This window comes from Halorubrum miltondacostae (assembly GCF_041379815.1).
GTDB classification, from domain to species: domain Archaea; phylum Halobacteriota; class Halobacteria; order Halobacteriales; family Haloferacaceae; genus Halorubrum; species Halorubrum miltondacostae.
Map to the genome: position 1 here is coordinate 53,907 of NZ_JBEDNY010000007.1, position 54,610 is coordinate 108,516.

Genomic DNA, 54,610 nt, shown 5'->3' on the forward strand with positions numbered 1-54,610 from the left:
TCCGCGGCGTCCTCGACCTGGAGACCACGACCGTCGCCGCGGTGATGGTCCCGCGGACGGACGTGGTCGCGCTCCCCGACACGGCGACCCCCGCGGAGGCGCTCTCGCGGGCCGCGAGCGAGGGCGTCACCCGGATGCCGGTCCACGGCGAGAACCGCGACGACGTGGTCGGGATCGTCGACGTCCGCGACGCGATCCGCGCGGACGAGACCGGTGGCGACCCCGCGAGCGCGCTCGGCGAGCCGTCGTTCGTCCCCGAGACGAAGCCGCTCGACGAGCTGTTCGCGGAGATGCGCGCGAGCGAGGCGCGGATGGCGATCGTCGTCGACGAGTACGGCGCCATCGTCGGCATCGCGACGCTGGAGGACCTCTTTGAGGAGGTGGTCGGCGAGCTGGTGGGCCGGTGGGAGACGGCCGCGGTTGACGTCGTCGCGCCCGACGCCGCCGTGGTCCGCGGCTGGACGACGGTCGCCCATCTCAACGAGACGCTCGGGCTCTCGCTGCCCGCGGACGCGGGCGTCGAGACCGTCGCGGGGTTCGTCACCCGGCAGCTCGGCCGGCTCCCGGCGGAGGGCGACCGCGTCGCGGTCGGCGACGTCACGCTCGCGGTCACCGGCGCGACCGCGACGCGGGTCACCCGCGTGCGGGTCGAACACGCCGACGAGGACGGGTTCGCGGTCGACGCGCCACCCGAGTGAGGCGGCGGCCTCACGAGAGTGGGAACCGCTCGACGACCTCGTACTCCGGGCCGGACCGGGTGAGCGTCGACTCGACCAGCCGGACTTCCTCGACCTGAAACGCCCCGATCTCGGGCCGCTCGGCGTCGAGCGCGTCTCGGACCGCCTCGGCGCCGGTCGCGTTCTCCACTCGCGCCAGCGTCACGTGCGGGGTGAAGTCGTGGTCGCCCGATTCGATCCCGAGCGCGGTCGTCTCCGCTTCGAGCGCCTCGTGGAGCGCCGCGAGGGCGTCGCCGCCGCGGCCGACGCCCGCCCAGACGACCGAAACGTACTCGCGGTTCGGGAAGACGCCGAGCCCGCGGACCTCGATCTCGAACGGCGCGACGTCAGCGCGGTCGACCGCGCGCTCGCCGGCGGCGATCACCTCGTCGACGGCGGGAGCGTCGTCGGTGGCGTCGCCGCCCCGCTCCCCGACCTCGCCGAGGAACTTCAGCGTCACGTGCGCCTGTTTCGGGTCGACGGGGTTGACGCCGGACGCGTCCGCGAAGGGTTCCTGCGCGTCCGCGACGGCGGCCGCGAGCGACTCCGGCAGGTCGACGGCGAAGAACGCTCGCATCTCGGTCGATCCGTCGACCGAGTGGCCCATACCGCTTGGGGTGGTCCACCCGGATCCAAGTATAAATACCACCGCATCAGTCCGGCACAATCGACAGTAGTGGTCCCGTCCTACGCACAGGTGATGGTCACCACCAACTCCGCGCGACCGGATTCGACCTCCAAGCGCCGGACCCCGGCGCGTCAGGCGTCGAGCGTCGCCCGCTCGCCCGACGGTCGCCGGATCGCGTACGCGACGTACGGAGATCCCGGCGGCGACCCGGTGGTCTTCTTCCACGGGATGCCCGGGTCCCGCCGGCTGGGGGCGGTCCTCGAACCGGCGGCGCGAGCGAACGACGTCCGCGTCATCGCGCCCGACAGGCCCGGCTACGGACGCTCGTCGCCCCGGCCGGACCGGACCGTCGGCGACGCCGCGGCGTCCGTGCGGCCCGTCTTGGACGACCTCGGCGTCGAACGGGCGTCCCTCGTCGCGTTCTCCGGCGGCGCGCCCTACGCCATCTCGACGGCCGCGTCGCTGGGCGACCGGGTCACCGGCGTCGACGTCGTCGCCGGCGCGACGCCGCCGTCGTTCGGCGACGACACGCCCGCGGTCCAGCGACTCCTGTCCGGTCTCGCGGCCGCGACGCCGTCGGTTCTCGGGGCGCTGTTCCGCGGGCAGGCGTGGGTCGCGTCGCGCGCGGACCCGTCGTTCGTGGTGACTCAGTACGCCGCGGACGCCGACGCCGTCCCCGACGAGGCCGCGACCGTCGTGAAGGCGGACTTCCTCGCGGCGTTCGAGCGCCACCGGAGCGGTGCGGTCACCGAGTTCCGTGACGCCGCGAACGACTGGGGAATCGACCTGGATGCGGTCGACGCCCCGGTTCGCCTGTGGCACGGGACCGATGACGCCAACGTCCCGATCGCCGGGGCGGAACGGCTGGCCGAGGCGCTTCCGACCGCCGAGCTCCGCGTCCTCGATGGCGCGGACCACCTCGGAACGCTCCTCCGGGCTGCCCCCGAAGCGCTGTCGCGTTCCCACTGATCGACCCGGCTCTCCCCCGAACTCACCCCTGAGGCGCTGTCACCTCTCCGCTGACCCCTCCGGCCCTCTCCTCCGAGCCCGTCCCGGGTCCCTCGCTGGCGGTCCCGAACCACGCGGATTGATGTACGGCACGCTCGAACGTCGAGCGGCCGCCCGATGAAACGGATCAGGTTCTCGGCCGCCTACCCGGAGCGGCTCCGCCACCCGCTACACGACGTGATCGTCGGCGACTCGCCGATCCGTCGCGCGGAGCTGCTGATGTGGAGCCCGACGGCGGACGCGACGACGCTGCTCTGGTTCGACAGTGACCGCGACGAGACGGCGTCTGCCCTCGACGCGCTCGATTCGCTGGTCGCGAGCAGCCTCGTGAGCGACGCCGACGGGACCTACGCCTTCCTCCGACAGGACGCCTACGAGTTCCCGGCGGCGCTCCTCGACACCGTCGCGGCGTCGCGGGTGATCTTCCTCCCGCCGGTCGTCTTCCGCGGGTCGGGCGACGTCCGGTTCGAGGCGGTGGGCGCGACGGCAGCGCTCAGCGAGTTCCACGACGACCTCGGAGCCCTCGCCGACCTCACCATCGAGCGAGTCCACGAATTCGAGCGGCGACTGGCCCCCTCGCGGCTGACCGAGCGACAGCGAGCGGCGCTGGAGACGGCTGTCTCGGCGGGGTACTACGAGGTCCCGCGCGAGGGGACCGTCGCGGACGTGGCGGCCGCGCTCGACTGCGCGACGAGCACGGCCGGCGAACTGCTCCGGAAGGCCGAGGCGGCGGTCGTCGAGCGCGCCGTCAAGTCTGCGTGACGACGGTCGTCGTCCGGGACGCCGACCCGGACTTGAGTCACAGCCGCTCCCGGAGCGTGTCGGCGGTCGCGTCGCCCACGCCGTCGACGTCGACGAGGTCGTCGCGGGAGGCGTCGCGGACGTTCTCGACGGAGCCGAACCGCCGGAGGAGGCGGCGGCGCGTCTCGGGCCCGACCCCCGGCACGTCGTCGAGGACCGTCTTCACCTCGTCGCGGACGGTCTGGTGGTAGGAGACGGCGAAGCGGTGCGCCTCGTCGCGCACGCGCTGGAGCAGGTGGAGTTCGGGGGCGTCGTCGTCCCAGCGCCGGGTCCCGGTCGGGGTGACGACCAGCTCCTCAGCCTTCGCGAGGGCGACGACGGGCACCTCCCACCCGGTCTCCGCGAGGGCGTCGCGGGCGGCGCCGAGCTGGCCTTCCCCGCCGTCGATGAGCAGGAGGTCGGGGTCGGGACGGTCGTCCTCGCCGGCGAGCGCGCGCTCGGCGCGCCACCGGATCAGCTCGCGCATGTTCGCGTAGTCGTCGTTGCGCTCGGTGAGCTTCTTCCGGCGGTAGTCGGCGGTCTCCGCGCTCCCGTCGACGAAGCACACGTCGGAGCCGACCACGGCGGTCCCCTGCGCGTGGCTCACGTCGAACCCCTCGATCCGAGCGGGGCGGGCGATCCCGAGCCGGTCGCCGAGCGCGCCCGCGGGGTCGTCGCGGCCGCCGCGCTTCCGGGCATTCTTCAGCGCGAGCTCGACGAGCTTCGCCTCGCGACCCGCGCCGGGAACCCGGACCGCGACCCCCTCGCGCTCCAGCCAGTCGACCACGTCCCGGTCGGCGGGTTGTTCGGCGAGGAGGACCGCGTCCGGGAACTCTCGCTCGGCGTAGTACTGCGCGAGGAAGGCGCTGAGCACGGCCGCGGGGGTGTTGGCGTCCGGGTCCGCGCCGTCGGTCCCGCGCTCGTCCTCGACTGCCGCCGCGTCCAGCTGGTGGCGGCTCCGGTCGACCAGCTGCCCGCGCTCGCTGTGGAGCCGGGCCACCCGCGCCGTGTCGCCCTCGACCGCGGCCGCCAGCACGTCGACGGTGCGGTCGTCGCTCCGGTCGCTGACGGCCTCGCCCCCCTCGCCGTGGAACGCCTCGACCGCCTCGAGGCGGTCCCGGAGGTTCGCCGCGCGCTCGAACTCGTTCGCCTCGGCGGCGGCCTCCATCCGCCGTCGCAGGGGATCGGCGAGGACGCCCGTCTCGCCCTCGAAGAAGCGCCGCGCGGCGGCCACGTCCTCGGCGTACGCGTCGGCGTCGATCTCGCCGGTACACGGCGCCGAACAGATCCCCATCTCGTAGTCGAGGCAGGGGCGGTCGCGGCCGTCGTACTTGTGGTCCGAACAGCCGCGCAGCCGGTACTCGTCGCGGACCGCCTTCACCACGGTCTCGACGCGGCCCACGTCGGTGAACGGGCCGTACGCGACCGCGCCCGCCTCGGGGTCGCGGGTCACCTCGATCCGCGGCACCTCGTGGTCGGAGAAGGCGACGAGCGGGTACGACTTGTCGTCCTTCAGCCGGACGTTGTACCGCGGGCGGAGCCGCTTGATCAGGTTCGCCTCGAGGAGCAGCGCCTGGGTCTCCGTGTCGGTGACCGCGAACTCGATCCGGTCGGCGCGCTCGACCATTCCCCGGATCCGGCCCGAGCGCGGGTCAGCGTACGACCGCACCCGATCGCGGAGGTCGAGCGCCTTCCCGACGTACAGCGTCGTCTCGCCCGCCCGGAACTGGTAGACCCCCGGCTCCGTCGGGAGGTCTCGGGCCCGCTCGCGGACCGCGTCGGCGTCCATCGGTCTCGGATCGCCGTAGCCGCCCGACGCCATTGAACGCTGCGGGCGCGAGTCGAAACATGTCTCGGCCCGAACTGTCGGTTCCCGAACCGGATAGTCATCAAACTTGAGGCACGGGGAGAACGGTTTATGCCGCTCCTTGGGAGAGAAGGACACAGAAATGACGGGAGTTCGAGGGCTGTTACGGCGCGTGCTCGGAAGAGAGGGTGACTCCCGGTCGGTTCCCGACGGGGGAGTCGTCGTCGAGGACGGTGTCGACGCCGCCGGACCGACCGACGGCGACGAGGGCCGCGAAGCGCACGCGGTGACCGAGGCGGCGGGGGGCGACCGCGCGGGGACCATCGCCGCCGCCGGCTTCGAACAGGTGTTCGACGCGACGAGCATCCCGACGTTCATCCTCGACACCGACGGCAGCGTCGCCGAGTGGAACGAGTCGATCGCGTCGCTCACCGGCGTCGACCGCGACGAGGCGATCGGGCACGGGCACGTCTCCGAGCTGTTCTACCCCGACGGCCGCCGGGCCGACACGCTCGCGGACAAGGTTCTCGACGCGCCGGCGACCGCCGACGAGGCGTACGGCGTCGAGCCGTGCGACTCCGCGCGCGACCGCTACCGCGACTCCAGCACGATGGTCGACCGCCACGGCGACGAGCGCCACATCGAGTTCACGGCGACGGCGCTGTACGGCGACGACGGCGGGCTCGTCGGCGTCGTCGAGATCGTCGTCGACCGGACCGAGACGGTCAACGAGCGGGACGCGACGAGCGAGCTGGTCACCGAGGTCAGGCAGACCGCCGAGGCGATCGGCGAGGGGAACCTCGACGCCCGGGCCGCCCGGCGCGACGCCTTCGAACACCTCGACACGGAGCTGGTGCGCGTGGTCGACGTCGTCAACCGGATGGCCGACAACCTCGACCAGCTCTCCTCCGGCGTCCACGAGAAGGCGCGCGACCTCGACGAGACGGTCGCGGAGGCGAGCGCCGCGGCCGCCGACATCGCCGAGAACGTCGACGAGCAGAACGACCTCTTAGACGAGAGCGTCTCGGAGATGCAGTCGTTCTCCGCCGGGATGGAGGAAGTCGCGGCAACGGCCGACCAGGTCGACACCGCCGCGGTCGCGGCCGCCGACGCCGCCGACGAAGGGCTCGACGCCAGCGAGGACGCGCGCGAGGCGACCGAGGACGTCATCGAGATCGGCGACGAGCTGGTCCAGAGCGTCGGCGCGCTCTCCGAGCGCATGGACGACATCGAGGAGGTCATCGAGGTCATCTCCGACGTGGCCGAGCAGACCAACCTCCTCGCCCTGAACGCCAACATCGAGGCCGCCCGCGCCGGCGAGGGCGGCGACGGCTTCGCGGTCGTCGCCGAGGAGGTGAAGAAGCTCGCCGACGAGACCCGCGGCTACACCGAGGAGATCACGGAGAGCCTCGACAAGCTCCAGGCGCAGTCCGCGGAGACCACGACCGCCGTCGAGCGCTCGCACGACCGGATCGAGGACGCCGGGACCGAGATCGAGACGGTGCTCGACTCCCTCGAAGAGATCGCTGACGCCGTCGACGAGGCGGCCGCGGGCGTCGCGGAGGTCGCGCGCACCACCGACGACCAGGCCGCGACCGTCGAGGAGCTCACCTCGTCGCTGGAGGCGGTCCGCGAGCGCTCCGACCGCACCGAGGATGCGACCGAGCGCATCGTCGACGCCACCGACGATCAGGAGGCGGCCGTCGACGAGCTGATCGCCCGCGTCGAACAGCTCGACGCGCGGTAACGCCGCTCTATTCCGCTTTCCGGCCTCGCTCCACACCTCCTTCCGGTCCGGATCCCGTCAGTTTCCGCTCGCTCGTTCTCCCGGTCCCGGCGAACGTTTAACCTCGCTCGACCCCCAGAATTCGTATGTCCGTCACGCCGCCCGGACCGCTCGGTGACCCGATCTTCGGGAACGGTCGCCAGTTCGCCGACGACCCCTTCGACTTCCTGCGCGCCTGCGCCGACAGCTACGGCGACGTGGTGCGGCTCGACCTCGGCCCCCGCGAGACGTACCTGCTCACGAACCCCGCCGACATCGAGCGCGTGCTCGTCGCCGACGCCGAACGGTACCGGAAGCCCCAGTTCGGCGACGACGCGATGGACACGCTGCTCGGCGACGGCCTCCTCATGAGCGACGGCGACACGTGGCAACGCCAGCGCAAGCTCGCGAACCCCTCGTTCCACAACCGCCGGATCGGCGCGCTCGACGGGACGATGGTCGAGCACACCGAGTCGCAGCTCGCCGACTGGCGCGACGGCGAGGTCGTCGACATCCAGCTGGAGGTCGCCCGCCTCACCGTGAAGATCATCGTCTCGGCGATGTTCGGGGCCGACATCACCGACGAGGAGGTAAAGACCGTTCAGGAGAACCTGGAGCCGCTCGGCGCGCGCTTCGAGCCCGACCCGCGGCGGTTCCTGATCCCGAACTGGGTGCCGACCCGCGAGAACCGCGAGTTCGACGCCGCGATCGACACCCTCGAATCCGTCATCGACGGGATCGTCGACCGCCGCCGGGGGACCGAGCGCGACCCGAGCGTCGACCCCGCCGGCTCGGAGGGCGTCGCGGTGCCCGGCCCCGCGGGAGACGGCGACGGCGACCTGCCGATGGACCTGCTTTCCGTCCTCCTGCGCGCCCGCGACCGCGGCGAGCAGACCGACGAGAACCTCCGCGACGAGCTGGTGACGATGCTGCTCGCCGGCCACGACACGACCGCGCTCGCGCTGACGTACACGTTCTACCTGCTCTCGAACCACCCCGAGGCCCGCCGCGAGGTCGAGCGCGAGGCCGAGGCGGCGACCGCCGACGGCCCGCCGACCGCGGCCGACGTCCGCGACATGGCGTACACCGAGCGCGTGCTCAACGAGTCGATGCGCCTCTACCCGCCCGTCTACACCCTGTTCCGCGAGCCGAAGCTCGACGTGAAACTGGGCGGGTACCGGATCCCCGAGGGGTCCGCGCTGATGGTGTCGCAGTGGGTCGTCCACCGATCCGAGCGGTGGTACGACGATCCCGACACGTTCGACCCGGACCGCTGGGCCCCCCAGCGCCGGAGCGAGCGCCCCCGGTTCGCCTTCTTCCCCTTCGGCGGCGGTCCGCGCCACTGTATCGGCAAGGCGTTCTCACTGCTGGAGGCGAAGATCATCCTCGCCGAGATCTGCTCGCAGTACGAGCTCGGCTACGAGGGGCCGGACCTCTCGCTGCGCGGCTCGCTCACCATGCACCCGAACCACCCGGTGCCGATGCGGCTCCGCGAGCGCTGAGGGATGGCCGACGCCGAGACGTACTGCGCCCGGTGCGGCGAGCCGCTCTCGCGGGGCGTCATCGCGAGCGAACAGCGGGCCTGTTGTCTCAACGCGACGCCCATCGCCGGCGTCTGTCCGACGCACGGGCCGGTCGGCCCGCACCACGCCGTCGCGGAACCGGGCCTCGCCGACGAGCCGTAGTCGGCGCCGCTCCGGTCGAGCGCCGGGCGCCCTCGCCGACCGTTCGGCCCGAACCCACTTTACCGCCGGCGCCGAGAACACTAATCGATGCCGTCGCCCGACGCGATAGCCGACGCGTACGACGCGATAGCCGAGGAGTACGAGTCCGTCGCGGAGACGCAGCCGCACAACGCGCACCACGAGTTCCCCGCGACGACCGCGCTGATCCCCGACGTCGACGGCCTGCGGGTCTTGGACGCCGGCTGCGGCGCGGGTCGGTACGCCGAGTGGCTCGGCGAGCGGGGGGCCGAGGTCGTCGGCTGCGACGTCAGCGAGGCGATGGTCGAGCAGGCGCGCGCTCGCCTCGGCGACGACGCGTCGGTCCACCGCGCGGACGTGGCCGAACCCCTGACGTTCGCCGACGCCGACGCCTTCGACGGCGTCGTCTGCTCGGGCGTGCTCGACTACGTCGAGGACTGGCGCGACCCCTTCGGGGAGTTCGCCCGCGTGCTCCGCCCGGGCGGCTTCCTCGTCGCCTCCGTCGGTCACCCCGCTTCGGAAGTCAACCGGGCGGCGGCGTCGAACTACTTCGACGTTGAGCCCCGAGAGGCGGAGTTCGACGTCGGCCCCTCGCTGTACAGGCGACCGCTCGACGAGATGGTGGGGCCCCTGCTCGACGCCGGATTCCGGCTCGACGCCCTCCGAGAGCCCCGGCCGACCGAGGCGTTCCGCGAGGCCGCCCTGGAAGAGTACGACCGGACCGCCGGCGAGCCGGTGTTCCTCTGCCTGCGCGGCGTCCGTCGCCCGGAAGCGTGACCACTCCGTCGCCGGGCGCGGGTCTCGGCGGCGTCCGCCGGCCGCTCACAGATCGACCGTCGCCGCCACTTCGCGGTACTCCGGGTCCCACACGTCGAGCGCGTGGACCCGCCAGCGGACCGGATCGAACTCGGCGTCGACGAGGTCGGCGACCGCGCCCTGCTCGGGATTGCCGCCGCGGGCCAGCGTCACGTGCGGCACGTAGTCGTCGTCCTCGATGCCCTCGACCGCGCCGAACGCCGTACAGAGCCGTCGGTGGAGCCGGTCGAGCCCGTCGCTCTCGACCGCGAGGTACACGACCGGGCGCGACCCCGACCGCGGCGCGTCGAAGACGCCGACGCCGGTCACGGTTACCTCGAAGGGGTCGGCGGGCGCGAGCGGTCGTCGGAGGCGGTCGCGCAGGCGATCGAGCGCCCGCTGTCGGGGCGGGGCCTCTCGAGACGCTCCGCGCTCGCCGTTTCTCCCGGTATCGCCGTCCCTTCCGCGCTCGGCGTCCCCCGCGCGCTCCGCGCTTCTGACGTCGTCGACGCCGAACCGCTTACAGACGAGCGTGTGGCGGTCGCGGACCCGGTCGAACCCCGATAGTTTCGGGTGGAGATCGCTCGCGAGACGGTCGATCGCCGGTGGAAGCGGCACGTTGAGGCTGAACACGTCGTGGTCCGCGTCAGATCCGGTCGGTGAGCCGTAAGGCGATCACGACGACGAGCGCGACGCCGATCAGCGTCGGGATGGCGTCGAGGAGCCACGAGGCGATGTCGAGGACCGTCTCGACGATCTCCAGGAGAAGCCACGCAACGACGAGCAGCAACACGACTTTCAGCAGATCGTCGGTGTCGACCTCGGCGCGGTTCATGCCCCGACGAGCGCGGGGAGCGGGAAAAAGACGGTGGTGACGGCGGCCGCGGCCTTACGCGATCTTCTCGTACTGCTCGGAGAGCTTCTCGGCGGCCTCGTCGAGCAGCTCGGCCTCGTACTCGTCGAGGTCCCACTCGACGACCTCCTCGATGCCGTTCGAGCCGAGCTTCGCCGGCACGCCGAGCGCGGTGTCGTCGTAGCCGTACTCGCCGTCGAGCACGACGGAGCAGGGGAGCACCTCGCCGGTGTCGTTGAGGATCGCCTCGACGGTGTGGGCGACGCCCGTCGCCGGCCCCCACTGCGTCGCGCCCTTCCGGCTGATCACGTCCATCGCGGACTCCTGGAGGTCCGCGAGGATCTGCTCTTTCTCGTCGGCGTCGAAGGACGGGTCGCGGCCGTCGACGCGCACCTTCGAGAAGACGGGCGCCTGCGCGTCGCCGTGCTCGCCGAGGATCGTCGCCTCGACGTTCTGGACGGGCGCATCGAAGCGCTCGGAGAGGACGTAGCGGAAGCGCGCGGAGTCGAGCCGACCGCCGAAGCCGACCACCTTGTGGCGGTCGCGGTCGCCCGCCTCGTAGAGGTGGCGGTTGAGCAGGTCGACCGGGTTCGAGGTGGTGACGGTGACGAAGTCGTCGTTGTGCTCGGCGATCGAGGCGCCGATGTCCTCCATGATCGGCGCGTTATCGCCGGCGAGGTCGATCCGCGTCTGTCCCTCCCTGCGCGGGATGCCGGCCGTGATGACGACGACGTCCGAGCCGGCGGTGTCCTCGTACTCGCCCTGCCGGACGGTGGTGTTCGAGTCGTACGCGACGCCGTGGTTCGCGTCCGCGGCCTGTCCGATCGTCGTCTCGCGCTGGTCCGGAATGTCGACGAAGACGAGCTCGTCGACCACGTCGCGCAGCGCGAGGTTGTAGCCGGCCGCGGCTCCGACGGTCCCCGCCGCACCAATAACGCTGACCTTTGTCATACGTCTGGATCCGCGACCGGGCGGTGAGTAAACGTTTCGGAACCGCAGCAACGTCCGTGACTCTCGTCGCGAAACCCCTAACTCCCGCGGCGTCGAACCGTCGCCTCGTGCCGACGTTCCGTTACCCGTGTCCCGGCTGTCGGACGACGAACAGCCTTCACGACGCCGACTGCGACTTCGAGGGCGTGAGTTGGCCGACCGTCGAGAAGGCGTACACCGACCTCCTGTCGGTGCTGTCCGCGGAGCCCGACGGCCTCCCGGAGGCGGCGCTGCGGGACGCGGTCCCGGCGCAGTGGGGCGGGCTCCACAAGGCCGCGCTCGGCGCGCTCCGGCGGGACCAGCGCGTCGTCGAGGACGGGGACCGGCTCCGCCTGCTCACCGCCGCGGAGTTCAAGGAGCGCGTCTCCGAGCCCACCCGCGATCCGATGCGCACCGTCTACGAGCACGGCTCCGTCCCGGGCTGTCACGACAACGCGGTGTTCGCGATGGTGGCGTGGTACGAGATGGTCGGCCTCTCGTGGCCCGAGACGCGCGAGAACGTGATCGAGTGGCTCCACGAGTCGGGCGCGTGGGACCGCGGCGGCTTCGAGGAGTCGACGCCCGGAGAGCTCGTCGACGCCAAGCGCCACGTGTACGACGAGGGGTACGGCTGGAAGGAGAAGGGACAGGCCGCAAAGCGCGTCATCGAGCGACACCTGTAGCGCCGGGCCGCTCGGAGCGCGGGCCCGCCGGGCCGTCGCCCCACGACAGCTTTACCCCCGCCGTCGCCGTCGTACCTCCACGAATGACCCTCGACCTCGTCCCCGCGTGGCCCGCCGTCGGTTCGCTCGCGGGCGGGGCGGGAGCGCTCGTGCTCGCGTGGGCGATCCGCGAGCACCGCGGTCGCCCCGGCGTCGACTGGTTCCTCGGTGTGTTCGCCGCGCAGGCGACGTGGTGTCTCTCCTACGGCGTCGGCCTCCTCGTCTCAGATCCGACGCTCCGGGCCGCGCTGGAGGCGACGACGTGGCTCGGCGTGATCTGGACCGGGATCGCGTTCCTCGGCTTCGCGCTGGAGTACACGGGCCGGAGCGACGTCGTCCGGAGCCGCCTGTTCGCGGCGGTCGTCGGGTTCGGGGTCGTCTCGTCCGCGCTCGTCGCCACGAACCCGCTCCACGGCGCGTTCTGGACCGACTTCGGGCGCGACCCCGCCTTCGGCGTCGAGACAGTCTCGTACGCGTTCGGGCCGTGGGCGTACCTGACGGTCGCCGCGGAGACCGTCCTCGTCGCCAGCGCGGTGTTCCTCCTCGTCGACACGCTGCTCAGCTACGGGCCGCTGTACCGCCGCGAGAGCGCCGCAGTCGCGCTGAGCTCGCTGCCGCCCGGGTTCGCCCTCGTCGCGTGGGCGCTGGCGCTCGGACCGGTGCCCCAGCTCCAGCTCGCGCCGGTGATGTTCGTCCCGCACCTGCTCCTCGACGCGTACGCGTTCGACCGCGCCGAGATGTTCGACCGGAACCCGACCACCAGCCGCGCCGCGGAGCGCACCGCGCTCGACGACCTCCGCGACCCCATCCTCGCGCTCGCACTCGACCGCGCCGTCGTCCGGCTCAACCCCGCGGCCGAGGCGGTGCTGGGCGTCGACGCCGAGACCGCCCGCGACCGCCCGCTCGCCGACTTCCTCGACCTGCCCGTCCCGATCGGCGACGACGCGGGCGGCGAACCGGCCGACGAGGAAGCGACACGCGACGACGGGACGGCCGGCTCCCGCGAGACGGTCGAGATCGGCGTCGCCGACGCCGCCCGCCCGCGCACGTACGCAGTCTCGGTCTCCCGGCTGACCGACCCCAACGGGACCCACGTCGGGTACACGCTCGTCCTCTCCGACGTCACCGAGCGCGAGCGGCGGCGGCAGCAGCTCGAGGTGCTCAACCGCATCCTGCGGCACAACCTCCGCAACGACGCGGGCGTCGTCCACGGGTACGGCGAGATCCTCCGCGACCGGCTCGACGACTCGGAGCTCGTCCAGATGGCCGACGCGGTCGAGCGCCGCGCCGGCGCGCTGGCCGCGCTCGGCGAGAAGGCCGGGACCGTCGAGCGGCTCCTCACCGACCGCGAGCCGGCGGCGACCGACGTCCGCGAACTCCTCGATTCGGTCGTCGCGGACGCCCGCGACCGCGACGGGGACGCGACGATCGAACTCGCGATCGGTGGCGAGGGAGCGACCAGCGACGCCGGGACGACGGCCACCGAGCCGCCGACCGCCGACGGCGGGGCGACGACTCCCGCCGACAAGGGGACGACCGACGCGGCCGGGGACGCCGACGAGTGGGTCACCCGGGTCCGGGCGGACGCGCTCCGCGCGGTCGTCGAGAACACCGTGGAGAACGCGATCGACCACCACGACGGCGAAGGGACCGAGCGCGACGACGGCGGCGCGTGGGTGCGGGTGGCGCTCCGGCGGGAGGGGGATCGGGACGGCGGTGACGGAAGCGACGAGAGCGACTCCGGCCGCGACGCGCGGTTCGTCCTCACCGTCGCGGACGACGGCCCCGGGATCCCGGAACACGAAGTCGAGGCCGTCGACTCGGGGCGCGAGACCGCCCTCGAACACGGCTCGGGGCTGGGGCTGTGGGTCGTCGCGTGGGGTGCCGCCGCGGTCGGCGCCGACGTGACGTACGCCGAGCGGAACCCGCGCGGGACGCGCGTGACGGTGTCGATCCCGGTCGTCGCGGCGGAGTAAGCGGGCGAAAAAGAGCTCGAACCGATCTCGAAAACCGCTGCTTCAGGCCCTCAGTCGCTCTGGATCCGGGGGGCGAGCATGAAGGTCACGTTCCCGAGCCCCTCGGCGAAGCCGTAGTGGAGCTTGACCGGGAACTCCTCGCCGAGTTCGACGGTAACCTCGGCGTCGGAGGGGATCGCCTTGTTCATGTCCTTCAGGTAGTCGAGGCTGAACAGCGAGTCGGCGGGGCCGGCGGTGAGCGCGATGAGGTCCTCGCGGTCGAGCTTGAGGTTGACGTCGTCGGTGTCGCCCTCAGCCTCAATGAAGAACGCCTCGTCGGTCTCATCGACGCGCAGGCGGATGTGATCGGAGACCATGTCGGCGGCCTTGATCCCGCGGTCGAGCTGCGCGCCCTCGACGACGATCTCGGAGGCGAGATCGAGGTCTGGGATGTCCGGCTCCTGCCGGATCGAGTCGGGGTCGATGAGCGCGAGGGTGTAGGAGAGCCCGTCGATCTCGATGTGGAGCTTGCGGGTCTCCTCGTCGAGTTCGAGGTGGATCAGGTCGCCGGAGTTGGCCATGCCGGCGATGTCCTCTAGCCGGGCGAGGTTGACGCCGATGACGCCGCCGTCGGCCTCGTAGGACTCGAACGCGGCGGCCTCCAGCGTGAGGTCGACCATGCCGACGTTGGCGGGGTCGACGGCGCGGATGGAGAGCTCCTCCTCGTTCAGGCGGATCTTACACTCGTCGACCAACACGCTCACCGAATCGAGCGCGTCCTGAAACGTCGACGCGCCCACGATGGCCTTGAACATATACGTTCGGCTAGGGCGGTATCCCCTAAAAAGACACCCGATCGGGTCGGCACGGAAACGCTCAAAGCGACCGGATGAGGCGGGCGACGACGACCGCGAGCGTCACCACGGCTCGCAGCAGTCGGAGCCGTTCGAGCCGGTATTCGAGGGTCTCCGTCTCGTCGGCGTCGCGGTCGCTCGCCTCCGGGTCCGCGCCGTCGTCCGTCGGCTCGGGCTCCCGGTCACGGTTCTCTCCGCTGTCGGGGTCGTGGCCGCCGTCGCCGTCGGGACCGTGACCTCCGTCGTCACGGTCGCAGGCCCGCCCGTCGTCGGGATCGGGCGGCGGTTCGGCGGCCCGGCTCGGCGCGTTCATCGGATCCGGCGCCTCGCCGTCGACAGTTTCCGCGGGCGGCGTTGGTTCGGTGTCGGTGCGCTCCGGCGCTGGCAGTGGCTCGTCGATCATCTGTGGCCTCGGCCGCGTCAGGCGGTACACGACAATACGGAGTTAATTCATAAATAGACGAGCCGAACGCAAGGCGGAACTGAAAGTCGCGCTGCCGAGGCCCTGGCCCGCGGACCGTCGAGCTCGACGACCGCTCTCAGACCAGCGGCTCGACGAGATCGCGACCCGCCGCGAGCAGGTCGTCGACGGCGTCCTCGGAGTCGGCCTCGGCGTACACCCGCAGCTTCGGCTCGGTGCCGGAGGGGCGGACGAGCAGCCACGAGCCGTTCTCCAAGAGGAGCTTGAACCCGTCGAGCGTGACGACTTTCGCCACCTCGTGGCCGTCGACCGACTCCGGGATGTGGTCCTCCAGCTCGTCGAGGACCCCCGCTTTCCGGTCGTCGGGGCAGTCGAGCGACACCTTCCCGGCCGCGATGCGGCCGTGCTCGTCGAGCAGGCGGTCGACGCGCGCGTCGAACGGCTCGGCGGCGTTGGTCGCGGCCGCGAGCAGCGCCATCAACACGCCGTCCTTCTCCCGGACGTGGCCGCGAAGCGTGAACCCGCCGGACTCCTCGCCGCCGAACAGCGCGTCGTGCTCGCCCATCGCCTCGGCGACCCACTTGAACCCGACCGGGGTCTCGTACACCGCCTCGCCGTGCGCCTCCGCGATGCGGTCGACGAGGAACGTCGTGGAGACGGTGCGGACCGCCGGGCCCGAGTCGGCCTCGAGGAGCCGGTCGTAGCAGGCGGCGTAGAAGAGGTTGGCGTCGAGGACGCCGCGCTCGGGCGTGACGACCGCGATCCGGTCGGCGTCGCCGTCGTTGGCGATCCCGAGGTCGACGTCGCTGTCGGGGTCAGTGACGCGGTCGGCCAGTTCGCCGAGGTGTTCGGCCGACGGCTCCGGGGAGTCGCCGCCGAAGGTCACGTCGCGCTCGCAGCGCAGCCGGACGACCTCCGCGCCGGCCGACTCGAGGAGCGCGTCCGTGACGCCGCGCCCGCTCCCGTGCATCGCGTCGTACGCCACGGTGAGCCCGGAGAGGTCCGGTCCGCCGTCCCCGGCCCCGACGATCTCGCCGACGACTCGGCGGGCGGCGTCGGCGTGGTCGCTCACGAGGTCGACCCGGGAGACGTCGCCGCGCTCGCCCTCGGGGAGTAGGTCCGGCTCCGCGAGCCGGTCGACGACGTCCTCGGTGACGTCGGGCAGCGCGGGCGCGCCGTCGTGGGGGATGAACTTCACGCCGTTGTACTCGGGCGGGTTGTGCGAAGCGGTGATCATACACGCGCCCGCGAGGTCGCGGTCGACGATGGCGTGGGCGATCACCGGCGTCGGCGCGTCGCGCTCGGGGAGGAGCACGTCGAAGCCGTTGCCTGCGAACACCGCTGCGAGGCTCTCGGCGAATCCCTCCGAGGTCTCGCGAGCGTCGTACCCCACCGCGACCGGGTCGTCGCGGCCCGCCGCCTTCAGGTGGTCGGCGACCGCCTGCCCCACGATCCGCACGCGCTCGTCGGTGAACATGTCCAAGGTCGCCCGCCACCCGTCCGTGCCGAAAGCTATCTGATCCATGAGCGTCACGTCGGCGGCGGGGACAATAATGCCCCGTGTCGGCCGTGACGCTTGCGAGAGCGTGCGCGACCGAGAGACCGGCGGCGGTCGCCGCGGACCGCCCGCGTTTTAGTGGGCGGCAGTCGAACCCGACGTATGACCCGAATCGTCGCCGTCTCCGGCAGTCGGAGCGCGGACAGCACCACGCGGGCCGCGCTCCGCGTCGCGCTCGACGCCGCGGCCGACGCCGGCGCGGAAACCGACCTGATTGACTTGGCCACCGTCGACCTGCCCCTCTACCACCCGGACGAGGGCGAACAGGGCGACAGTGAGGCGCTGAAGCGCCGCGTCCGCGAGGCCGACGGCGTCCTCGCCGGCACGCCCGTCTACCGCGGCTCCTACTCGTCGACGTTCAAGAACTTCCACGACTTCTGCGGCTCCGACGAGTACGCGGACACCGCCGTCGGGCTGCTCGCGACCGCCGGCGGCGGCTCCTACGGCGGGACGCTCGAACACCTGCGCTCGACGTTCCGGAACGTCCACGCGTGGACGGTCCCTCACGAGGTCGGGATCCGGGGCGCCTCGTCGGTCGTGGAGACTGGCGGCACCGCGGGCACGACCGGACCGGACGGCGGACCGCGGATCACCGACGAGAACCTCCGCGACCGCACCGAGCGGCTAGGCCGCGTCGTCGTCGAGCACGCGGAGCGCCTCGGGGAGTGACGCCGCGGTGGCTGTCGCCAGCCCCCGCCGTTGGCGCCCCACGACCCGCCGGGCTTTTGCCCGGCTCCCGTCTACGACGGCCATGACCGAACCGGGTGACGACGACCGTGTCCGCTAACCGGAAGGGAGACCGCCGCGAGCGCGAGCTGGTGAACGCCTTGGACGAGGCGGGGTTCGCCGTGATGCGCGCGCCGGCCAGCGGCTCCGCGACCGAGCGCGAGCTCCCCGACGTGCTCGCCGGCGACGGCGAGACGTTCTACGCCATCGAGGCGAAGTCGAGCGCGGGCGACCCCATCTACCTCACCGGCGAGGAGGTGGAGGCACTGCTATTCTTCGCGCGGAACTTCGGCGCGAAGGCGCGCATCGCGGTGCGGTTCGACCGCGAGGATTGGTACTTCTTCCACCCCGGCGACCTCTACACCACCGACGCCGGGTCGTACCGCGTGAAGAAAGAGACGGCGCTCGCCGACGGCACGGACTTTCCCGAGTTCGTCGGCGAGACGGAGAAGGTGACGCTCGCGGAGGTCGGCGACGACGACGACGATGACGGCGACGCGACAGACCCCGAAACCGAGGAGCGGCGGACGATCTTGGAGGCCGTCCGTGACGGTCATATGCCGGTCGCGGATGCGCTCGACGTGCTGTGACGGTCGGCGCGACCGCGTTTTCGGGTCGCCTCGACGGCCAGCGGACCCCCTCGCTTATCCCTCGCGGCGTCGAACCCCGGGACGAATGAGCGAGGACTTCGGCCTGCTCGAACCGGCGGACCAGCCCGGCGACGAGTGGGAGAAACTCGACGTCTCCGACACCGAGGCCGACCGGATCGCCCGGCGGCAGGACCGAGAGTTCGACGAGTTCCGCAAGCGGATCAAAGACACAGAGCAGTTCAAGCTCCAGGAATCGGTGTTCGACGACGCCACCCTGGCGGCGGTGTACAAGCTGGTCCAGGACGGCTACGTCGACGCCTTCGGCGGCCCGGTGTCGACCGGGAAGGAGGCGAGCGTCTTCGAGGCGCTCGGCGGGCAGGCGGGCGAGCGACCGGAGCCGGGCTCGGAGGCGGCCGGCGGCGGGCCCGAAGGGGTCACGCCCGAGCGCGAGGTCGCGGTGAAGGTGTACCGGATCAACTCCTCGAACTTCCGGCAGATGCGCGACTACTTGGAGGGCGACCCGCGGTTCGACGGCATCGCGAGCGACAAGAAGGCCGTCGTGCTGGCGTGGACCCGCAAGGAGTTCGCCAACCTCGAACGCGCGCGGAAGGCCGGCGTGCGCGTGCCCGAGCCGATCGCGGTCCAGCGCAACGTCCTCGTGATGGAGCTCGTCGGCCACGCCGAGGAGCGCGCCCGGCGGCTGAGCGAGGTCGACATCGAGAACCCCGAGACCGCCTACGAGGTCGTCCGCGAGTACATGCGGCGGCTGTACGGGGCCGGCCTGATCCACGGCGACCTCTCGGAATACAACATGATCATCCACGACGGCGAACTGGTGGTCATCGACATGGGGCAAGCGGTGACGATCCACCACCCGAACGCCGGCGAGTTCCTCGACCGCGACTGCGAGAACGTGGCGACTTTCTTTACGCGGCAGGGGATCGACGTCGACCCCGACGACCTCCGCGCGTACGTGACGGAGCCCGACGCCGACCCGAGCGGAGAGCCAGCGTCGGGCGGGAAGACGGAGTCGAACGCGGAGCCAGACGGGAAGTCGACCGGAGCCTCCGACGAAGCGTAATTCGGGACGCTTCCGTCGCGGCGTCGAGGGTCAGACCTCGCGGGCGTAGATAACAGTCGGATACGTTTTCCCGCTGACCGCAAACTCGCCCGTGTCCACCCGCTCGAATCCTCGCGCCTCGTAGAACCGGGCGCCGACGTCGTTGTCGGTGAAGGCTTCGAGCCGGACCGTTTCCACGCGCTCCGGTAGCGCGTCGAGACCGCGGTCGAGCAGCGCCGTCCCGATCCCCTCACCCAACCAGTCGGGGTGAACGTAGATCGCTTTCACCCCCGCCTCGTCGGCTCCGACGAACGACTTCGTGTTCTCGTTCCCCCAGCGCACGTCGACGAACCCTCTGACTGTTCCGTCGACGGCGGCGACGAAGACGGCCGTCCCGCTGCCACTGAGCCTGTCCGCCCACTGTTCGACGTCTTCCGGCGCGGGATCGACCGTCATCTCGGCGAGCACCGACTCGGGGAGGATATCGTCGTACGCCGCGCGCCACGACAGCCCCTGTACGCGGATCAGTCCCTCGAAGTCCGCGTCCGACGACGGCGGTCTGATCTCCATGCGCGTCGCTCGCGGAGTCGACACAAAAACATCATCCCGGTGTGACACGCTTTCGGGCGGACAACCGCCCGGAGACCACCGTCACACGGCAACACGGCGCCTACCGCGGAACACGCTTAAAAGGCTCCGCCGGGTACGCCGTGGTATGCAACACGTGACGGTTCCGCAGGACCGGATCGGCGTCGTCATCGGCGCCGGCGGCGAGACGATGCGGGAGATCGAAGAGCGGGCGAACGTGCGGCTGGACATCGACTCGGAGTCGGGGAGCGTCGCCATCGAGGAGCGCGACGACCCCGTGGCGGCGATGGTGGCCCCGGACGTGATCAAAGCGATCGGGCGCGGCTTCAAGCCCGAGACCGCGCTGTCGATCCTCGACCACGACCTCCGGACGCTTGACCTGGTCGACCTGTCGGAACACACCCGCAACGACAACGACCTCCAGCGCAAAAAGGGACGGATCATCGGCGAGAACGGGCGTACGCGCGAGCTCATCGAGGAGCTGTCGGGCGCGAACGTCGTCGTCTACGGGTCGACCGTGGGCGCCGTGGGACAGCCCGAGGAGCTGGAAGTGGTGCGGCGCGCTGTCGGCATGCTGCTCGACGGGGCCCCGCACGGCGCGGTGTACTCGTACTTGGAGCGCATGTCGAACGAGCTCGACGACGACGTGAGCTTCAACGCGCCGCAGTAGGAGAGCGGACACTTCCACCGTCGCGGTCGGCGCCCCGGTTCGGTCGTCGATCGCCTCCGCCCCCGATGAAATCTCCCCGCACGATAGGGTAAGAGCGTCTCACCGAACACGGAAGCCGTCTCTAGCAGACAGCGCTCGGTGCTGCGCACGTCGACGATACCGAACCGGTATGACGTCTTATCCCGTCTTCTGGAGACCCCGAGTCTGATGCCGGTTCCCGGCTTCGGCAACGCCTCAATGTGGCCAGGGCGCCCCGGGTTCCCGACCCGCGGTCGTCCGACGGAGCTCGTCCAGCGTGCTCCCGGGATTCGCCCCCGGAACCCGGATCGTCGCGTCCAGATCGTACCGTAGGTAGGGCATGAATCCCGGCCCCTCTTCCGCGGTGGTCTCTGCTCCGCGATTGAACACGTCAGCCATGAGTGCGAAGGCCACCTGCTCGCCGAGCTTCACGCCCCAGTAGTGGTCGCTGTAGCAGTGGACGCCGGCGAACATCCGTGCCAGCCCGACGTTGAAGACCAGCTTATCGATCTCCTGATGGATGCCGTTGTGATCGTCGGGCACCTCGATGCCCGTCACGCCGGTGCCGAGGTGGGCGTCACCTGAGCCGGTCCCGAGCTCGTCCCGATCGTGGACGACGACGCGGTAGTCCAAGCCGGTCTCGCGCCAATCGACGTTCTTGAACCACGTCTTCAACACAGTGCCGCAGGCGCCGGCGATCACCGAGTGGCCGCTGGGACAGGCCGGGTGGACGGGGGACCCCTCTTCATAGGCTGTCGAGAGGTAGTCCGTCTCGCGGGAGCGGGCCTCCAGCAGGGCGGCGTCGGTGAGCAGCTCGTCGATCCCGAAGTCCGCGTCGCCTCGCAGCTGTGCGTGTAGTCGGCCACCGTACGTCTCCGGGCGACACCTGAAGTGGCGTTCGTACTTCTGGTGAAACCCCGCCAGAAGCGCCGCACGAGCGGCCCGTGCGACCATGTCGACGAGCCTGACCGGTCCGCCGTCCGTGTAATTGAACACCCGCTCGTCGTCGGGTAGGGGGTCGTCGGTCATCACGTACTCCAAGTCTGGGTCGAACGGCACATCCTCGTTGTCGAGGAGTTGTAGCGCCGCGATGAGGTACTCCTGATACGGCGGTTCCGCGTTGACGATCGTCGCCAAATGCCGAGGCGTCGCCACGTATCCCCGCGATCCGTCCGGCTGTTTCGGCCCTCTCTCGGGAGCGAACTCGTCGTCCCCTTCGAGGGTGTCTAGCCAGTCCTGCGAAGAGAAGTTGTAATCTCGGCCGGCCTCGTAGCGGAGGTACCGTTGGTCGACCGGCAACGACCAGAGCCTAACCTCGTGTACCAGGAACTGCGAGACGTACGGTCCCCAAAAGTCGACCGCGCCGTCGCCGGCTTCGACGAACAGCCGCTGGGTGTCGTACCAGCGTTCGCCCGGGCCCTCGGCGGCCTGCGCGAGGTCTTCCTGTAGCGACTCAATGGTGCGGACGAGCGCGTCCGGCGTGTCCGGGTCGTCGAGCACCGTTTCGACGCTCTCCCGACCGTCCCCCATCGGCCCGGTCGGCTCGTTGGGCTAGGCAGTGAACGGAACGTCTCGCAGCTGCTCCATGGCGTACGCGTCGAGCATCTCCGCGGCACACGTCTTTCCCCTCGGGTCGGGCGCCGGCGGTAGCCGTCCCAGGTGCGAATCCATTCCGGCCAGCGGCACCGAGTTCGCGCCCGGCACCCCAATGAACAACCGCTCGCCGTCGCGCTCAAATGCGTCTCCACCCGTGTACTTCCCTTTTGCCACCGCCTCGAAGTAGTCCTCTTGCTTCTTCGTGGCTGGGACAATGCCTTCGGAGTACCGCTCGTCGTCGCCGTCGGTCGCCAGCGGCATCCCCTTCGTAAACCAGAACGGCGTGATCTCGATATCGTAGAGGGGCCTCCCTTCTGGATACCGCTCGTTGACCGGCTGATTGATATCGGCCAAGTCCTCGACGAACGTCGTTACGGAATCTCGCCGCTCATCGCTGGGGTCTCTTTTATTGTCCCCTGATACCATATAGCATGACTGGGACTGGCAATTATTATATCTTATCTAACCAGTACTCATCGCGTTTGAACTCAGCGGCGGACCCGCAACAGACGCGCTCTGTATCAGACATGCTGTCTCGACCGTCTCAGGAGACATCGACGTCGTTGAACATCCGGTTCCGCCGATCCGGTGGTCACCGCCAGACCTGCGGTCAGGAGACGAGCGCGCGCTCGCTTCCTGCGGCCCTTGTGTCACCCGCCCCGCCTCGCGGCGCCCTCCCTCTCTCACTCTCCGGGTACTCGATGGCGTGCGCCACGGCGGCTCGTCTCCGAGACCGCTCCGTTCTCACGCTCAATTTGGTGTACTATATAAATGGTCGTGTGAACGCACCGCATACCGGCCGATACTCCCCCACCGTGTTGCGATTTCGCACGGCCTGAGCAAAGGGTTTATATAGAATCACAAACAATCAATGGTTGTAATGTCACAGCGCCAGCGGATGGGCAATCAGCCCATGATCGTACTTTCCGAGGAATCGCAGCGAACATCCGGAAAGGACGCGCAGAACATGAACATCACGGCCGGCAAGGCGGTCGCGGAGTCCGTCCGCACCACGCTCGGCCCGAAAGGGATGGACAAGATGCTCGTCGACTCGGGCGGGTCCGTCGTCGTCACGAACGACGGCGTCACCATCCTGAAGGAGATGGACATCGACCACCCGGCGGCCAACATGATCGTCGAGGTCTCCGAGACGCAGGAGGAGGAGGTCGGCGACGGCACCACCTCCGCGGTCGTGGTCGCCGGTGAGCTCCTCGATCAGGCCGAGGAGCTCCTCGATCAGGACATCCACGCGACGACCCTCGCACAGGGGTACCGTCAGGCCGCCGAGAAGGCCAAAGAGATCCTCGACGAGGAGGCCATCGATGTCTCCGCGGACGACTACGACACGCTCGTCGAGATCGCCGAGACGGCGATGACGGGCAAGGGCGCGGAGAACTCCAAGGATCTCCTCGCCGAGCTCGTCGTCGACGCCGTCCTCGCGGTCCAGGACGACGACGGCATCGACACGGAGAACGTCTCCGTCGAGAAGGTCGTCGGCAGCTCCATCGACGAGTCCGAGCTCGTCGAGGGCGTCATCGTCGACAAGGAGCGCGTCGACGAGAACATGCCCTTCGCGGTCGAGGACGCCGACGTCGCGCTGTTCGACGGCGCCATCGAAGTGAAGGAGACGGAGATCGACGCCGAGGTCAACGTCACCGACCCCGACCAGCTCCAGCAGTTCCTCGACCAGGAGGAGGAGCAGCTCCGCGAGATGGTCGACCACCTCGTCGACATCGGCGCCGACGTCGTCTTCGTCGGCGACGGCATCGACGACATGGCCCAGCACTACCTCGCGCAGGAGGGCATCCTCGCCGTCCGCCGCGCGAAGTCCGGTGACCTGAATCGGCTCGCCCGCGCGACCGGCGGCCGCGTCGTCTCCAACCTCGACGACATCGAGTCGGACGACCTCGGCTTCGCCGGCTCCGTCGCCCAGAAGGACATCGGCGGCGACGAGCGCATCTTCGTCGAGGACGTCGACGAGGCGAAGTCCGTCACGCTCATCCTCCGCGGCGGCACCGAGCACGTCGTCGACGAGGTCGAGCGCGCCATCGACGACTCGCTCGGCGTCGTCCGCACGACGCTGCTCGACGGGCAGGTCCTGCCCGGCGGCGGCGCGCCCGAGGCCGAGCTCGCGCTACAGCTCCGCGACTTCGCCGACTCCGTCGGCGGCCGCGAGCAGCTCGCCGTCGAGGCGTTCGCCGACGCGCTGGAAGTCGTCCCGCGCACCCTCGCCGAGAACGCGGGTCTCGACCCCATCGACTCGCTGGTCGACCTCCGCTCCCGCCACGACGGCGGCGAGTTCGGCGCCGGTCTCGACGCCTACACGGGCGACGTGATCGATATGGAGGCCGAGGGCGTCGTGGAGCCGCTCCGCGTCAAGACCCAGGCCATCGAGTCCGCCACCGAGGCGGCCGTCATGATCCTCCGCATCGACGACGTCATCGCGGCCGGCGACCTCAAGGGCGGCGGCACCGACGACGGCGGTGACGAGGGCGGCCCCGGCGGCGCGCCCGGCGGCATGGGCGGCGGCATGGGCGGCATGGGCGGCATGGGCGGCGCGATGTGAAGTTCGGTTAACGCCTTCACACCCCCACGCTTCCCGACCCCGGAACCGTCTCACGACTGACCGTCGCGTGCCCCTTCGGGCCACGACGACTCGCGATTTTTATCGACGCCGACGCGCCAGCGGCGCGACCGCCTCGCTTCGCTCCGTCGCGATCCGCGCTAACGACCCGCACATTCGGTCCGCGCGACACGACGGTAACATCCGCGTAACCACCGGACTGCGGTGTCAGCGAGCGGTTAAGTGGCTTCCGCCCGTCCGATCTACGACGAGGTTCTTACGTTCACCATGCCACAGCAGAAAGCCGACTACGCAGACGACACTGAGATCGACGACGAACTGGACCGGCTCCCCGACGACGAGACCGTCGAGGAGACGGTCGCGAATCTCGAGGAGCGCGGCTTCGACGTGATCGTCGTCGACGACGCCGACAAGGCGCTGGAGACCGTCAAATCCCAGATCCCCGACGGGGTCTCGGTGATGAACGGGCACTCGACGACGCTCGAAGAGATCGGGTTCGACGAGTTCCTGAGTGAGGGCGACCACGAGTGGGAGAGCCTACCGGACCAGATCTGGGGCATCGACGACGACGCGGAGCGACAGACCGCGCGCCGCGAGTCGCAGACGGCGGACTACTTCCTTGGCGGCATCAACGCGGTCGCGCAGACCGGCGAGCTGGTCGCCGCCGACCTCTCCGGCAGCCGGATCGGCGCGTACCCGTTCGCCGCGGGCAACGTCGTCATCGTCACGGGGGCCAACAAGGTCGTTCCGACGCTTTCGGACGCCTTCGACCGGCTGGAGTCGGTCGCGTACCCGCTGGAGAACGAGCGCGCGCAGGAGGCGTACGGCGCCGAGTCCGCGATCGCGAAGCAGCTCGTCTACCGGCGCGAGACCGAGGAGGGCCGGACGACGGTCGTCCTCGTGCGCGAGCAGCTCGGCTACTAATCTCCCGCAGCTGCGCGACGCACGCTGACACGGCACACGATTTTCCCCCTTTCGACGACCGCCAGCCCCCGCCGTGCGACGCCGAGACCGCGAGACCGTACCCGTCCCCGATTCTCCGAGGACCGCCGCGTCGATTCCGCGGTAGCGTCACGCACGGTGGCTCCGAACCCTTCCCTCGTCGACGGCCTTGCGGCTCGCGGAGTTGCTCGCCGCGAGGATACGGGCCGGGAGGGATTCGAACCCCCGACCGTCCGGTTAAAAGCCGGACGCTCTCCCTAACTGAGCTACCGGCCCAGACGAATCGCTGTAAGGGTAGCCGACGGATAAACGTTTAGAACCGCGAGAGGCGCCGCCGCCACCCGAAACGGTTTCCCGGCCCTCGCCGTCGCGGCGAACATGGAGTTCGACATGCGGGCGTTTGCCGCCGACCTCTGCCGGCATCGCTCGACCGCCGGCGAGGAGGCGGCCGCGGCCGCGTTCGTCGCGGAGCGACTCGCCGATCTAGGTTTCGAGACGTACGCCTGGGACGCCGACCCGACGGTCCTCGCCGACCACCCGTCCTTCCCGGACGACCTCGACGCGGCGGCCGTCGAGGGGCGGCGCAGCGTCGCCGGCGTCCTCGAACTGGGCGGCGCGAACGACGGCGAGGATGCGAGCGGCGGCGGCGACGCGGGCCCCGAATCCGCCCCCGGCTCTGCCGCCGGCGATCCGGCACCGACGCTCGTGTTGAACGGGCACCTCGACGTCGTCCCCGCCGAGCCGACCGAGTGGTCGAGCGACCCCTTTGAGCCCGTCTGGCGCGACGACGCGGACCGGCCCGCGGACGGGGGCGGTGAGGGCGGCGAGACGCTCACCGCCCGGGGCGCGGCCGACATGAAATCGGGGCTGGCGGCCTGCGTCGCCGCCGCCGTGGACCTGCGTGAGGGGGTCGCCGACGGCTCCGTCGACCTGCCGCCGTCCGGGCTCCGGATCGTCGTCGAGGCCGTCGCCGGCGAGGAGGACGGCGGCTACGGCGCGGCGACCGCCGCGTTCGCGAACCCGTATCCCTTCGAGCGCGACGCGGCCATCGTCGCGGAGCCGACCGAGCTGCGCCCGGTCGTCGCCTGCGAGGGCTCGCTCATGGCGCGCTTGGAGATCGACGGGCGGAGCGCCCACGCGGCCACGCGCTGGCGCGGCGAGGACGTGCTCCCGCGGTTCGAGGCGGTGCGCGAGGCGTTCGCCGACCTGGAGTCGGAACGCGGCGAGTCGGTCTCGCACCCGCTGTACGAGTCGTTCGCGGTGCCGTGGCCGGTCGTCTGCGGGCGGGTCGAGGCGGGCTCGTGGGCGTCGACCGTCCCGGCGACGCTCCAGGCGGAGTTCCGGATCGGCGTCGCGCCGGGCGAGACCGTCGCTGAGGTGGAGGCGGCGTTCCGTGAGCGGCTGGGCGAGGTCGCCGCCGCCGACCCCTGGCTGCGCGACCATCCGCCGCGGTTCGAGCGGTTCTCCGTCCAGTTCGAACCGGCCGAGGTCGCCGCCGACGAGCCGGTCGTCGAGGCGGTCCGCGCCGGCCGCGCCGCGACCGGCCTTCCGGACGCCGAGCCGCGGGGCGCGACGTACGGCGCCGACTCGCGGCACTTCGTCGCGGCCGGGATCCCGGCGGTGCTGTTCGGACCGGGCACCATCGACGAGGCGCACTACCCGGACGAGACGATCGCGTGGGAACAGGTCGAGCGCGCGCGGGCCGCCATCGCCGCCGCCGCGGAGCGGTTCGCGCGCGACTACGCGGCGTAGCCGTCCGGAGAGCATCTCCGCACCGCGGCGAACGCGGGTCCGTCGTCGGACGCGGTCACCGGTCGTCCGCGAGGTACTCGTCGACCGCGTCGGCGACGATGGCGCTCGGCTCGACGGTCTCCATCGAGGCGCGGCGGCGCAGTTCGACGTACGTCTCGGGCGGGAGGCTCACCTGGAGGCGGCCGAGTTCGACGCCCGCGTCGCGGACGGCGGCCTCGATGCCGGCCCCGTCGTTGACCGCGGACGCGATCGCGCGCACCTCGCGGACCGTGAGGTCGCCGTCTATCGTCGCCCACGCGAGCAGGTAGCGGTCCCGCCCGCCGAGCCGCGCGACGTGCTTCGCGGCGCTCGGCGCGATCCGCCCGTTCGCGACTTGGCGGCGGATCGCCTGCGGGAGGTCGTGGACCCGCGCCCACTTGCGGATGAACGCGACGGAGACGCGGTCGCCGGCCCGCTCGGCCGCCTCCTTGTACGAGCCGACGCCGCGGACGAGCGCCGCGCAGGCGGCGGCCCCGCGCAGCATCAGGACGTTGTCGTCGTCCCCGACGCCGCCGCCGGCGAAGCGGCCCACCGTCTCCGCGGCCTCGGCGACGCTGTCGGGGTCGTTCGGGTCGAACCCCACCGCGTCCGCGGCCCGGTCGCCCGTCACCGCCGGGTCCGACCGGACCACCGGCTCGCCGACGGGCGACCGCCGGTCCGCGCGTGACTCCTCGGTCATACACACACCTTCGGGGCCGCGGATATAAACGCCGGGCACCGGGGCGGAATTCGCCCGAGCGACTGACGGGCGGCCGGAGCGCTCGGCGACCCCGTCTCGGCGGGCCCCTCACTTCGCGGTCGGGGCCGTCCCGTCGCCGTCGTCTCCCTCGCCCGGCCGCCTCGCGTACAGGACGTACGAGTACGCCGCGGTGATCGCGGCGGTCGCGACCGCCGGGCCGACGAGGAAGTAGATCGCGTACTCGCCGGCGAAGAGGCCGGCGACAGCGAGCAGCGCGGAGAGCTTGAACAGCCGGCCGCCGAGCGCGTGGGTGCGGTCCCAGACGGTCTCGTCGCTGAGGGTCCACGGCGTCCGGATCCCGACGAACCAGTTGGGCTCGACGTGCGGAAGCAGCGTTCCGAGGTAGTAGAACAGCGCGGCCGCGCCGGCCACCGCGATCGTCGTCACGTCGACCGCGTAGCCGAGGTTGACGGCGAGGACGGCGAGGTGGAGCGCGGCGAGGAACGCGGTGACCACGACGACGAACCGGTCGTAGTGGACCCGGAACCCGGCGACGTTCTCGCCGAGGGGGTCGATCCGCGGGAGCAGCGCGAACAGGCCGACGAGGCCGGCCGCGAGCCCCGGCACGAGCCACATCCCGGCCGTGCGTGAGAGCGTCCCGGTCGGCTCGCCGGCGGTGTTCCACCGCGTCACCATCTGTTCCGGGAGGTCCGGTGCGACCGCGAGGCTGGCGGCCCCGGCGGCGGCGATGATGAGCGTCGCGACGCCGAACCGGAGCCGCGTGGAGAGTCGGGGACCAGTCATCGGGCCGACGTTCGTGGCTCGACGCAATAAAATTACGTCCGCGATCCCTGCGCTCGGCGGCTGAGGCGCCCGGTCGACGCCGAATCCTTCGTGCGAACCGTCCCCGATGCGCCCGGCGCGACGCAACCCTTACCGGTCGTGACCGCCAACTCGGGCCATATGACTGACGAACGCGACGACGACGGCCACGAGTTCTCCTCGGGGCAGGGCGTCGACGCCGACTACGACGCGTTCACGCTCGACCCGCCCGAGCTGGGCGAGGACCCGAGCCGCGTCGACCCCGTCGACTCCCGCGTGCTGACCGACGAGCTGGACCGCCGGAACATCGGCAGCGAGGACGTCGACGTCGAGCAGCTGATCGATGTCGGCCTCTCGTACATGGGGATCAACCGCTTTGAGGAGGCGACGGAGACGTTCGAGCGCGCCGCCAACTTCGCCGAGGAGGACTCGCTGGAGGCCCAGGAGGCGTGGGTGAACAAGGGTGCCGCCCACGCTCAACTGGAGGAGTTCGACCAGGCGATCGGCGCGTATCAGGAGGCGCTCCGCATCGACGAGGAGTCCGAGCACGCCGCGACCGCCGAGACGAACCTCGCGTACTCGCTCTGGGAGTCCGGGCGGGGGGAGCAGGCGCTCGAACACGCCGAGCGCGCCGTCGAGACCGACCCGCGGTTCGCCGAAGCGTGGTACAACCGCGGGTTCCTGCTGGTCGAGCGCGGGCTCGCCGAGGACGCGGTCAAGTGCTTCGACAACGCGATTCGCCTCGGCTACCGCGACGCGGGCGTCTTGGAGGAGAAGGCGCGGGCCCTCGAAGAGGCCGGCGACCACGAGCAGGCCGATGAGGTCGCCGACCGCGCCGAGGAGCTCCGGCGCGAGGCCGAAGAGCAGATGGTCGAAGAACAGACGGGGCAGGCGCCCGGCCCCGGCGGCCAGCGCCGCCAGGGCGGCGACCCCGGTGCGGGCGGTCGCGGCGGGCGGGGCGGCGAGGCGGACGGTCCGGAGCGCGAGCTTCAGGGCGAGGGGCCCGAGGGCTTCTGAATGCTCCTCCGCGAGCGCGAGACCGCCGAGGGACGGCTCGTCTCCGTCTGCGACGCGGACTGCCTCGGCGAGACGTACAACAACGGCCGCGCGACGATCACGGTGAGCGAGGAGTTCTACGGCGGCGACGACGCCGTCGAGGCGACCGCCGAAGAGGTGGTCGCGGGGCTCCAGCGCGCGCAGGTCGCGAACATCGTCGGCACCGAGGCGGTCGGCGTCGCGGTCGAGGCGGGACTCGTCGACGAGGAGGCGGTCCTGGAGTTCGACGAGACGCGCCACGCGCAGCTCCTCTGGCTGTAGCGGTTCGACGCCCCCCGCGTCTCGCCGGGATCCGAACCGGCTAAGTGCGCGGGCGACGAGGCGAATCCGATGAGACGACTCACGCGGAGCGAACTGGCGTCGCGGGTGGGGCCGCGACCGCCGTCCGACGCCTTCTGGCGGCGCGCGATCGACCGTGGAGAGGCCGCGCTCGGGGTCGGCGCGGACGCCCTCGCTGACAGCGAACGCGACGGGGACGGCGAACCGACCGAGCCGCTCGACACCGGCGACATCGTCGACGTGGACGACCGCGCCTTCGTGGTCGTGGACGCCGAGCGCACCGACGGCGGCGGCCGAGTCTACCGGATCGAACTCGTCGCCGACCGCGACGGGGACTGAGACCTCTAGAAAGGCTGACCCGGAGCTGCGCGGCCCCAGTCAGAGTCCGGCGACGTCCTCGATGGCGTCGGTGAGTTCCTTCACGCTCTCGACCGTGTGCTCGCCCATGTGACCGATCCGGAACGTCTCCTCGGCGATGTCGCCGTACCCGTTCGAGAAGGCCATGTCGTACTCCTCGCTCACCTCCTCAATGGTCGCGGCCACGTCGATCCCCCGCGTGTTCTCGATGCAGGCGACCGTCTGCGACTCGTAGCCTTCCTCGGGGAACATCGCGAAGTGCTCGCCCGCCCAGTCGTGGACGTACTCCATCATCTCCCGGTGGCGCTCGTCGCGGGCCCGGTGGCCCTCCGCCAGCATGCGTTTCATCTGCTTCCGGTACGCCAGCATGATCGGGATCGCGGGCGTCGAGTGGGTCTGGCCCTTCCGGTCGTAGTAGTCGATGGTGCGACGGAAGCCGCCGTACCACGAGGAGTCGCCCTTCTCGACCTCGCGGTCGTAGGCGTCGTCGCTGACGACGCAGATCGCGAGCCCGGGCGGCATCGCGAACGCCTTCTGGCTGGACGCGAAGATGACGTCGATGCCGTGCTCGTCGATGTCGACGTAGTCGCCGCCGAGCGACGAGACGGCGTCGACCGCGAAGTACGTGTCCGGGTACTCCGCGACCACGTCGCCGATCGCTTCAACCGGGTTCCGCACGCCGGTCGACGACTCGTTCAGGACGCCCGCGACCATGTCGTACTTCGCGTCGGCGGCCTCGATCGCCTCGCGGATGTCCGCTGGCTTGACCGCTTCGCCCCAATCGTACTCCAGCCGGTCGACGTCCTTGCCGAGCCGCTCGGCGACGTTGGCGTAGCGCTCGCTGAACGCGCCGCAGGTCGGGACGAGGACGTGCTCGTCGACGAGGTTGAGCGTCGTCGCCTCCCAGAACTCCGTGCCGGACCCGGTGAGGATCACGACCTCGTGGTCGGTGCCGAGGAACTCCTTCGTGTCCTCGACGATGGTGGTGTAGAGGTCGGTCATCCGGTCCATCCGGTGGCCGAACATCGGCTCGGCCATCGCCTCGATCACGTCGTCGCGGACCTCCGTCGGGCCGGGGATGTACAGCGTCTTCTCGTCGTAGTCGTCGCGGTATTCGCGTTTCTTCGTCACGGGATCCACCTGTTGGATCGTACCGGGACGCGTGAGGGTATGGTCCTTGTGTTCCGTTCAAAAGGCGCGACGCGCGGTCGCCCTCGTCGCCCCGGGAACGCCGCTGCCGCTGGGATCAAACGGCTTTATACGAGCGGGGGAGAGAACAGGCGTATGATACACGCACGAGGAGTTACAACAGCCAGAGGTGGGCCGCCGTGAGCGGCGACGAGGAGCTCGCGAAGGACCTCGGGCTCGTCTCGGCGATGACGATCGGCATCGGCACGATGATCGGCGCGGGGATCTTCGTGCTCCCCGGACTCGCGGCCCGCGAGGCGGGCCCCATCGTCGTCGTCTCCTTCGTCGTCGGCGGGATCATCGCGATGGTGAACGCCTTCTCGGTCTCTGAGCTGGGCACCGCCATGCCCCGCGCCGGCGGGGGGTACTACTACGTCAACCGCGCGCTCGGACCGCTGTTCGGGTCGATAGCCGGGATGGGCGACTGGATGGGACTGGCGTTCGCCTCCGCGTTCTACAGCATCGGGTTCGGACAGTACCTGGCGACGCTCGCCCCGATACCGGGCGTCCTGTTCCTCACCGACATCCAGATCGGCGCGCTGATCGCTGGCAGCCTCTTCGTCCTCGTCAACTACGTCGGCGCGAAGGAGACCGGCGGCGTCCAGACGGTCATCGTCACCGGACTCCTCGTCATCCTCGGCCTGTTCGCGATCCAGGGCTGGCTCTCCTTCGACTACGCGACGCTCGCCGGCACCGGCGGCCTCGCGCCCATGGGGTACAACGCGATCCTGCCCGGCACGGCGCTCGTGTTCGTCTCTTTCCTCGGGTACGCGAAGATCGCCACCGTCGCCGAGGAGCTGAAGAACCCCGGCAAGAACCTCCCGCGGGCGGTCATTGGGAGCGTCGCCATCGTCACCGTGATCTACGCCATCCTCGTCAGCATCATGCTCGGCGTCGTCTCCTGGCCGGAGCTGAGCACTGACGCGCCGCTGACGCAGGCCACCGAAGTGGCGTTCTCGGGCGCGTACACCCCCGCGGTCACCGCGATCGCGGTGACGATCGTCACCGGCGGCGCGCTCCTCGCGACCGCGTCGAGCGCGAACGCGTCGATCCTCGCGTCGGCGCGGATCAACTTCGCGATGGGGCGCGACAAGATCGTCACGAACTGGCTCAACCAGATCCACCCGCAGTTCGCGACGCCGTACCGGTCGATCCTCGTCACGGGGATCATGATCATCGTCTTCATCGCGGCGCTCGGGCAGGACGTCGAGATCCTCTCGAAGGCCGCGAGCGTGCTTCACCTGGTCGTGTACGCGCTGATGAACGTGGCGCTCATCGTCTTCCGCGAGGCGGACATCGCCGAGTACGACCCCGACTTCGAGGTCCCGTTCTACCCGCTCACGCCGATCGCGGGGATCGTCTTCTCGCTCGGCCTGCTCCCGTTCGTCGGCGCCGTCGAGGTCGGACTCGCCGGGGCCTTCATTGTCGCCGCGGTGCTGTGGTACTTCCTCTACGCCCGCCGGAAGGTCGAGCGCACCGGGCTCCTCGGTCGGTGGATCCTCGACCGCTCCGAGGACCTGCCCGAACAGGCCGTCTCGGCGGCGACGTCCGTCCAGCCGAGCGGCGGCGACTACCGCGTAATGGTGCCGCTCGCGAACCCCGCGACCGAGGAGCACCTGATCACGCTCGCGTCCGCCATCGCCAAGCAGCGCGACGGGACGGTCGTCGCGGTCAACATCGCGAACGTCCCCGACCAGACGTCGCTGGAGGCGGCGCGCGACCGCGGCGCGCACGAGGCGGCGCACGGGCTCCTCGATCAGGCCCGCGAGGACGCCGAGACGTTCGGCGTCGACGTGGAGACTCACGTCGTCTTATCGCACCGCGTGTTCGAGGAGGTGTTCGACGCCGCGCGCACCTACGGCGCGGACATGACCGTGATGGGCTGGGGCGAGGACTCCCACGGCGCGCCGGGACGCGCCGAGTCCGCCGTCGACGAGCTGGCGTACTCGCTCCCCTCGGACTTCCTCGTGTTCCGCGACCGCGGCTTCGACGCCTCGCGCATCCTCGTTCCGACCGCCGGCGGTCCGGCCTCGGACCTCTCCGGCGCGGTCGCGAAGATGCTCCAGACGGAGTTCGACGGCGAGGTCACGCTGCTCCACGTCGCGGAGCAGGGCGAGGAGGCGGAGGGCCGCGCGTTCCTCTCCGAGTGGGCCGACGCCCACGACCTCGCCGACGCGACGCTGCGGATCGAGACGGGCGACGTCGAGACGAGCATCGAGCGCGCCGCCCGCGACGCGACGATGCTCATCATCGGCGCGACCCAGAAGGGGCTGCTCTCACGGCTGGTCAGTGGCTCGCTCGTCCTGGACGTGCTCAACGAGGTGGAGTGCTCCGTGCTGCTCGCGGAGAACCGCAGCGAGCGCGGCGTCTTCGACCGCCTGTTCGGCGGCGGCGCGCGGCAGGCGGACTATCCGGACCTCGACGGCGTGTCCGCGGACACCGGCGTCACGTCGGATCCCTCGACACCGGAGGTCGACGACTCGAAGGGCGACGACTGACCGGGGCGGTCCGCGACCGACCCACCTTCCGGAACCGCCCGCGGCGCGGTCGTCGCCCGACTGCGCGGTCGTCCTCCGCGGGCGCTCCTGGCCCTCTTAGGCCGACCGATCGAGCCGGCGGACGATCGACCCAATCAACACCGCCACCGGGATTATCTCGAGTCGCCCGACCCACATGTTGACTATCAGCATCGCCTTCGCCGTCCCGGGCATGGTCGCTCCGGTGACCCCCGAGTCGAGGCCGACGTTGCTCTGTGCGCTCATCACGTCGAAGATCACGTACTCCAGCGGGTACGCCGGGGGAAGGACCCGAAGGAGGACCGCGACGCCGATCACGAGGAACGTGATCCACAGCAGGAACACGACCGTCGCCTCCGTGTACTCGCGTTGCGCCTGCGCCTCGCTGAGCCGTCGGTCGCCGATCTTCAGGTACCGGATCGCCGCCTGCGGCCGAAAGACGTCCTGGATCTGCCAGATCGTCCCCTTGACCAGCGTGACGACGCGTATGAGCTTGATCCCGCTCACCGTCGATCCGGCCGCCGCACCGGTGAGCATTCCGAGACACGCGAACAGCGTCGGGCCCGCGGTCCAGACCCGCTCGGTACCGCCGCCGATCGACGCGCTGCCGAACCCGGTGTTCGACGTCGCGGAGACGAACTGGAACAGGCCGACCCGAAACGTCTCTTCGAGCGTCGCGTACTGCCCGTTCGCGTAGAGGATCGCGGTCAAGACGAGCGATCCCACGGTGAACCAGATGAACACCCACCGCGTCTGGAGGTCGGCGTAGAAGTTCCGCAGCTCCCCCTTGAAGATCAGGTAGTGGATCGGGAACGCGATACTCCCCGCGACCATGATCGGGACCGTGGCGTACTCGATCAGCGGACTCCCGTAGTGGCCGATCGAGTCCGCGTGGACGGAGAACCCCCCCGTCGCGATCCCAGTCATCCCGTGGTTGATCGCGTCCCACAGAGGCATCCCGGCGAGGAGGAATAGGACGATCGAGCCGAGCGTGAGACCCAGGAAGATCTTCCAGATCTCGCGGACGGTCGTCACGATGCTCGGATGGATCTTCTCGGACCGCGCCTCGCTCTCGTAGAGCGTGTACGAGCCGCTGCTCCCGCCGGACCGGCGAAGAATCGCGACCGTCAAGACGATCACCCCGACGCCGCCGACCCACTCGATGAACGACCGCCACCAGTGGATCGCCCGCGGCAGCTCCTCCTCGACGGTCGCCATCGTGAGTCCGGTGCCGGTGAAGCCGCTCATGCTCTCGAACACCGCGTTGAGGGGGTGACGGAAGGTCGCGGTGGTCGGGTCGACCGGCGGCGTGTTCGCCCACGCGGGGAACGGGTCGACGTGGATCGTCCACGCGATGAGGACGAACGGAAGCCCGCCCAAGATCCCGACGAGCGCCCACGCCGTGGCCGCGGTGACCATCGCCTCGCGCTTCTCCGGCGGGTCGGCACCGCGGTATCGGCGGACCAGCGCGGTGCCGATCCCCGCCATGACGACCGCGGAGGCCACGAACGCCGGTACCGTGTAGAACTCGCCGTTGACCGCGGCCACGACGAGCGAGATCAGCATCATCAGCGAGACCGCCTGGACGATGCGTCCGACGTCGCGACCGACGGTGTCGTTTTTCACCCTCATGACTCCCTCGCGCCGGAGGGACTCCCCCGCGGCGACGGTCGACCGGTCACAGGCTCACCCCGTTCGACCCGTTCTCTTGGTCTTCGTAGTGACCGAAGATGTCCGTCACGTCCGGCGTCGCACCGGTTCCGGAGTAGACGGTCAGCAGGTCGCCCGTCTCGATCCGGGTCTGTCCGCGGGGCGTGATCGGCGCGTCCGCGTCCTCCCGCTCGATCGCGACGATGAGCGTCTCGTCGCCGACGAGCCCCTCCTCGTCGGCCTCGACGAGGGTCTTCCCGGCGATCGGTGCCTCCTCGGCGACCGTGATCTCGAACACCTCGGCGACGTCGCCGACCCGCATGTAGTCGACGATCGACGGCCGATCGACCGAGCGGAACAGCGACTCGGCGATGAGCCGCTGCGGGTTCTGCATGGTGTTCACACCGATCTGGCGGAACAGGTTCATGTGTTCGGGGCTGTGGACGACGGAGACGACGTCGGGGATCCCGAGCTCCTGCGCGAGCAGCGAGACCATCACGTTGGTCGCGTCCTGGTCCGTCGTCGTGATGATCGCGTCCGCGCGGTCGCTGCCGGCGTCGACGAGAGTCTCCTTGACCGTCGCGTCGGCGTTGAGTACCATACAGTCGTACTCGCTCGCGATCTGGTCCGCCTTCTCCGGATCGCTTTCGATGACGACGACCTCGTATCCAGCGCCCGTTGCGATTCCGATGAGCGGCGTTCCGATGTCGCCGGCTCCGACGATGATGATGTACATGGTTGTTGGTGTGTTCCCGCTGGCCGTCGTCCTATGCGCTCTCCTCGGCCTCGCCGTGGAGGCGTCCGAGGTAGTGCCACCGATACTGCCCGTCACCCTCCTCCCGCGCGGGATCCCAGGCGACTCTGTAGGCGAAGGGGCCGCGCGCACGTCCCGTCTCGTCCGGTCGTTCCACGACCGCGAGCGTGTACGCGCCGTGGTCCTCCGTGCGGACGAGCTCCTCCCCCGGCCGCGACTCGATCGCGTCCGTCAGCGGCGGGTGCTCTCGAAGGAGCCGCTGCGCGTAGTGAATAACCGCCCTGAGTTGCGTGTCGTCGTACCCTTCGAGCGCGGCGGTCACGTCGTCAGAGACGCTCTCCGGCGGATCTGTGTGGGATTGTGTCATGGTTCGTGCGTGTTGCGGCCGTGTCGATCCCGGGCAGGTGGGTCCGGCGTTCGAGCGGTGCCCACGACAGCGGTGGTTTTCGCTCCGGAATCTATGACGCTACGAATTTTCGCTGAGACATAAATATTGGCTTTCGGTTTTTCTAAGACATTCTGTCTCCCGTCTCGGTTCTCCCGAACGAACCTCTCTCGACTCGCGACGCGGGTACGAGAAATCATTTGTACGCGCTGGTCGTCGTTCGACCATGGGACATCGCATCGACGAGATCGACAAGCGCATCCTCTACCACTTCGCCGTGGACGCGCGCAACACGGCCACGTCCGACGTCGCCGAAGAGATGGGGGTGACGCCGGCGACGATCCGAAACCGGATCGACCAGCTCGAAGAGCGGGGCATCCTCCGCGGCTACCCCGCCGACGTCGATTACAAAGCCATCGGCGGCTACATCACCTACCTGTTCAGGTGTACGGCGCCGATCCCGGAGCGAACGCCGCTCGCGCAGTCGGCGTTGGACGTCTCCGGGGTCGTCGGCGTCCAAGAGCTGATGTCGGGGTCGGCGAACCTCCTCGTCACCGCGGTCGGCGGCGACACCGACGACATCAACCACATCGCGGGCGAGCTCTCCGACCTCGGACTGCGGATCGAAGACGAGAGCGTGATGCAAGGCGAGTACCACAGGCCGTACGACCCGTTCGGTCCCGAGACCGTCCCGAAGGGGCCGTCGCTCACCGACTTCATGAGCCTCGCGGGCGACGCCGAGGTCGCCGAGTTCACCGTCTCGGAGGGGGCCGAGATCGCGGGCAAGACCATCGAGGAGGCGGTCGCGGAGGAGCTGATCTCGGGCGAGTCACACGTCGTCGGCGTCGAGCGAGACGGCGAGGTGCTCACGCCGAAGGGCGACACGACGTTCCAAGCCGGCGACGTCGTCTCGCTGCTCTCGCCCGGTCCCTTCGAGACGGGGGCGCTGGAGGCGTTCGGCTCGCAGCGGGAGTGACCGCGGGGCCACCCCGCAGTCAGTGGCTCGGGTCGGTACTATCCCCAGTGCCAGAAGTGGTTGCCGTCGTCCTCGGCCGGGTCCGTGCGCTCCCGGAGGTCGGCGACGTCCTCCGCGGTCGGCTCGTGATCGTCGGGGAGTCGCTCCATACAGTCGAAACAGAGGAAGAACTCCGAGCCGTCGGTGAGTTCGAGCGTGAGTCCCTGCGTCGACTCGAACGCGAAGTTCCACAGGTCGCCGATCCCGCCGGCGATCCGCACGGACCGCTCGCAGACGTCGCACGCCTCGGAGGCCATACGTGACGCTCACGAGTCCCGCGGGGTAAGGCGTGTCGCCTCGATGCGTGTATTTCGTCGTTGGTTGGCTGACTGATCACGCCGCGGTGAACTCCCCCGAAGCCCCAGCCGCGTGGGCGGCGTACGCTCGCTGCGTTCCTCAGTCGGTCGCTACCGCTCCCTCCTTGCGGTACTTACGTCGCCTACGCCGCCCACGCGGCTGCCCCTTCGAGTCCCGCCCCGCACAGCAACTGTAGCCTCATACCTCCCCAGCCTCGCCGCTCACGCCCTACGGGCGTTCGCGGCGTCCCTCGCGCGCGCTGCGTCGCGGCCGCCGGGGGCGGCCGCTCGCAGGCACGCGCCACCGGGTGGAATTAGTGCCGCTCCGCGTCGATGACGTGCGCGTCGCTCGGGTCGAACCCGACCGCGACCGTACCGTCGAGGGGGTCAACCGTCCGGACGAGCAGTTCGCGGTCGCCCCAGTCGAGCGTGACGCGCGTCGTCTCGCCGAGGAACTCCGCGCTGGCGACCGTCGCGCGCAGCGCGTTCTCCCCGACGGGAGCGTCCTCGACGCTCGTGCCGCCGTCCGCGCTCGCGACGCGCAGGTGTTCCGGGCGGACGCAGAACGCGATCCGACCACCGGCTTCCCGCTCGCCAGCCTCTCGCTCGCCGTCCGTCGCGACGCGGAGGGTCTCGTCGCCGCCGTCGACGTCCACCGCGAGTTCGGCCTCGCCGAGCGACTCCGCGACGCGGCCCGCGAACACGTTGTTGTCGCCGACGAACGCCGCGACGAACCGCGTCGCGGGCTCGCGGTACACCGTCCGCGGCGGCGCGACCTGCTCGGGCGTCCCGTCGTTCATCACCGCAACGCGGTCGGAGACGGCCAGCGCCTCCTCCTGGTCGTGGGTGACGTATATCGTGGTGATCCCCAGTTCGGACTGGATCCGCTTCACCTGCGCGCGGAGTCGCTCGCGGAGCCGCGCGTCGAGCGCGCTCATCGGCTCGTCCAAGAGGAGCACGTCGGGACCGGGGGCGAGCGCCCGCGCCATCGCGATCCGCTGCTGTTGCCCGCCCGAGAGGCTCTCCGGGTCGCGGTCGGCGGCGTCCGGGAGGTCGACCAGGTCGAGCAGCTCCGCGACGCGCTCGTCCCGCGTCGTCCCCTCGGGCGGCTCCGCGAAGTTGAGCCCGTAGGCGACGTTCTCGCCGACGGTCATGTGCGGGAACAGCGCGTAGCTCTGAAACACGACGCCCACGTCGCGGTCCTCGGGGGGCACGCCCGCGACCGACTCGCCGCCGAACCGGACCGCCCCGCTCGTCGGCTCCTCGAACCCGGCGATCAGCCGGAGCGTGGTGGTCTTCCCGCACCCCGAGGGACCGACGAGCGTGAAGAACTCCCCCTCGCGCACCCGGAGGCTCACGTCGTCGACGGCGGTCGTCTCGCCGTAGCGCTTGCTCACGCCGTCGAGCTCGACCGCGACCGGAGCGTCGCTCGCGACCCCCGCTCCGTGCTCAGAGCCCACGCGTCTCACCTCCGAGCCGCTCGATGACGACGAAGCTCAGCCCGGTGACGACCAGCAGGACGACGCCCATGGCGGTCGCCGGTCCGAGCCGCCGCCCGATGAACCGTTCGATCGCGACGGGCATCGTGTACGCGTCCGCGCCCGTCGCCAGCACCACCGTCGAGGTGAACTCGCCGATCGAGATGGCGAACGCGAACGCCGCGCCCGCGACGACCGCGGGCCAGACCAAGGGGAGCTCCACGTCCCGGATCACCCGCGCCCGCGAAGCGCCAAGCGCCCGCGCCGACTCGACGAGCGAGCGGTCCAGCCCGGAGAGCCCGGGCGAGACGGTGCGCACGACGAACGGGTACCCCGACACCGCGTGCGCCACGACGATGGCGACCGCGCCGCTCGCGGCGATCCGCCACCCGGCGATCTCGACCCCAAAGACGAGCCCCCGCAGGAGGCCGAGCCCGACGATGATCCCGGACACTGCGAGCGGGGCCATCGCGGCCGCGTCGACCAGCGTCCGCCCGCGGTACCGGCGCGTGGTCAACACCGCGACCACGACGCCCATCGGGAGCGCGAGCAGCGTCGCGGCCGCCGCGAACGCCAGCGAGTTCCGGATCGCGGGCCACGGCCGCACCTGGAACGCCGCCCCCGTCTGCTGGCGCTCGATCAGGAACCGGTAGTGGTCGAGCGTGAGCGCCCCGTCGCCGCCGGTCACCGACGCGAGGATCATCGACGCGATCGGCGCGAGGAAGATCACGCCGGCGACGAGGACATAGGCCGCCAGCCCCGCCCGCGGCAGCAGCTCCCGGAGCGTCGGCGCGGGCGGGACCAGCGAGCGCCGCGGCAGGGGTCGCGCGCCGCGGGTACTCGTCCTGTTCCGGGCCTCGTACCGGAGGTACGCGAGGAGGACGCCGAGCGAGACGACGAGTTCGACGATCGCCAGCGCGGCCGCCTCGGCGTAGCTCAGGTCGCGCACGAGCCGGTAGACGAACACCTCGACGGTCGCCAGCTGGAACCCGCCGAGCGCGAGGACGATGGGGAACGTGCCGAAGGTGAACACGAAGGTGAGCGCCGCGCCCGTCAGCACGGCCGGGTACACCTGCGGCGCGACCACGTCGACGAACGCGCGGACCGGCCCGGCGCCGAGGCTCCGCGCGGTCTCGACCGCGCTCGCGTCCACCGACTCCCACGCCGCGGTCGTCACGCGCGCCACGAGCGGCGCGTTGTAGAACGCGTGGGCGATCACCACGGCCTCGAGGGTGAAGAGGAGGTCGACCGGCGGGAGGCCGAGCGCCGTCAGCGCGGCGTTCAGCGTGCCGTTGTCGCCGAACGTGGCGACGAACCCGACCGCGACCATGATCGACGGCAGGACGAACGGAACGATGGTGAGCGAGCGCAGCGTCCGGCGGCCGGGGAACTCGAAGCGCGCGAGCAGGTAGGCGGCCGGGAGGCCCAGGGCGACGCTCGCGATCGTCGAGAGCACCGCCTGGTACGCGGTGAAGCCGACGATCCCCAGTCGGCGGTCCGGCGAAAGCAGCGCCCGCGCGACTGTGACCGGCGACTCACCGGAGAGCAGCCGCGCCAGTTCACCGAAGTAGAACGGGTCGGTGAGCACCTCGGCGAAGACGCCGAGGGTGACGACGCCGTCGACGACGACCGCCTCGATCAGGACGGTCGCGGTCGGGTAGTAGAAGGCGACGACGAGCGCGGCGCTGGTGAGGACCGCGAGCGCGGTCAGCGCGTTCGACTCGACGCGCTCCCGCAGGTGAGCCGCGCGGCTCCCGTGGTCACCGGCCGTTGCCCGCTCGCTGTCGCCTCCCGTCACGCGCTCGACGCCTCGTCTGCCACGCGCTTAGTTCCCGGCGAACTGCCGCTCCCAGGCCTCGACCCACGCGTCGACCGAGCCCTGGAGCTCGTCGTAGGTGAACGTCACCGGGTCGGCCGGCTCCTGGGCCAGCTCGGCGTAATCGCTCGGCAGGTCCGCGCCGTCGACCGCGGGGAACGCGACGTTGCGCTGGGCGATCTCGCCCTGGACGTCCGGCTCCAGCATGAACGACATGAACTGTCGGGCGAGCTCCGGCTCGTCGGCGTCGGCGAACGCGGCCATTCCCTCTGGGTTCGCATACGCCTGGTCGTTCAGGAAGCGGATCTGGTGTTCGTCGAGGTTCGCGCCCTCCATGTTCGCGAACACTTGGTCGGTGGAGTAGGAGACGACCACCGGGGCCTCGCCCTCGCTCCAGGCCGCGTACGCGTCGTCCCACGACCCCAGCACGCGCACCTCGTTCTCCTGAAGATCCGCCCAGTAGTCGAGGTAGTCGTAGTCGGGGTCACCGTCCTCGCCCTCGACCGTCTCCCCGTCGCCGTCGCTCGCGACGCCGCCGTCGCCGAATCGGTTGATCGTGTGGAGGAGGAACGCGCGCCCGGTGGAGGAGGCCCCGGGGTTCTGCGCGATGAGCGTGCCCGCGTGCTCGTCGTCGAGGAGCCCGTCGAACGTCTCGGGCGCCTCCGTAGTCGTGCTGTCGTACACGAGGCTCACGTAGCCGGTGTCGAACGGGACCGCCCGGTCGAACGGGTCGAACCGGAGCCCCTGCTTGACGGTGTCGCGGCCGTCGACCTCGCCCGCTTCGGCGAAGAGGTCGCCGTCGATCTGTTCGTCGACGCGCACGAGGTCCTCCGTGGTGAGCCCGACGTAGACGTCGGCGTCGATGCCGGCCCCGGAGGCCGCGCGCTCGACGTAGTAGTTCACCTCGTTGTCGGGCGTCGCCCACTCCAGCTCGGCGTCGTACCGACTCTCGAACTCCTCTTTGAGCCACTCGCCGGGGCTCACGGAGGGCGCGTCGATGAAGCTCGAGTACGTCGCCACCGTCAGCGTCGGGGTCTCGTCGCTGCCGTCGTCGCCGTCGTCCGTCTCGTTTCCGCCGCCGGATCCGTCCCCGCCGTCTCCGGACCCGTCGCCGCCGTTGCTCCCGTCGTCGACCTGCTCCGCGCTACAGCCAGCGAGCGCGACGGCCCCCGCCGCCCCGGCCGCAGTCAGGAACCGCCGTCGGGTGTGTGGTCGGGCGCGTCGCCGCCGCGTCTCGCTCTCGTCGGTGGTCATCACTCGGTTGTTGTACTCGGTGGTTACATAAGGGATCCGTCCTCGTCCGCCGCGCCGTCCCCGAGCGGGCGCGCCGGCCGCCTTCCTCGCCTCGCCCGCCGACATCCATTTACTCCGCGCGGACCTCCTCGATCCATGGACGAGAACACCGGGGCGCGGCCAACGCGGACCACCCGACGCCGCCTGCTCGCCGGCGGCGCGGCGGTCGGCGTCGCCGGGCTCGCCGGCTGTCTCGGCGGCCGCGACGGCCCCGTGCCGGCCCCCGAGGTGACGAGCGACCGGATCGACGACTGGCGCCGGACCGACGAGTCCGAACGCGCCGTGTTCGCGGAGTCGTACGGGCCCGTCACCGTTCAGGCGCTCGAACACACGCGGGTCTTCGAGTACGCGCCCGTCGCCGACGCGCTCGTCGACACGGTCGACGCCGACGGGTCGCCCGTCGTCTTCTTCGCGACGCGGATCGACCTCCGCCCCGCCGTCGACCGGCTTCCGGCCGAGATCGGCCGGGACAGGATACTGAGCCGGGTGGAGACGGCGGCGACCGACGCCTTCCACGGGCAGCTCCGGAGCGCCGGGATCGAGAACGTCGAGATCGCCGACGAGGGGATCTCCACTGTCCGCTCCGGCCACACGGCCACCGTGTGGCGGCTGACCGCGGAGTACGCGGTCGACGGCGCGGTCTCGCTCCCGACCGGCTCCACCACCGGCGTGGAGGGGCTCCTCGAGGTCGGGGCCCGGCTAGGCGTGTGGCACGACGGGACTGACGTGATCGTCGCCGGCGGCGCGTACCCGACCGAACCGCTCCTCGCGGTCTTCGAGGAATCGCTGCCCAACTCGGTCGACGCCGAGCGCGCGGTGACGGAGCTCACGGACGCGGAGACCGCCGAGACGCTCGCTGCCGACCCCGCCGCCTACGACGAGGACGTCTCGCAGCTGCTCATCTCGGTGGTGTGAGCGGGCAGCAAGTCAACACTCCTCGGCTCTCTGCGATCGCCACTCTCCGCGTACTCCCTCCGGAATGCCCTGTCTCCGGAGCGTGCGTATCGGGAGAAGGCAGTACCGCGTTCACACCGTCCCGCACGCGACTCCTGCGAGATCCCACCACTTTTGTTTCTCACCTGAAACGTACGACCCATGCCCTCCGACACGTCGACGGCCGCGGCCCCGATAGCGACCGGCGTACTGCTCGCCGGAACGGCCGCGCGAGACGCGATACAGCACGGACTCGAACCCTGGACGACGCTGGCGCTCGCCGGCGGCCTCTCCGCGGTCGCGGTCGGCCTCGGCGTGCTGACCGGCTTCCGCGGGTTCGACTCCGGCCGTGACGACGACGGACGCCGCCGGACGACGGTCGCGCTCGCCGGGCTCGCGCTGACGTGCGTCGCCGTCGGCGCGCGAATCGCATTGACGTAGCCGGAGTCGACCCCGCACGTTTCGTCCCGAACCGACCGGTTTAATCGCCGCCGCCGGCTCTCGTGGCGCATGAGCCACTTCCCGGAGTTCGAAGTGATCCCCGCTGTCGATGTCCAAGACGGCGAGGTCGTCCAGCTGGTCGGCGGCGAGCGCGGGACGGGCAAACGCTACGGCGACCCGGTCGCGGCCGCCGAGCGCTGGGTCGATGCCGGCGCCGGGACGCTCCACCTCGTCGACCTCGACGGGGCGTTCGAGGGCGAGCGGGTCAACGCCGACGCGATCGAGTCAGTCGTGGAAGCGGTCGGCGGCGACGGCGCCGACGGGGTGGGCCTCCAGCTCGGCGGCGGCATCCGCACCGCCGCGGGTGCGCGCGAGCTCCTCGACTTGGGGCTCGACCGCGTCATCCTCGGGACCGCAGCGGTCGAGACGCCCGAGATCGTCGCCGAGATCGATGATACCCACCCCGGAAGCGTCGTCGTCAGCCTCGACGCGAAGGACGGCGAGGTCGTGGTGTCCGGGTGGACCGAGGGGACCGGACTGGACCCCGCCGAGGCCGCCGCGCGCTACGAGGAACTGGGGGCTGGCGCGATCCTGTTCACGAACGTCGACGTGGAGGGGCAGCTGGAGGGGATCGACCGCGGGGCGGTCGCGAGCGTGGTCGACGCGGTCGACATCCCGGTGATCGCCTCCGGCGGCGTCGCGAGCGTCGACGACGTGGTCGCGCTGAAGACGGCGGGCGCGGCTGCGGTCGTGGTCGGCACCGCACTGTACGAGGGCGAGTTCACCCTCCGAGAGGCGCAGGCGGCCGCGGACGGGAGCTGAGTCGATCCCGTTGTGCGGCAGCCCGCGGCGCGCCGGTCACTCCTCGGGTCGCTCGCGCTGGACGACTAACACCGGGCCGAGGAAGCGCTCGGCGAGCTGCTCCGACGGCATCCCGAAGACGAACGTGGTGACCGACGGGTCGGTCTCGCCCATCACGACCGCGTCGTGCGACTCGGCCCGGCTCGCGATGTCGTCGATCGGGATGTCACCGGTCTCTACCACCGTCTCGATCCGGTCTAGTTCGACCCCGCGCTCGGCGAGGTCGCTTTTCACCCCCTTCAGAAATGCCTCGCCGTCGCCGCGGGACTCCCCCTCGTCGAGCGCGTGGTACAGCGTCACCGCGACGCCCGCCTCGGCGAACAGGCCGGCGACGAGCCGGGCGTTCCGGCTGGCGCCGACGGTCCCGCGGAGCGCCACGAGAACCGACTCTACACGGTCCGTGCTGTTCGGGACCAACACCGCGAGGCAGTCGTACTCGTAGCTGAGCCGGTCGACCGTCGTCTCCCTGTCGTGAGTGAACACGAGCCGCGTCTCGACGTCGGCCCCGGCCGCGGTGAGCCGGGCCGCGAACTCGTCGAGCTTCGACATGGCTTTGTCGCCGAACTGCTCGCGCGCCTGCTCGGTCGCGGTCTGGTCGGGGATCACGTGGTAGCCGAGCAGCACGACGCGGGCGTTCGCGAGCAGTTCGGGCGTCCCGGGGGGAAGCGACTCCCCCTCTAACACCGCCAGCGGGACCAACACCGACGGTCGGTCGGGGTCTGGCTGCGCGTTCCCGCCGGCCTCGGGCGGTGCCTCGCCGTCGGCTTCGGGACCTGCGGCGTCCTCGCCGGTCCCGGGCTGTGCCTCGTCGTCGTTCGCGGGTGTGTCGGGCATTTCAGAAGTCACCTCTCAGTTCCACGTCGGTCGCGTAGTACCGGTACCAGCCGTAGGCGGCGACCATGATCGCGACGCCGACGCCGATCGACGCCGGCTGCATGAACGCGATGAGCGCGAAGCTCGCGACCCCGCCGACGGCGGCGACGGGGATCCCGGCCGGACAGCGGAACGCGGGGGTGTACCAGTCGGGCCGCTCGCGGCGGAGCCGGACCAGCGCGACGCAGAGCAGCCCGTACATCACGAGGTGGAGGAACGACGCCACCTCCGCGAGCAGCTCCACCTGCCCCGTCGCCGCGAGCGCGACGATCGGGCCGCCGGCGAGCCCCAAGGCGACGTGCGGGGTCCCGTACGCGAGGTTGATCCGGCTGGCCGCCTCGGGGATGAGATCGTCGCTGCTCACCGCGTACACCGCCCGCGACGCGCTAAGGATCGACGCGTTCGCGCTGGAGAACGTCGCCAGTAGCCCGGCGATCACGATGGCGAGCGCGCCGGGGAAGCCGACGAACTCGCGGGCGACCTCGACCATCGCGGTCTCGCCGAACTCGCCGAGCCGCGCGCTCCCGAACGCGCTCGTCGCCACGAAGATGGTGACGACGTAGAAGACGCCGACCACGACCACGGAGCCGACCATCGCCAGCGGGAGGTTCCGCGAGGGCTCTTTGATGTCGCCGGCGACCGTCGCGACCTGCGCGAAGCCGAGGTACGACGTGAACACGAGCGCGGCGGTCTGGAGGACCGGCAGCGCCCCGCCGGGCGGGAAGAAGCGCTCGGGGGTGCTCTCGGTCCCGAACACGCCCAGCGCGTCGAGGCTCCCGTAGCTCAGGAACAGCGTGAGAATGACGAGCAACACGATCACGATCGCGTTCTGGAGCGCCGCCGTGTTCTCCGTCCCGAAGATGCTGAGCGCGGTGAGCCCGACCCCGAACGCGACGCCGAGCGGGACCGCGGGGTCGATCGGGAGCGCGATCCCCGCCTCGAGGAACACCTGCCCGGCGTAGCTCCCGAGCCCGACGAGGTAGAACGCGGAGGCGAACACGAGCCCGAGCCAGAGGCCGAGCCCGACCACCGCACCCGGGCCCGTGCCCAACCCCCGCGAGATGAAGAAGTAGCCCCCGCCGCTGCGCGGCATCGCCGTGGCGAGCTCGGCGGCCGGCAGCGCGACCAGCAGGGCGACCACCGCGCCGATCGCGAACGACGCGGCGGCCGCCGGTCCGGCGTTCTCGGCCGCGAGCCCCGGGAACACGAAGATCCCCGCGCCGATCATCGTGCCGATGCCGATCGCGAGGCCGCCGGCGAGCCCGATCGTCCGTTCGAGCTCCCCCTCTCCGGTGTCCGCGTCGACGGCGTCGGGGTTTTCGACGTCGGGAGGTGAAGGCGCGGTGTCGCGCGTCTCGGCGGGCTCGGAGCCGTCCATACGTGTAGAAACGCCTCACCGACGCGACAAATATCCACCGCCGGCCCCGGTCCGACTGACCCGATCCGCCTGCCCCAACGCGGACCGGGACCGCCGCCAGTCGGTCGCCGTGGCCCCCGCGTCACCCGCAACCGACTTACGAATCCCCCGCGACGGGCCGGTATGAGCGACCACGACCGGACCGCGGCCGTCACCCGCGAGACGAGCGAGACGACCATCGAACTCACGCTCGCGGTCGACGGCGACGGCGACAGCGAGGTCGACACAGGGGTCGGTTTCTACGACCACATGCTCGAGTCGTTCGCGAAGCACGGCCTCTTCGACCTCACGGTCCGCTGCGACGGCGACCTCGACATCGACGACCACCACACCGTCGAAGACGTGGCGATCTGCCTCGGCGAGGCGTTCGACGAGGCGCTCGGCGACAAGCGCGGCATCCGGCGCTACGCCGACCGCCGAGTTCCCCTCGACGAGGCGGTCGCGAGCGTCGTCGTCGACGTGGCCGGGCGGCCGTACTACGAGTTCGACGGCGCGTTCTCCCAGGAGTCGGTCGGAGAGTTCACGAGCGTCATGGCCGACCACTTCGTGCTCTCTTTGGCGCACAACGCCGGCCTGACGCTCCACGCCGCGGTCGAGCGCGGGGACAACGCCCACCACGAAGTGGAGGCGCTGTTCAAGGCGCTGGCGCGCGCGCTCGACGACGCCACCCGCCTCGACGAGCGCCGCAGCGACACGCCCAGCACGAAGGGCGAACTCTGAGCGCGCGTCGGTCGCGCCTCTCGCCCGCCGGCCGCGCTCGCGCGCTCCCGCCGACCACTTATTACCACGCGAGTCGTTAACACAGTCGTATGGAACTCCGCTGTGAGGGGTGCGCCGGCTGCTGCGTCGACTGGCGGCCGCTCGACCTGGCGGCGGCCGACGGCGACCGTGCCGGACCGCGCCCCCCGCTCGACGACGTGTACGGCCTCGCGCCGCTCACCCGCGACGAGGTCGCCCGCTTCGTCGACGACGGGCTTGCCGACGCCCTCGTCCCGCGGCTGTTCGAGCCGGCCGAGCGCGACGACAGCGTCCGAGTTGACGGGGTCAACCTCGCCGCCGCCGACGGTCGCCCCGTCTTCGTCGTCGGCCTCCGGAAGCCCCCGAAGCCCGTCGCGCCGATCGGGACCGACGAGCCGCGCTGGCTCGACGCCTGCGCCTTCCTCGACCCGACCACCCTCCAGTGTCGGATCCACGACACCGACCGGTATCCCCGGACCTGCGCGACGTACCCTGGCCACAACCTCGAACTCGGCGCCGAGACCGAGTGCGAGCGCGTCGAGGCCGCCGGCGGCGGCGACCGCCTCCTCGACGACGACCCGCCCGCGGACCTCCCGGCGCCGGCGTTCGGGCCGCAGGCGCTCGGGGCGTCCGTGTTCGCGTACCCCGACCCCGAGGCCCTCGACGGCGTCGTCGCGCGGCTCCGCGACGGCCGGGCCGACGCCGATGACCGCGCTCGGTTCCTCGGTGCCGCCGTCGGCTCCCGCCCCGGGTCGCTGTCCGTGAACCGCGACCGGATGGCCGAGGCTCGGGCGCGCGCTCGCGACGCCGACTCGTGGGTCGGGGCGGCGATCCGCGAGTGGACCGACCGGGCCGGTGACGACGGCGACCGCGTCGACCGCGCTGGCGACGAGCGCGACCGACTCGTCCGCGAGATCGAAGACGACGCCGGCGCGTCCGGCACGCCCGGGTGGGACTGACGGGAGCGAGACGGCGGCGGTCCCTCCTCCGCGGAGCGGCGCTCGAACCGACCCGCTTCGCGCTTGCGTGCGCGAGCGTGCGCACACGCGCGTGAAGCTTACCCGTGTGTGGACCGTATCTACTCTCATGGCTGAACGCACACCGGTCGACGACGAGCCGGTCGAGTACGCACGCGAGGACGTGTCCGTCCTCGTCGTCGGTGCCGGCGCGGCGGGCGCGCGCACCGCGATCGAACTCGCCGAGCGCGGCGTCGACGACGTGCTCGTCCTCGGGAAGCGCGGGCACGGCGACGCCCACACCACGTGGGCCCGCGGCGGGATCAACGGCGCGCTCGGGACCCACGACCCCGAGGACTCGCCCGCGATCCACGCGGCGGACACGCTCAACGAGGGCCACATGGTCAACGACCCCGCGAAGGTCGAGACCGTGACCGAACAGATGCCCGAGCGGCTCCGCGAGCTCGACGACTGGGGGATGGAGTACTCGCGTACCGACGACGGCGAGATCGACCAGCGCTTCTTCGGCGCGCAGTCGTTCCGCCGCACCGCCTTCGCCGGTGACCACACCGGCGAGTCGCTGCTAAACACGCTCGTCGACCGCGCGCAGGAGCTGTCGGTCCCCTATCGCGAGAACGTGATGATAACGAAGCTGGTCTCCGACGGGGAGCAGGTCCGCGGCGCGGTCGGCTTCGACATGGACGACGGGGAGTTCGTCCTCTTCAACGCGGGGACGGTCGTCCTCGCCGCCGGCGGCCACGCCGCCGTCTACGACCGCCACACCTCCCGCGACGACGAGAACAACGGCGACGGCGCGGCGCTGGCGTACGACGCCGGGGCGTCGCTGATGGACATGGAGTTCATGCAGTTCCACCCGACCGGGATGGCGGTCGACGAGGACGACCCCGAGTGGGAGCCGTGGAGCGGCCGCCTCGTGACCGAGGCGGTCCGCGGCGAGGGCGGCCGCCTGTTCAACGCGGAGGGCGAGCGCTTCATGGAGCGCTACTCGCCCGACCAGATGGAGTTGGACGCCCGCGACGTGGTCGCCCGAGCGATCGCCCGCGAGGTCGCCGAGGGGCGCGGCACGGAGAACGGCGGCGTCTTCCTCGACATCTCCCACCGCGACGCCGAGTTCATCGAGGAGCGGCTCCCCCGGATGTACGAGCGGTTCGACGACCTCGGCGTGGACATGGCGGAGGAGCCCGTCGAGGTCGCGCCAACCTCCCACTACGGGATGGGCGGCGTCGCCGTCGACGATCACGGTGAGACCGACGTGGACGGCCTCTTCGCCATCGGGGAGACGATGGCGGGCGTCCACGGCGCGAACCGGCTCGGCGGCAACTCGCTGGCCGAGACGGTCGCGTACGGCGTCGTCGCCGGCGAGCGGATCGCCGACCGCGTCGACGGCCCGGGCGCGGTGCCCGACGCCCTCCGCGAGGGGCTCGTCGAGCCGCACCTCCGCGACCTGCGCGCGATGGCGGACAACGACGGCGCCCACGACGTGGACGCGGTGCTCGCCGACCTGCGCGAGCTGATGTGGGAGCACGCGGGCATCCTCCGCGACGAGGCGTCGCTCCGCGAGGGGCTCGACCGCCTCGCCGACGTGCGCGACCGCGCGGCGGACATGCGCGTCGGCCCCGTCACCAGCGAGTCGTTCGAGCTCGCGGTCGACGTCGGCTTCATGCTCGTCGCCGCCGAGGCGGTGCTCCGCGGCGCGCTCGAACGCGAGGAGTCGCGCGGCGCCCACTACCGCACCGACTACCCCGACGTTGACCCCGACTGGCGGCGCAACGTCTACTTCGACGCGGCCGACGTCGGCGGCATGACGCTCCGCACCGAATCGGTCGACGAGCCGAGCGAGGCCGTCCAGGCCGCCCTCGACGAGGGCCACGAGCTGGACTACCACCAGCTGGAGTAGCGGCGTCGACGCTCGCGGGGGCGCGGGCTATCCGCTCACTTGCCCAGCTCGCTCATCCGCCCCGCTCCCGGTACCAGACGCGCTCGCCGACCGGCGACTCGCCGTCGTCGATCGGGAGCCGGCTCACGAACAGGTCCCGCACGGCGAGCGTGAGCGTCAGCTTGACCGGCTCCCCGCGCCCCGCGTCCTCCGATTTCTCGTCCCCATTCGCTTCCCCTTCCGGCGCGACCGGCCGAACCGTCACGACGCAGTGCCCGTCGCGCTCGCCGATCGACTCGACGACGCCGACCGTCCACCGGTCGACGTGGTGCGACGGCTCCCGGGCGTGGACGCGGTCGTGGTTCACCGGCCCGCCTCGGCTGCGCTCGCACTTCCTCTCCCATCGACGCGCCGCACGGCGAGCGCGCCCTCGCAGGTACACGTCTCCTCGCACTTCGGACACTCCGCCGCGGGGCGCTCGATCGGCTCGCGGTGGACCGTCTCGTAGCCGTGCGCGTCGAACAGCCGCTCCGGCGAATCGTCGCCGCCGTGGTACCACGAGTCCGCGAGGAACAGGTCGACGCCCCGCTCCGCGCCGACCTCGTGGAGCCGCTTGAGCAGCCGGCTCCCGATCCCGCGACCCGTCGCGCCGTCCCGGACGTACCCCATCTCCAAGTGGCCGTACAGCTCCGCGGCGGGGAGCAGGTTGGGGTCGTCGAAGAAGTACATCTCCTCGGCCACGTCGGTCGGGTCGTCGAACTCGCGGAGCGCCATGACGCCGAGGATCACGTCGTCGCTCTCGCCGTCACGGTCGCTCTCGACTTCGGCTCCCTCGGCGTCGCCGCCCGCGTCCGCCTCGACCGCGACCAGCACGCGGTACGTCGGGTCGCCGATCCCGAGGTCGACGCCGTAGGAGCTCCCCTCGCTGAAGTGCGAGGTGATGAGTTCCTCCAGCGGCTCGGCGTCCGCCGGCCGGGGGTCACGGATCGCGATTTCGTCCATCTGTCGGAGAGACGCAGTCGCCGATAAAGAACGGTGCGGTGTCGGCACCGCGCGTACCGCTCGCCTCACGCGCCGGCGCCCGGCCGCCAGACGCCCTGCCGCCGGTCGAGCCACGCCACGACGACCACGTGGGGCAGCGTCATCGCGGCGATGGCGACCAGCGACACCGCCAGCAGGTCGCCCGGCGCCGCCACGCCCGCCGGCACCGAGACCCCGACCGCGGCGACCACGAGGAAGCCGCCGAGCGTCAGCGGCGCGGCGTCCCGCCCGAAGCGGGCGAGCGCGCCGACGGCGTCGCCGGCCGACGCCGCGCCGGCGGCCTCGGGGTCGACCAAGACGAGCCGCCCGACGTGCCGGAGCGCGTGCCACAGCGCGAAGTACACCCCGATCGCGAACACCGGCGCGGCGAGCAGGAACCACGCCCACAGGACCGCGAGCTCGCCGACGTCGCGGTGCCAGCCGCCGGCGTCGCGCCCGTCTCGGACCCGGCGGTAGCCGAGGGCGACGGACGCCAGCGTCGCGGCCGCCATCCCGACGCCGACGCCGATCCGCACCGCGGGCGTGAACAGCGGCTCAACCGCGGTCGCGGCCGCGCCGGCGTCGACGAGAAACAGCCCGACGATCCACTCGGCCACCAGCCGGTACTCCTCCGGGTGCGCGAGCAGGGGGACGCCCATCGGCAGGCCGCCCCGGACCGCGAGCGCCAGCCACCGCTCCGCCGACGACGGGAGGTGGTCGACGCCGGCGATGGCGAGCGTCGCCACGTCGCCCTGCCCCCAGTGGAGCCACGTGAGCGCGATGAAACCGACGAACGCGGCGACGGGCGCCACGAAGAACGCGGCGACGACCGCGCCGCCGAGGGCCGCGTAAACCAGGGAGACGACGACGATCGACCGCCGGAGCGACACGTCCGGCGCGCCTCGGAGCGGGACCAAGTGGTCGACCGCGCCGTGCGCCATCCCGACGACGAGGGTGCCGAGCGCGAAGGTCGCGACGCCGACTTCGACCGGAAACAGAGGGGTAACGGCCCCGATCGGCAACAGCGCGGCCAGCGCCACCGCCGGGCGGCGCGCGAACCAGCGGTCGACCCGCTCGGCGGCGGCAGTCGATCCGACCCTCGCCTCCGCGGTTCCGGGCTCGCCCCGCGCGTCCGTCGTCCCCTCGGAGTCGCGCTCGCGGGCAGATCCGCGGCGGGACTCGGTCGCGCCCGTCGACGACGCCTCAGTCATCGACCACGTCGGGATCCGGGTCGGTCGGCGGCTCCGGACCGGGCACGTCCCGCTCGGACTCGCCCTGCGGGGCCGGCTCCGCGACCGCGCCTCGCCGGTCGTTCCAATCCAGCACCCACTCGAAGAGGACGAGCCCGTTGACCGTCATCACGCCGGCGGCGGCGAAAAACAGCATCTCCTCGATCGGCAGCCCGAGGACGGCGATCCCGGTCGTGAACTCGGTCGAGAGCTGCCACGTTCCCATGGCGATCGCGATCCGGTCCGCGACCCAGAAGTACGCGGCCGGGATCAGCGTCGCCGCGAGCCACATCCGCGGCGTGCGGACGAGGTACCCGCCGCCGACGGACCACTGGAGCGCGAAGACGGGACCCACCCACGCGATCAGCCCGCCGAGGTAGAGGTACGAGGGGTCGACGGTCGTGAGCCAGAGCCCCACGACGACCATCGCGACCCCCGCGAGGACCCCGGCGATCCGGGGTCTCCGGTCGAAGTCGCCCTCGCGGAACGTCGGGTCGAACCCGATCAGGTGGAGCGCGAACGCGGTGACGACGGTCTGGATGGTGAAGAAGAGGTACTCGCCGAGGGGGATCGACAGCGCGCGGACGAGCACCGCGCCGTCGGCGTACCACCACGCACCACGGCGGATCATGTAGCTGATCCACGGCGTCGTGTAAATGTACGCGATGGCGACGAGGATCGCGATCCCGACCGTCGCGCGTCGCCGCCGGACGGCGTCGTACCGCGGCGCGAGGTACCACAGGAGGGCCAACACGGGGAGACTGAAGACGAGGTGGAACTGGAGGTACGTCAGCGTCGGTAGCATCGGATCACCCCGGCGAGGACGCTCATGGCAATACCTTCGGTGCGTCGTTCATTAACCCTTGAGCCAAACATGGTCAGGTATCGAACGCTGTGGGCGGGGGCCACCCCGCCGCCGCAGTCGGGCGTCTCGGCGCGTCCTCACGCCGCGTCCGCAAGCACGCCGTGTGACTCCAACACCTTCCCGAGCCGGTACATCGAGGCGACGACCGCATCGCAGACCGGTCGCACCGCGGACTTGGGGACGAAGCCGACGGCGAGCCCCGCGACCTCCAGCATCGGGAGGTCGTTCGCGCCGTCGCCGACCGCCACGGTCTCGGCCATCGGGACCTCCACCTCCGCCGCGAGGTCGGCGAGCGCGTCGTCCTTCGTCCCCTCGATGAGCGGCCCCTCGGCCTCGCCGGTGAGCGCGCCGTCGGCGTCGGTCGGGAGTCGGTTCGCGACGATCGTATCGACGGAGACGCCCTCGCGGGCCAGCGCCGACTCGACGCCGCGCTCGAACCCGCCCGTGAGCACGGCAACGTGGTGTCCCTCATCGCGGAGTCGGTCGATGAGGCGCGCGGCCCCGGGGCGGATCCGGACCGCGTCGAACGCGTCCTCGACGTCGGCCGCCGGGAGCCCCTCCAGCAGCGCCGCGCGCCGGTAGAGGCTCTCTGCGTAGCTGAGTTCGTCGTTCATCGCCCGCTCGGTGATCTCGGCCACCTCGTCGGCGACGCCCGCCCGCTCGGCGAGCAGGACCGTCATCTCGGAGTCGGAGAGCG

Annotated in this window: 54 protein-coding genes, 1 tRNA gene and 1 pseudogene (2 of these 56 only partly in view); 27 read left to right on the forward strand and 29 right to left on the reverse strand. The window is 71.0% G+C overall.

Annotated elements, in window-relative coordinates:
* Positions 1-698 (forward strand): annotated as a pseudogene (locus ABNG04_RS15790) (hemolysin family protein) (it extends 583 nt beyond the left edge of the window).
* Between the two features lie 10 nt (positions 699-708).
* Here the strand turns inward: ABNG04_RS15790 and thpR are convergent.
* A complete protein-coding gene (thpR, locus tag ABNG04_RS15795; protein WP_371163448.1) occupies positions 709-1,293 on the reverse strand; it encodes an RNA 2',3'-cyclic phosphodiesterase in 585 nt (194 codons plus the stop codon).
* Between the two features lie 123 nt (positions 1,294-1,416).
* On the opposite strand from thpR, the gene ABNG04_RS15800 reads away from it, so the two are divergent.
* Together ABNG04_RS15800 and ABNG04_RS15805 are read left to right on the forward strand one after the other, a co-directional pair.
* Complete coding sequence (locus ABNG04_RS15800) at positions 1,417-2,313, forward strand: alpha/beta fold hydrolase (protein WP_371163449.1); 897 nt, start codon at positions 1,417-1,419, stop codon at positions 2,311-2,313.
* Between the two features lie 156 nt (positions 2,314-2,469).
* Positions 2,470-3,114 carry a helix-turn-helix domain-containing protein gene (locus tag ABNG04_RS15805; RefSeq protein WP_371163333.1) on the forward strand — a complete coding sequence of 215 codons (645 nt, stop codon included), beginning with the start codon at positions 2,470-2,472 and terminating at the stop codon, positions 3,112-3,114.
* A 37-nt stretch (positions 3,115-3,151) separates the two neighbouring features.
* Here ABNG04_RS15805 and ABNG04_RS15810 read toward each other — a convergent pair whose 3' ends face one another.
* Entirely contained in the window at positions 3,152-4,921 is a 1,770-nt protein-coding gene (locus ABNG04_RS15810; protein WP_371163334.1) for an excinuclease ABC subunit C, read from the reverse strand.
* Between the two features lie 160 nt (positions 4,922-5,081).
* Between ABNG04_RS15810 and ABNG04_RS15815 the strand changes: the two genes are divergently transcribed.
* The 4 genes from ABNG04_RS15815 to ABNG04_RS15830 all read left to right on the forward strand — a co-directional run bounded on the left by ABNG04_RS15815 (position 5,082) and on the right by ABNG04_RS15830 (position 9,184).
* A complete protein-coding gene (locus ABNG04_RS15815) occupies positions 5,082-6,686 on the forward strand; it encodes a methyl-accepting chemotaxis protein (RefSeq protein WP_371163335.1) in 1,605 nt (534 codons plus the stop codon).
* Positions 6,687-6,811: 125 nt separating this feature from the next.
* On the forward strand, positions 6,812-8,206 hold the full coding sequence (locus ABNG04_RS15820; protein WP_371163336.1) for a cytochrome P450: 1,395 nt from the start codon (positions 6,812-6,814) through the stop codon (positions 8,204-8,206).
* Positions 8,207-8,209: 3 nt separating this feature from the next.
* Positions 8,210-8,389, forward strand: a complete 180-nt coding sequence (locus tag ABNG04_RS15825) for a hypothetical protein (protein WP_371163337.1) — start codon at positions 8,210-8,212, stop codon at positions 8,387-8,389.
* Positions 8,390-8,476: 87 nt separating this feature from the next.
* Positions 8,477-9,184 carry a class I SAM-dependent methyltransferase gene (locus tag ABNG04_RS15830; protein ID WP_371163338.1) on the forward strand — a complete coding sequence of 236 codons (708 nt, stop codon included), beginning with the start codon at positions 8,477-8,479 and terminating at the stop codon, positions 9,182-9,184.
* Between the two features lie 45 nt (positions 9,185-9,229).
* Here ABNG04_RS15830 and ABNG04_RS15835 read toward each other — a convergent pair whose 3' ends face one another.
* From ABNG04_RS15835 to mdh, 3 genes are read right to left on the reverse strand one after another with little or no spacing between them, the layout of a single operon-like run.
* Positions 9,230-9,835, reverse strand: coding sequence for a 2'-5' RNA ligase family protein (locus tag ABNG04_RS15835; RefSeq protein ID WP_371163339.1), 606 nt, complete (start codon positions 9,833-9,835; stop codon positions 9,230-9,232).
* Between the two features lie 13 nt (positions 9,836-9,848).
* On the reverse strand, positions 9,849-10,037 hold the full coding sequence (locus tag ABNG04_RS15840) for a DUF7554 family protein (protein ID WP_371163340.1): 189 nt from the start codon (positions 10,035-10,037) through the stop codon (positions 9,849-9,851).
* A 54-nt stretch (positions 10,038-10,091) separates the two neighbouring features.
* Positions 10,092-11,006 (reverse strand): malate dehydrogenase, encoded by a 915-nt coding sequence (gene mdh, locus ABNG04_RS15845; protein WP_371163341.1) that lies wholly within the window; start codon positions 11,004-11,006, stop codon positions 10,092-10,094.
* Between the two features lie 107 nt (positions 11,007-11,113).
* On the opposite strand from mdh, the gene ABNG04_RS15850 reads away from it, so the two are divergent.
* Together ABNG04_RS15850 and ABNG04_RS15855 are read left to right on the forward strand one after the other, a co-directional pair.
* Positions 11,114-11,707: a DUF7474 family protein gene (locus ABNG04_RS15850; protein WP_297886038.1), complete on the forward strand. Its 594-nt coding sequence runs from the start codon at positions 11,114-11,116 to the stop codon at positions 11,705-11,707.
* 83 nt (positions 11,708-11,790) lie between these two features.
* A complete protein-coding gene (locus ABNG04_RS15855) occupies positions 11,791-13,722 on the forward strand; it encodes a histidine kinase N-terminal 7TM domain-containing protein (RefSeq protein WP_371163342.1) in 1,932 nt (643 codons plus the stop codon).
* Between the two features lie 50 nt (positions 13,723-13,772).
* Here the strand turns inward: ABNG04_RS15855 and ABNG04_RS15860 are convergent, their stop codons facing one another.
* The 3 genes from ABNG04_RS15860 to ABNG04_RS15870 form a co-directional block, all read right to left on the reverse strand.
* On the reverse strand, positions 13,773-14,516 hold the full coding sequence (locus tag ABNG04_RS15860; protein WP_006114658.1) for a DNA polymerase sliding clamp: 744 nt from the start codon (positions 14,514-14,516) through the stop codon (positions 13,773-13,775).
* A gap of 61 nt (positions 14,517-14,577) precedes the next feature.
* Positions 14,578-14,958, reverse strand: a complete 381-nt coding sequence (locus tag ABNG04_RS15865) for a hypothetical protein (protein WP_371163343.1) — start codon at positions 14,956-14,958, stop codon at positions 14,578-14,580.
* Positions 14,959-15,094: 136 nt separating this feature from the next.
* Positions 15,095-16,501: a phosphohexomutase domain-containing protein gene (locus tag ABNG04_RS15870; protein ID WP_371163344.1), complete on the reverse strand. Its 1,407-nt coding sequence runs from the start codon at positions 16,499-16,501 to the stop codon at positions 15,095-15,097.
* A 135-nt stretch (positions 16,502-16,636) separates the two neighbouring features.
* Between ABNG04_RS15870 and ABNG04_RS15875 the strand changes: the two genes are divergently transcribed.
* The 3 genes from ABNG04_RS15875 to rio1 all read left to right on the forward strand — a co-directional run bounded on the left by ABNG04_RS15875 (position 16,637) and on the right by rio1 (position 18,931).
* Positions 16,637-17,203, forward strand: a complete 567-nt coding sequence (locus ABNG04_RS15875; protein ID WP_371163345.1) for an NADPH-dependent FMN reductase — start codon at positions 16,637-16,639, stop codon at positions 17,201-17,203.
* A gap of 95 nt (positions 17,204-17,298) precedes the next feature.
* Positions 17,299-17,850, forward strand: coding sequence for a Holliday junction resolvase Hjc (gene hjc, locus ABNG04_RS15880; RefSeq protein WP_371163346.1), 552 nt, complete (start codon positions 17,299-17,301; stop codon positions 17,848-17,850).
* Between the two features lie 85 nt (positions 17,851-17,935).
* Positions 17,936-18,931 carry a serine/threonine-protein kinase Rio1 gene (gene rio1, locus ABNG04_RS15885; protein ID WP_371163347.1) on the forward strand — a complete coding sequence of 332 codons (996 nt, stop codon included), beginning with the start codon at positions 17,936-17,938 and terminating at the stop codon, positions 18,929-18,931.
* A 30-nt stretch (positions 18,932-18,961) separates the two neighbouring features.
* Here the strand turns inward: rio1 and ABNG04_RS15890 are convergent, their stop codons facing one another.
* Positions 18,962-19,480, reverse strand: a complete 519-nt coding sequence (locus tag ABNG04_RS15890; protein ID WP_371163348.1) for a GNAT family N-acetyltransferase — start codon at positions 19,478-19,480, stop codon at positions 18,962-18,964.
* Between the two features lie 145 nt (positions 19,481-19,625).
* Here ABNG04_RS15890 and ABNG04_RS15895 point away from each other — a divergent pair, with 145 nt between their 5' ends.
* Positions 19,626-20,168, forward strand: a complete 543-nt coding sequence (locus ABNG04_RS15895) for a 16S rRNA 3'-interacting factor aDim2p (protein ID WP_006114650.1) — start codon at positions 19,626-19,628, stop codon at positions 20,166-20,168.
* Between the two features lie 234 nt (positions 20,169-20,402).
* Here ABNG04_RS15895 and ABNG04_RS15900 read toward each other — a convergent pair whose 3' ends face one another.
* Both ABNG04_RS15900 and ABNG04_RS15905 read right to left on the reverse strand, forming a co-directional pair.
* A complete protein-coding gene (locus tag ABNG04_RS15900) occupies positions 20,403-21,716 on the reverse strand; it encodes a phosphatase PAP2 family protein (protein WP_371163349.1) in 1,314 nt (437 codons plus the stop codon).
* A gap of 21 nt (positions 21,717-21,737) precedes the next feature.
* Positions 21,738-22,208, reverse strand: a complete 471-nt coding sequence (locus tag ABNG04_RS15905) for a hypothetical protein (protein WP_371163350.1) — start codon at positions 22,206-22,208, stop codon at positions 21,738-21,740.
* A 487-nt stretch (positions 22,209-22,695) separates the two neighbouring features.
* Here ABNG04_RS15905 and thsA point away from each other — a divergent pair, with 487 nt between their 5' ends.
* On the forward strand, positions 22,696-24,348 hold the full coding sequence (gene thsA, locus ABNG04_RS15910) for a thermosome subunit alpha (protein ID WP_371163450.1): 1,653 nt from the start codon (positions 22,696-22,698) through the stop codon (positions 24,346-24,348).
* Between the two features lie 285 nt (positions 24,349-24,633).
* On the forward strand, positions 24,634-25,290 hold the full coding sequence (locus ABNG04_RS15915; RefSeq protein ID WP_371163351.1) for a lactate utilization protein: 657 nt from the start codon (positions 24,634-24,636) through the stop codon (positions 25,288-25,290).
* 220 nt (positions 25,291-25,510) lie between these two features.
* Here the strand turns inward: ABNG04_RS15915 and ABNG04_RS15920 are convergent.
* Positions 25,511-25,584, reverse strand: a tRNA-Lys gene (locus tag ABNG04_RS15920).
* A gap of 102 nt (positions 25,585-25,686) precedes the next feature.
* Here ABNG04_RS15920 and ABNG04_RS15925 point away from each other — a divergent pair.
* On the forward strand, positions 25,687-27,060 hold the full coding sequence (locus tag ABNG04_RS15925; RefSeq protein ID WP_371163352.1) for a M20/M25/M40 family metallo-hydrolase: 1,374 nt from the start codon (positions 25,687-25,689) through the stop codon (positions 27,058-27,060).
* Positions 27,061-27,115: 55 nt separating this feature from the next.
* Here ABNG04_RS15925 and ABNG04_RS15930 read toward each other — a convergent pair whose 3' ends face one another.
* Both ABNG04_RS15930 and ABNG04_RS15935 read right to left on the reverse strand, forming a co-directional pair.
* On the reverse strand, positions 27,116-27,778 hold the full coding sequence (locus tag ABNG04_RS15930; protein ID WP_371163353.1) for a DUF7119 family protein: 663 nt from the start codon (positions 27,776-27,778) through the stop codon (positions 27,116-27,118).
* A 108-nt stretch (positions 27,779-27,886) separates the two neighbouring features.
* Complete coding sequence (locus ABNG04_RS15935) at positions 27,887-28,582, reverse strand: SdpI family protein (RefSeq protein WP_371163354.1); 696 nt, start codon at positions 28,580-28,582, stop codon at positions 27,887-27,889.
* A 159-nt stretch (positions 28,583-28,741) separates the two neighbouring features.
* Between ABNG04_RS15935 and ABNG04_RS15940 the strand changes: the two genes are divergently transcribed.
* From ABNG04_RS15940 to ABNG04_RS15950, 3 genes are all read left to right on the forward strand, one after another.
* Positions 28,742-29,617, forward strand: a complete 876-nt coding sequence (locus ABNG04_RS15940) for a tetratricopeptide repeat protein (protein WP_371163355.1) — start codon at positions 28,742-28,744, stop codon at positions 29,615-29,617.
* Entirely contained in the window at positions 29,618-29,917 is a 300-nt protein-coding gene (locus ABNG04_RS15945) for a DUF424 domain-containing protein (RefSeq protein ID WP_371163356.1), read from the forward strand. It abuts the gene before it with no gap.
* 69 nt (positions 29,918-29,986) lie between these two features.
* The gene (locus ABNG04_RS15950; protein WP_371163357.1) at positions 29,987-30,274 is read left to right on the forward strand and encodes a hypothetical protein; all 288 of its coding nucleotides are present in this window, start codon (positions 29,987-29,989) and stop codon (positions 30,272-30,274) included.
* 39 nt (positions 30,275-30,313) lie between these two features.
* On the opposite strand, the gene ABNG04_RS15955 is transcribed toward ABNG04_RS15950, so the two are convergent.
* A complete protein-coding gene (locus tag ABNG04_RS15955; RefSeq protein ID WP_371163358.1) occupies positions 30,314-31,423 on the reverse strand; it encodes a pyridoxal-phosphate-dependent aminotransferase family protein in 1,110 nt (369 codons plus the stop codon).
* Between the two features lie 197 nt (positions 31,424-31,620).
* On the opposite strand from ABNG04_RS15955, the gene ABNG04_RS15960 reads away from it, so the two are divergent.
* The gene (locus ABNG04_RS15960) at positions 31,621-33,978 is read left to right on the forward strand and encodes an amino acid permease (RefSeq protein WP_371163359.1); all 2,358 of its coding nucleotides are present in this window, start codon (positions 31,621-31,623) and stop codon (positions 33,976-33,978) included.
* Between the two features lie 96 nt (positions 33,979-34,074).
* Here ABNG04_RS15960 and ABNG04_RS15965 read toward each other — a convergent pair whose 3' ends face one another.
* From ABNG04_RS15965 to ABNG04_RS15975, 3 genes are read right to left on the reverse strand one after another with little or no spacing between them, the layout of a single operon-like run.
* Positions 34,075-35,628: a TrkH family potassium uptake protein gene (locus ABNG04_RS15965; protein WP_371163360.1), complete on the reverse strand. Its 1,554-nt coding sequence runs from the start codon at positions 35,626-35,628 to the stop codon at positions 34,075-34,077.
* Between the two features lie 46 nt (positions 35,629-35,674).
* Complete coding sequence (locus ABNG04_RS15970; RefSeq protein ID WP_371163361.1) at positions 35,675-36,382, reverse strand: potassium channel family protein; 708 nt, start codon at positions 36,380-36,382, stop codon at positions 35,675-35,677.
* A 31-nt stretch (positions 36,383-36,413) separates the two neighbouring features.
* Positions 36,414-36,767 carry a hypothetical protein gene (locus tag ABNG04_RS15975; protein ID WP_371163362.1) on the reverse strand — a complete coding sequence of 118 codons (354 nt, stop codon included), beginning with the start codon at positions 36,765-36,767 and terminating at the stop codon, positions 36,414-36,416.
* Positions 36,768-37,011: 244 nt separating this feature from the next.
* Here ABNG04_RS15975 and ABNG04_RS15980 point away from each other — a divergent pair, with 244 nt between their 5' ends.
* Positions 37,012-37,761 (forward strand): TrkA C-terminal domain-containing protein, encoded by a 750-nt coding sequence (locus tag ABNG04_RS15980; RefSeq protein ID WP_371163363.1) that lies wholly within the window; start codon positions 37,012-37,014, stop codon positions 37,759-37,761.
* Positions 37,762-37,799: 38 nt separating this feature from the next.
* Here ABNG04_RS15980 and ABNG04_RS15985 read toward each other — a convergent pair whose 3' ends face one another.
* From ABNG04_RS15985 to ABNG04_RS16000, 4 genes are all read right to left on the reverse strand, one after another.
* On the reverse strand, positions 37,800-38,057 hold the full coding sequence (locus ABNG04_RS15985) for a DUF7561 family protein (RefSeq protein ID WP_371163364.1): 258 nt from the start codon (positions 38,055-38,057) through the stop codon (positions 37,800-37,802).
* Between the two features lie 353 nt (positions 38,058-38,410).
* Positions 38,411-39,556, reverse strand: coding sequence for an ABC transporter ATP-binding protein (locus ABNG04_RS15990; protein WP_371163365.1), 1,146 nt, complete (start codon positions 39,554-39,556; stop codon positions 38,411-38,413).
* On the reverse strand, positions 39,546-41,372 hold the full coding sequence (locus tag ABNG04_RS15995) for an ABC transporter permease (protein ID WP_371163366.1): 1,827 nt from the start codon (positions 41,370-41,372) through the stop codon (positions 39,546-39,548). The genes ABNG04_RS15990 and ABNG04_RS15995 overlap by 11 nt, the downstream gene beginning before the upstream one ends.
* A 27-nt stretch (positions 41,373-41,399) precedes the next feature.
* The gene (locus ABNG04_RS16000) at positions 41,400-42,644 is read right to left on the reverse strand and encodes a thiamine ABC transporter substrate-binding protein (protein WP_371163367.1); all 1,245 of its coding nucleotides are present in this window, start codon (positions 42,642-42,644) and stop codon (positions 41,400-41,402) included.
* A gap of 135 nt (positions 42,645-42,779) precedes the next feature.
* Between ABNG04_RS16000 and ABNG04_RS16005 the strand changes: the two genes are divergently transcribed.
* The 3 genes from ABNG04_RS16005 to hisA all read left to right on the forward strand — a co-directional run bounded on the left by ABNG04_RS16005 (position 42,780) and on the right by hisA (position 44,879).
* The gene (locus ABNG04_RS16005; RefSeq protein WP_371163368.1) at positions 42,780-43,598 is read left to right on the forward strand and encodes a DUF6517 family protein; all 819 of its coding nucleotides are present in this window, start codon (positions 42,780-42,782) and stop codon (positions 43,596-43,598) included.
* Between the two features lie 180 nt (positions 43,599-43,778).
* A complete protein-coding gene (locus tag ABNG04_RS16010) occupies positions 43,779-44,057 on the forward strand; it encodes a hypothetical protein (RefSeq protein WP_371163369.1) in 279 nt (92 codons plus the stop codon).
* Between the two features lie 69 nt (positions 44,058-44,126).
* A complete protein-coding gene (hisA, locus tag ABNG04_RS16015; RefSeq protein ID WP_371163370.1) occupies positions 44,127-44,879 on the forward strand; it encodes a 1-(5-phosphoribosyl)-5-[(5-phosphoribosylamino)methylideneamino]imidazole-4-carboxamide isomerase in 753 nt (250 codons plus the stop codon).
* A gap of 36 nt (positions 44,880-44,915) precedes the next feature.
* Here the strand turns inward: hisA and ABNG04_RS16020 are convergent, their stop codons facing one another.
* Both ABNG04_RS16020 and ABNG04_RS16025 read right to left on the reverse strand, forming a co-directional pair.
* Complete coding sequence (locus ABNG04_RS16020) at positions 44,916-45,752, reverse strand: putative universal stress family protein (RefSeq protein ID WP_371163371.1); 837 nt, start codon at positions 45,750-45,752, stop codon at positions 44,916-44,918.
* A 1-nt stretch (position 45,753) separates the two neighbouring features.
* A complete protein-coding gene (locus ABNG04_RS16025; RefSeq protein WP_371163372.1) occupies positions 45,754-47,169 on the reverse strand; it encodes an APC family permease in 1,416 nt (471 codons plus the stop codon).
* Between the two features lie 162 nt (positions 47,170-47,331).
* On the opposite strand from ABNG04_RS16025, the gene hisB reads away from it, so the two are divergent.
* From hisB to ABNG04_RS16040, 3 genes are all read left to right on the forward strand, one after another.
* On the forward strand, positions 47,332-47,928 hold the full coding sequence (hisB, locus tag ABNG04_RS16030; protein WP_371163373.1) for an imidazoleglycerol-phosphate dehydratase HisB: 597 nt from the start codon (positions 47,332-47,334) through the stop codon (positions 47,926-47,928).
* Positions 47,929-48,017: 89 nt separating this feature from the next.
* Positions 48,018-48,905 carry a YkgJ family cysteine cluster protein gene (locus ABNG04_RS16035; protein WP_371163374.1) on the forward strand — a complete coding sequence of 296 codons (888 nt, stop codon included), beginning with the start codon at positions 48,018-48,020 and terminating at the stop codon, positions 48,903-48,905.
* A gap of 127 nt (positions 48,906-49,032) precedes the next feature.
* Complete coding sequence (locus tag ABNG04_RS16040; protein ID WP_371163375.1) at positions 49,033-50,820, forward strand: L-aspartate oxidase; 1,788 nt, start codon at positions 49,033-49,035, stop codon at positions 50,818-50,820.
* A gap of 52 nt (positions 50,821-50,872) precedes the next feature.
* Here the strand turns inward: ABNG04_RS16040 and ABNG04_RS16045 are convergent, their stop codons facing one another.
* The 5 genes from ABNG04_RS16045 to serB all read right to left on the reverse strand — a co-directional run.
* Entirely contained in the window at positions 50,873-51,166 is a 294-nt protein-coding gene (locus tag ABNG04_RS16045) for a DUF7861 family protein (protein WP_371163376.1), read from the reverse strand.
* Positions 51,163-51,801, reverse strand: a complete 639-nt coding sequence (locus tag ABNG04_RS16050; RefSeq protein WP_371163377.1) for a GNAT family N-acetyltransferase — start codon at positions 51,799-51,801, stop codon at positions 51,163-51,165. Before ABNG04_RS16050 ends, ABNG04_RS16045 begins: the two co-directional genes overlap by 4 nt.
* Before the next feature lie 65 nt (positions 51,802-51,866).
* Positions 51,867-53,030, reverse strand: a complete 1,164-nt coding sequence (locus ABNG04_RS16055; RefSeq protein ID WP_371163378.1) for a Brp/Blh family beta-carotene 15,15'-dioxygenase — start codon at positions 53,028-53,030, stop codon at positions 51,867-51,869.
* Positions 53,023-53,853, reverse strand: coding sequence for a lycopene cyclase domain-containing protein (locus ABNG04_RS16060; RefSeq protein ID WP_371163379.1), 831 nt, complete (start codon positions 53,851-53,853; stop codon positions 53,023-53,025). The genes ABNG04_RS16055 and ABNG04_RS16060 overlap by 8 nt, the downstream gene beginning before the upstream one ends.
* Positions 53,854-53,990: 137 nt before the next feature.
* A protein-coding gene (gene serB, locus ABNG04_RS16065; protein WP_371163380.1) for a phosphoserine phosphatase SerB crosses the window boundary here: on the reverse strand, positions 53,991-54,610 show its 3' portion. The gene runs 31 nt beyond the window's last position; only the last 620 of its 651 coding nucleotides appear in the window; its start codon lies off the right edge, out of view; it ends in the stop codon at positions 53,991-53,993.

Bases quoted from the DNA above. Each gene is read 5' to 3' on its own strand.
- ABNG04_RS15945 (WP_371163356.1), top strand. From the start codon at position 29,618: ATGCTCCTCCGCGAGCGCGAGACCGCCGAGGGACGGCTCGTCTCCGTC.
- ABNG04_RS16055 (WP_371163378.1), bottom strand. From the start codon at position 53,030: ATGACTGAGGCGTCGTCGACGGGCGCGACCGAGTCCCGCCGCGGATCT.
- ABNG04_RS15825 (WP_371163337.1), top strand. From the start codon at position 8,210: ATGGCCGACGCCGAGACGTACTGCGCCCGGTGCGGCGAGCCGCTCTCG.
- ABNG04_RS15865 (WP_371163343.1), bottom strand. From the start codon at position 14,958: ATGATCGACGAGCCACTGCCAGCGCCGGAGCGCACCGACACCGAACCA.
- ABNG04_RS16010 (WP_371163369.1), top strand. From the start codon at position 43,779: ATGCCCTCCGACACGTCGACGGCCGCGGCCCCGATAGCGACCGGCGTA.
- ABNG04_RS15870 (WP_371163344.1), bottom strand. From the start codon at position 16,501: ATGGATCAGATAGCTTTCGGCACGGACGGGTGGCGGGCGACCTTGGAC.
- ABNG04_RS15805 (WP_371163333.1), top strand. From the start codon at position 2,470: ATGAAACGGATCAGGTTCTCGGCCGCCTACCCGGAGCGGCTCCGCCAC.
- ABNG04_RS15855 (WP_371163342.1), top strand. From the start codon at position 11,791: ATGACCCTCGACCTCGTCCCCGCGTGGCCCGCCGTCGGTTCGCTCGCG.
- ABNG04_RS15980 (WP_371163363.1), top strand. From the start codon at position 37,012: ATGGGACATCGCATCGACGAGATCGACAAGCGCATCCTCTACCACTTC.
- ABNG04_RS15810 (WP_371163334.1), bottom strand. From the start codon at position 4,921: ATGGACGCCGACGCGGTCCGCGAGCGGGCCCGAGACCTCCCGACGGAG.
- ABNG04_RS15905 (WP_371163350.1), bottom strand. From the start codon at position 22,208: ATGGTATCAGGGGACAATAAAAGAGACCCCAGCGATGAGCGGCGAGAT.
- ABNG04_RS15985 (WP_371163364.1), bottom strand. From the start codon at position 38,057: ATGGCCTCCGAGGCGTGCGACGTCTGCGAGCGGTCCGTGCGGATCGCC.
- thpR (WP_371163448.1), bottom strand. From the start codon at position 1,293: ATGCGAGCGTTCTTCGCCGTCGACCTGCCGGAGTCGCTCGCGGCCGCC.
- ABNG04_RS15840 (WP_371163340.1), bottom strand. From the start codon at position 10,037: ATGAACCGCGCCGAGGTCGACACCGACGATCTGCTGAAAGTCGTGTTG.
- ABNG04_RS16000 (WP_371163367.1), bottom strand. From the start codon at position 42,644: ATGACCACCGACGAGAGCGAGACGCGGCGGCGACGCGCCCGACCACAC.
- hisA (WP_371163370.1), top strand. From the start codon at position 44,127: ATGAGCCACTTCCCGGAGTTCGAAGTGATCCCCGCTGTCGATGTCCAA.
- ABNG04_RS16050 (WP_371163377.1), bottom strand. From the start codon at position 51,801: ATGGACGAAATCGCGATCCGTGACCCCCGGCCGGCGGACGCCGAGCCG.
- ABNG04_RS15915 (WP_371163351.1), top strand. From the start codon at position 24,634: ATGCCACAGCAGAAAGCCGACTACGCAGACGACACTGAGATCGACGAC.
- ABNG04_RS15970 (WP_371163361.1), bottom strand. From the start codon at position 36,382: ATGTACATCATCATCGTCGGAGCCGGCGACATCGGAACGCCGCTCATC.
- ABNG04_RS15820 (WP_371163336.1), top strand. From the start codon at position 6,812: ATGTCCGTCACGCCGCCCGGACCGCTCGGTGACCCGATCTTCGGGAAC.
- ABNG04_RS16060 (WP_371163379.1), bottom strand. From the start codon at position 53,853: ATGCTACCGACGCTGACGTACCTCCAGTTCCACCTCGTCTTCAGTCTC.
- ABNG04_RS15800 (WP_371163449.1), top strand. From the start codon at position 1,417: ATGGTCACCACCAACTCCGCGCGACCGGATTCGACCTCCAAGCGCCGG.
- thsA (WP_371163450.1), top strand. From the start codon at position 22,696: ATGATCGTACTTTCCGAGGAATCGCAGCGAACATCCGGAAAGGACGCG.
- ABNG04_RS15815 (WP_371163335.1), top strand. From the start codon at position 5,082: ATGACGGGAGTTCGAGGGCTGTTACGGCGCGTGCTCGGAAGAGAGGGT.
- ABNG04_RS15900 (WP_371163349.1), bottom strand. From the start codon at position 21,716: ATGGGGGACGGTCGGGAGAGCGTCGAAACGGTGCTCGACGACCCGGAC.
- ABNG04_RS15925 (WP_371163352.1), top strand. From the start codon at position 25,687: ATGGAGTTCGACATGCGGGCGTTTGCCGCCGACCTCTGCCGGCATCGC.
- ABNG04_RS15950 (WP_371163357.1), top strand. From the start codon at position 29,987: ATGAGACGACTCACGCGGAGCGAACTGGCGTCGCGGGTGGGGCCGCGA.
- ABNG04_RS15975 (WP_371163362.1), bottom strand. From the start codon at position 36,767: ATGACACAATCCCACACAGATCCGCCGGAGAGCGTCTCTGACGACGTG.
- ABNG04_RS16035 (WP_371163374.1), top strand. From the start codon at position 48,018: ATGGAACTCCGCTGTGAGGGGTGCGCCGGCTGCTGCGTCGACTGGCGG.
- ABNG04_RS15875 (WP_371163345.1), top strand. From the start codon at position 16,637: ATGACCCGAATCGTCGCCGTCTCCGGCAGTCGGAGCGCGGACAGCACC.
- ABNG04_RS15830 (WP_371163338.1), top strand. From the start codon at position 8,477: ATGCCGTCGCCCGACGCGATAGCCGACGCGTACGACGCGATAGCCGAG.
- ABNG04_RS15890 (WP_371163348.1), bottom strand. From the start codon at position 19,480: ATGGAGATCAGACCGCCGTCGTCGGACGCGGACTTCGAGGGACTGATC.
- mdh (WP_371163341.1), bottom strand. From the start codon at position 11,006: ATGACAAAGGTCAGCGTTATTGGTGCGGCGGGGACCGTCGGAGCCGCG.
- ABNG04_RS15940 (WP_371163355.1), top strand. From the start codon at position 28,742: ATGACTGACGAACGCGACGACGACGGCCACGAGTTCTCCTCGGGGCAG.
- ABNG04_RS15930 (WP_371163353.1), bottom strand. From the start codon at position 27,778: ATGACCGAGGAGTCACGCGCGGACCGGCGGTCGCCCGTCGGCGAGCCG.
- ABNG04_RS15965 (WP_371163360.1), bottom strand. From the start codon at position 35,628: ATGAGGGTGAAAAACGACACCGTCGGTCGCGACGTCGGACGCATCGTC.
- ABNG04_RS16005 (WP_371163368.1), top strand. From the start codon at position 42,780: ATGGACGAGAACACCGGGGCGCGGCCAACGCGGACCACCCGACGCCGC.
- ABNG04_RS15935 (WP_371163354.1), bottom strand. From the start codon at position 28,582: ATGACTGGTCCCCGACTCTCCACGCGGCTCCGGTTCGGCGTCGCGACG.
- ABNG04_RS16020 (WP_371163371.1), bottom strand. From the start codon at position 45,752: ATGCCCGACACACCCGCGAACGACGACGAGGCACAGCCCGGGACCGGC.
- ABNG04_RS16025 (WP_371163372.1), bottom strand. From the start codon at position 47,169: ATGGACGGCTCCGAGCCCGCCGAGACGCGCGACACCGCGCCTTCACCT.
- hisB (WP_371163373.1), top strand. From the start codon at position 47,332: ATGAGCGACCACGACCGGACCGCGGCCGTCACCCGCGAGACGAGCGAG.
- ABNG04_RS15860 (WP_006114658.1), bottom strand. From the start codon at position 14,516: ATGTTCAAGGCCATCGTGGGCGCGTCGACGTTTCAGGACGCGCTCGAT.
- rio1 (WP_371163347.1), top strand. From the start codon at position 17,936: ATGAGCGAGGACTTCGGCCTGCTCGAACCGGCGGACCAGCCCGGCGAC.
- ABNG04_RS16040 (WP_371163375.1), top strand. From the start codon at position 49,033: ATGGCTGAACGCACACCGGTCGACGACGAGCCGGTCGAGTACGCACGC.
- ABNG04_RS15895 (WP_006114650.1), top strand. From the start codon at position 19,626: ATGCAACACGTGACGGTTCCGCAGGACCGGATCGGCGTCGTCATCGGC.